Here is a 57,671-nt window from a genome sequence, read left to right as displayed (position 1 = left end):
GTCGGGAATAGCTACTTTATAAATATCTTTCTCCCCCATACCGCCATCTTTAACAGAAGCATAATAGCCAAATCGGCGGTCACCAGATTTTACAAAATAAATATCTTCATCCGGTGTATTTATCGGGTAACCAATGTTAACTGGCTCTGACCATTTCTTGGTTGTACTATCAAATTCACTTACAAAAATATCATACCCACCCATACCTTCATGGCCGCGTGAACTGAAATAAAGTGTTTTGCCATCATAATCGATAAAAGGACCGTCTTCATCAGATATTGTATTGATGGGAGCACCCATATTGGTTGGTTTAGCCCATCTCCCATTTTTATCCAGCTTACTCATGTAAATATCTATACCTCCTTTGCCTCCTGGACGGTCACTAGTGAAGAACAGGGTTTGCCCATCCGGAGATATGGAAACAGAATTTTCATTATAGGTTGAATTTATGTTAGAGCTAAGCGGCTCAGGGCTAGACCATGTACCATCTTTCCGCTGATTAGAAACATAAATATCTCCCCCATTTTCATCTTTATAGAGAAATAGCGTTTTTCCATCGCCTGACAAACCTATACTTGCATCGTGGTATTCTGTGTTTATGTTAGCGCCTAAGTTTTGAGCAGGTTGCCATTCGCCATCTTTAAATTCGGAAATATAAATGTCTTCAAAAAATTCTAAGTCTTTATCTACGTTTCCAATACCCACGCCCCCTTCACGGCGCGAAGTGAAGATCATTACCGATTCATCCTTATTAATGGCCGGTGCATAATCAGCATGGCCTGAATTAACACCTTTGCCAAGATTTTTTATAGAATATTCCAGCGGATCACTTGTGTACTTTTTACCATTATTACATTTTGCTATTTTTTCATCAATCTCAGCCAGAATAGCTTTTAATGTGTTTTTATTTGTTTTTTTAGTTGCAGCATCTGCTTGGATCTTCGTTTTATGCTTCTCATAATAGGCAATAGCATTGTCGAAATCGTTGCCATATTGAAATGATTGCCCAATCAAAAGTAAAATATCTGCACTAATACCGGGGTCCAGTTCGTAGGCTTTAATTAAATACTTACTTGCCCTGCTTTTATCAATGGTTTCTATAATTGCTTTACCAGCCATAAAGTTTGCCCTTACGTTGTTTGGATTTTCCCGTAAGGCTAACATATAGTTGTCGAGGGCAAGGGATTTAGCACCTATATTATATGCAGCATCCGCTTCTGCTACTAAGTCGTTATCTAGTTGAGCGGATACCTTTCCTACGTTTACAAGTAAACAGGTAACGACCAGTAGCCAGACAGACAAGTATTTGTTTAACATAATTTTTATAAAATCTTTCATTATCTTCAAACCTGAAATGAAATAGTATCTTCAATTTGAGTTCTATGGCAATGTAGCCAGCCTTAGAAGAGTAATTGTTTCATTTACCGGTTAAATATGTTATATGTATATAAATCGTGAAAAAACTATTTTTTCTACTTACCTGTAATCTCAAATTCTGTCCTCCTGTTTAATTGCCTACCCGTTTCATCGTCGTTAGATACTAATGGACGTCCCATTCCATATCCGGCATAGCCTAATCTCTCAGGACTTACCCCTTTGGCAACCAGATAATCAACAACTGCTTTTGCCCGCCGCTCAGATAATTTCTTATTATAGTCTGCACTTCCTTTGTTATCGGTGTGGCCAGATACCTCAATTTTTAGGGTAGGCACCTCATTCATAATGCTTAAGAGTTTTTCTAACTCGGCTGTACTTTCTTTTTTAAGCGTGGCCTTATCGAAATCAAAAAAGATATTCCGCAGAATAATTCTGGACCCCACGCTTACTTTCTTTAGCTCTACATTAAGGGTAATTTCCTGAAAGCCTTCACTTGCCGGGATGTCATAGTTTTCAGAGTGGAACAGGTAACCTTCCTTCTGAACAGAGAAGCCATAGTTTTTGCCAGATAGCATAACAGTTTTGTAAAAACCTGCAGAATCTGATACTTGTTCGGAGATAACTTCACTGTTTTCATTATTTACAAGCACAATCTCTGCTTCCAACGATTCTTTAGTGAAAGCATCAGTAATGTATCCACTCAAAATAGTAGTTGCGCCCGCTGTTGGTTTAATTGCTGGCTGATCCAGAGGGAGGCTTTTGATTTCTATCTTTTTCTCAATCTTAATTGCACTTCCGGTGGCTGAAGCCAGGGTTTCTCTTTTTGGCATAGAGATAATATAAATATCTTTCTCTCCTAAACCTCCTTCTTTCGCAGAGGCATAGTATCCATGCCGGTTATCGGCAGAGAGTACAAAGTAAGTGTCATCTCCAGACGTATTTATAGGATAGCCAATATTTTCGGGTACCGACCATTTTCCGTTTGTTTCCATGGAACACCGGTAAATATCGTAGCCGCCCATACCGGCATGCCCTCTGGAACTGAAGTATAGATTTTGCCCATCGGGATGAATGAACGGAGCATCGTCGTCGTAAGGTGTATTGATGGGAGCCCCCAGATTTATGGCTTCTCCCCAATTGCCTTTTGCATCTTTGTGGCTCATATAAATATCTAGCCCGCCCAGGCCGCCAGGGCGGTTGCTGGAGAAATAAATAGTATTGCCATCAGCCGTCATAGAGACAGAGGGTTCCTGATACTTAGTATTTACCGTTTCACCTAAGCTTTGCGGTTTAGACCATATATTTTTTAACGCATCAAACCTAGAAACATAAATATCCCCGCCACGGCTATCTTTGTAAATAAAAAGCTGCTTACCATCCGACGATAAGGCTATACAGGCATCATGTTTATCTGTATTAATTTCTTGTATATTTTTCGGCTCAGCCCATTTGCCATTCGATTTAATAGAAATATAAATGTCCTCATAATATTGATTATCATCTATAGCTACAAAGCCACCGGTAGAACCTGCCCTGCGGGAGGTAAATACGAGTACAGATTCGTCGGCTGAAATAACTGGTGCATATTCGGCGTACTTAGAATTAATGATAGGACCAATATTATCTATCTGAGCTTTTACCGGTTTATCCAGGTATGTTAATCCATTTTGACATTCATATATACGCCTCTCTAAGATGGGTAGAAGGCTTAGATCTTTTGTGAGAGTTTTGACAGCTATAGCTTTATACGCTTTAAAAGCATCTATTGCTTCTTTGAATTGGTGATTATATTGATAGGCTTCCCCCAAATACCTATGTATATCGGGATGGATAGCAGGCATTTTTGCATAGGCTTTTTGTAAGTAAGCCACCGCCTTATGTTCATGAATGGTTTGCAAATAACAGATGCCTGTATTGAAATTTGCTTGGGGATGCTCCGGATCAGCTTTAAGGTATTCCAGATAAATAGGCAGGGCATTTATATAATCGCCACTTTCAAAATATTCACCGGCTTCTTTCAATATTCTTTTTGAGGATTGAGCAAAAAGTGGTGCAGCAGCATTCTGGATCAGCAGAAAAAGAATAATCTGCCTAAGGAAAGGCAAGAATGATAGGAGTTTATTTCTCATTATTCAAGTAAACTAGACACTTAAGTTATGCTAATCTTAAACAAAGCTCTAGCAACTCGTAGAATGTGAATGTAAGTTCAAGCGAATTAATAAGGGGCAAGCTGAATAATTGGTTAATTTTGAGCGTATTTCAGGTACGAAGCGTACAACAGTCTTATGAAAATTATACAAGCCACTTTTATTCAGAGTAATACCGACTATAAAGCATGTCCTGCCCCAGAAAAGCCCGAATATGCTTTTATAGGCCGTTCCAACGTCGGGAAATCGTCATTAATAAATATGCTTACCGGCCACCCAAACCTGGCTAAAACGTCACAAAAGCCCGGTAAAACACAGTTGATCAATCATTTTCTCATAAATGATGAGTGGTATCTGGTAGACTTGCCCGGATATGGATGGGCTCAGGCCAGTAAAGCAGACCGTGAAAAATGGGATACGATGATCAGGCAATATTTGCTTCAGCGTACAAATTTGTTATGTGTATTCGTATTGATAGATTCCCGGCATGAGGCACAAAAGGTTGATCTGGAGTTTATGGAGTGGTTAGGAAAATCGGAAATACCTTTTAGCATTATATTTACAAAAGCAGATAAACAAACAAAATCCAAGACGCAGCTTCATGTAGAACAGTATATTCAAAAAATGCTTGAACAATGGGAGGAGGTTCCTTCGTATTTCGTAACATCATCTGTTTCAAGAGATGGGCGGGATGAAATACTGAAGTTTATTGATTCGTTAAATAAAACTTATAAAAAGATATAACAAAATTCATAAGGGTGAGTACTGTATGATATAACTAGCGGTTGAGGCGATTGTCAATGATCTTTTGCAAGGTGTAATAAAATTGGGTAATTTTGATATGAAATAGGTTGTTTTACGCGTAGCTATGTAGAATAATCTAATGTATCATCTTAATAGCTATTATTATGCGAAACAAGTTAATGTTTTTATTATTCTTTGCTCTTTTGGTAAGTAGCGTAACAATTGCTCAAACCTCGGCGAGCAGCAACGAAAGAGTGCTTCCGGTGGCAGAGCACTACGAAGGTGGCAGAGAAGCTTTATTGGCTGATATACAGAAAAATCTTCAATATCCACCTATGGCTAAACGTAACCGCGTCCACGGAGAGTGTGTTGTTGCTTTTACTCTGGAAGAGAATGGGAAAATGATAAATCAAAAGTTGATAAAAAATATCGGTGCAGGATGTGGCGAAGAGGCTATGCGTATAGTACGGAGCCTTAAATTCAAAGCTCCGGGTTATAGAGTAGATGCCACCATACCTGTCCGGTTTGATCTACAGAAGTAAGTAATTCTAATTAAACTATTCATGGATTTAAAAGAAATAGCAACTGTCTCTGGAAAAGGAGGCTTATTCAGATTGGTAAAACCTACACGTTCCGGTGTAATTCTGGAATCAATTGATGAGCAAAAAAGCAAACTGGTGGCTGGGCCTCAATACCGGGTTTCTATATTGAAAGAAATTTCAATTTACACAACTGGCAAAGAGTCTTCCGTTCAATTGGAAGAAGTATTAGCAGCCATTTTTGAGAAATATGGTAAAGACTTGCCGGTTCAACCAAAATCTTCCTCCGAGGATCTCTTCAGTTTTATAGAAGAAATCGTGCCCCAATATGACCGGGAGCGGGTATATTCGTCTGATATTAAAAAATTAGTAACCTGGTATGGTATATTGGTGAACCATGCGCCGGATCTATTTGAGAAGAAGCAGGAAGATGCTGTACAAGCACCGGCTGAAGAAGAGAAGAAATCCTCGTAAATATTTTAATAGTACGTCAATAGTATGTACAATAAAAAAGCTTCAAATATTCTTTGAAGCTTTTTATTTATTTCTATAAATATTAGACATTAGACTATTCCACTACACTTAGTTTAATTGTATTAGTCTTTTGCTTTTTGCTGATAGGCATACTTGCTGTATTAATAATAATATCCCCTTTATGTAAATGGCCTTCTTTAGCTAATATATCCTGGATATCCTGAAATGTTTCATCCGTAGTAGTAAGTTTGTCGTAATAAAAAGCTCTTACACCCCAAGAGAGACTCAATGTATTGAGTAAGAAAATATTGCTGGTAAAGATGAATATATTTGCTTTTGGCCTGTGGCTCGAAATCCGGAAGGCCGTATATCCTGAACTGGTCATTCCTACAATTGCTTTCGCTTCCGTATCTCTGGCCAGGCGGCAAGCACTAACTACGACATTATTGCTGTTGAAATTTGGATCTTCTCTGAATTTAAGAACATTTGCATGGTTTTTAAAATAGATGTCTGCTGATCCCTCAATATTGTGAATAGTATCCGTCATACATTTTACAGCTAACGTAGGATACATGCCAGAAGCACTCTCTGCACTCAGCATTAATGTATCAGCGCCATCTATTACAGAGTTAGCGATGTCATTAATTTCTGCCCGGGTAGGCCGCGGACTCGTAATCATGCTTTCCAGCATTTGAGTGGCTATAATTACCGGTTTGGCTGCCTGATTACACTTCTGCACAATCATTTTTTGAATCATAGGCACTTCTTCCATTGGTATTTCCACCCCTAGATCGCCGCGGGCCACCATTAAGGCATCCGAAGCAGCAATAATTGCATCGATATTCCGGATAGCTTCAGGCTTTTCAATTTTAGATACAACCCTAGCCTTTTTGCCACTATCTTTTATAATATTTTTAAGCTCAATAACCTCCTCGGCTGTTCTTACGAAAGATAAAGCAATCCACTCTACATTATGTTCTAAGCCAAACAACAAGTCTTCACGATCTTTTTCCGTAAGAGCTGGTATAGATACATTGGTATTCGGTAGATTAATCCCTTTTTTAGATTTAAGAATACCCCCATATACTACTTCCGTCAATACATCTGAACCCTCAATGCTTAATACCCGCAACTCAATTTTTCCATCATCCAACAAAATAGCCTCTCCAGGTTTTACATCACTAGCCATTTCCATATAAGTAGTACTAATCCGTTCGGCATTACCTACTACCTTTTCTGTTGTCAGGGTTAATTTACTTCCTTTGTGCAGCATGACACCATTGTTCTCCACTTCGCGCGTACGGATTTTAGGGCCTTGCAAATCCTGTAACAATCCTATATGAAAGTTGTGTTCTTTGTTTAAACTACGTACAGCTTCCACTACTTTCAGATGCTCTTCATGGCTGCCATGCGAAAAGTTAAGCCTGAATACATCTGCCCCAGCCTCAATCAGTTCAAGTAGCTGCTCTTTTTTATTACAGGCAGGTCCAACAGTGGCAATTACTTTGGTTTTATTGAAGTGTATTCTCATTTGTGTAATTGATAGTGATTAATCTTTATTGGTTGGCTAATTCGTACTTTCAAAAATAGATGAATTATATAAATTACTTACTAGCAAAGCAGATTCTCCTGATAGGAGTATATAAGAATTTATAGCATGTTAGTTGCAATATTAGCAGTATTTATTTGAACAATTACCGCATTAAGCAATAAATCGTTATCTAATTCATCGTAAAGGTATGATTAAAAAGACTTTTAAATTAAGAATAGTAGAAATTGTTTGACAATATTAGTTTAAATGTATTTCTTTGCAGTGGTTTTTAACTTAAATTTTATAAAAGGAAATGTCAGAAATTGCACAAAAAGTTAAAAGTATTATTATAGACAAGTTAGGCGTTGAAGAGTCAGAAGTAACGAATGAGGCAAGCTTTACCAATGACCTGGGAGCTGATTCTTTGGATACTGTAGAACTGATCATGGAGTTTGAGAAAGAGTTCAACATTTCTATTCCCGACGACCAGGCTGAAAATATCTCAACAGTAGGTCAAGCGATTGCTTACTTAGAGGAGAATGTAAAATAAGTAGCATACCCATCAATTTCCCATCAAATCTGCATGAGCAGAGAGTTCGTTCTATGAATTTTAGGAGAGTAGTAGTTACTGGATTAGGCGCACTTACCCCCATAGGAAACAATGTAAAAGACTTTTGGCATTCTTTGTCTACAGGGGTAAGTGGTGCTGCACCCATCACGAAGTTTAATGCAGAAAAATTTAGAACCCGGTTTGCCTGCGAGGTTAAAAATTTCGATATACATAATTTTATAGATAGGAAAGAGGCCCGTAAAATGGACTCTTTTACTCAATATGCTATGGTGGTTGCCGAAGAGGCACTTACAGATTCTAAATTGGAGATAGATAGAATTGATTTAGACCGGGCAGGTGTAATCTGGGGATCTGGTATAGGAGGGTTAAGAACTTTTCAGGAAGAAGTTATGGGATTTGCCAAAGGCGATGGTACACCTAGGTTCAATCCTTTCTTTATTCCTAAAATGATCGCCGATCTTAGTTCGGGCTTCATTTCAATTAAATACGGATTCCGGGGGCCAAATTTTGTCACCGTATCTGCCTGTGCCTCTGCTACCAACGCGTTAGTAGATGCATTTAATTATATACGTATTGGAAGAATAGATATTGCTATAGCCGGAGGCTCAGAGGCTGCTGTTACAGAAGCTGGTATCGGTGGGTTTAACGCTATGAAGGCATTGTCGGAACGCAATGAAGACCCTCAAACTGCCTCTCGTCCATTCGACAAAGATCGGGATGGGTTTGTGCTAGGCGAGGGAGCAGGTGCATTAATTTTAGAGGAATATGAACATGCTAAAGCCCGCGGCGCTCATATTTATGCCGAGTTGATTGGTGGAGGTATGTCTTCTGATGCTTATCATATTACAGCGCCTCATCCTGAAGGTTTGGGTGCTTTAAATGTAATGCGCGATGCTTTACGGGATGCCAACATCAAACCTGAAGATATAGATTATATTAATGTTCATGGCACCTCTACGCCTTTAGGAGATATTAGTGAAACATCTGCTATTCAGAAGGTTTTTGGTGAGCATGCCTATCAACTGAATATTAGCTCTACGAAATCTATGACCGGACATTTGTTAGGAGCTGCCGGAGCAATAGAAGCCATTGCATCCATTCTGGCTATTCAACATCAGTTAGTTCCGCCAACCATCAATCATTTTACCGACGATGAAGCTTTTGATGCCAGGTTGAATTTTACATTTAATAAAGCCCAATCCAGAAAAATAAATACTGTCCTTAGTAATACCTTCGGCTTTGGTGGGCACAATTTTTCAATCTTGTTCAGAAAACTGCAAGCCTGATCCAGTGGTTGACATCCTTCGTTTTGTTAGCGATTTTTTCAAAAGGAGTTCCGATAAAGATAAAAAACTTGCTGCCGATATCTCCCAGATCATTGGCAGCAAGCCTGCTAATATTCATTTATACAAATTAGCCCTCCAACATACATCTGCTTCCAAAGAAACCGGTAAATCCGGATTCCGCGAATCGAACGAACGGCTAGAGTACCTGGGGGATGCTATCCTAGGAGCTGTTATAGCTGATTTTTTATTTAAAAAATTTCCTTATAAAGAAGAAGGGTTCCTTACCGATATACGTTCCCGTATTGTAAACCGCGAGTCGCTAAATAACCTGGCTAAAAAAATTGGCTTGAACAAACTTATTGTATTTGATGGGAACCGCAAAACGGTTCTTACCCATAAATCGATGAATGGTGATGCCTTGGAAGCTTTGGTAGGCGCAATCTATTTAGATAAAGGATTTAAATACTGCAAAAAGTTTATCATTAAACGGTTAATAAGTCCTCATTTTGATCTGGAAAAGATTGTAGAGACTAATTCAAACTTTAAGAGCCTGATAATTGAGTGGGCTCAGCGTGAAAACCGGAATCTACGTTTTGAAATTATTGAAGAAAAAGGAAATCTCCATAATAAAGAATTTATAGCACAGATTGTTATAGACGATAAGCCGTTTACTACCGGAAGTGGCTATAGTAAGAAAAAGGCTGAGCAGGCAGCCGCCGAAAAATCCTGTGAAATACTTCAGCTAAAATAGACGTGTTTTGTTTTTTTAAGAGGCCGTACTTACGGTATCCAGTATTTTTACTATACTGGTTATAGATATATCGTGAGCACACTTAAAATGCTTTTCCGGACAAGCTTTATACCCATGCAACCCACAGGGTCTACAATACAGTGGATACGATACTTCTACAATAAAAGACTTTTCAGCTAAAGGGCCAAACCCAAAAGAGGGTACTGTGGAACAGTAAATAGCACACGTAGGCGCATTCATGGCACTGGCCAGATGCATAGGGGCAGAATCATTCACAAAATTCATTGCTGCTTTTTGCATAAGCGCAGCAGAGGCTAATAATGATAGCCTTCCTGCTAGATTTGTTGCATTCTTCGATTCACAAGCATCCAGAATCTGTTGACAGTTACTTTTATCAGCTGGAGCGCCAAGCAAATAAATGTGAAATTTTTCGGGGATATGTTTCAAAAACTCAATCCATTTCTCTTCAGGAAACTGCTTGGTAAACCATACAGATGTAGGCGCAACACATATATAAGGAGTGAAGATATATCCTGCTATAGCTTCATAATCTTTCAGGGAAGGATATAATTTAGGTTTGGCTGGTATGGCATCTGTTAAATGAGCAATCAATTGATGGTTACGTTCAGTTTCGTGCTGATGATTATCTATCCGGTGGTCAAAACTTTTCGTAAACAACCAAGATACGGGGTTTTTAGAAAATCCTAGTGTTTGCTTTGCTCCCGAAAAAGCGGTAAGCAATCCCATGGCAGCAAAGCGTTGTAAATTGACCACCACATCATATCTTGATTTTCGGACCAAAGAAATAAGCTTTACTAGATTGGTATATTTATGATGATGTTTGTCCCAGATAAGAACTTTGTTTATTAATGGATGCTGATTGAATAAACTTTCATTCCCTTTTCGAAGCAGGAAATCTATCTGTGCATAAGGAAAGTACTGTTTTACTTTTTCAACTATAGCAGTGGCTAAAATAACATCGCCTATAAATGCTGTTTGTACAACAAGTATCTTTTGACTATTCACTATGAGCAGATTTAAGAAATGTAGCTGTTAAAATCTTTAACAAACATTACATGATAATAATTGAATGGTATGAATATTGTTGATAATTATTCTGTTGAACTCAAATACTATATCCTGTTGGAAGGCCTGTTTTAGTTAACTTTTTGATTTGTTCCATAGGAAATGCAGCTGTTGGTAAGTAGAATAAAATAATAAGTAAATTTATAATATATTATTCTTCAATCACAAAAATGCATCACCGTATATTCAACGAAAATTCCTATTCCGGATAAAGATGTATCACATGCTCAAAATTAGTTGAATTTTGGCTTTAATTCAGTTGGCTCCTGCTTTAAATTTTAGGCATAGTACAGTACAAAAATTACCACACTCTTTGCTAACTCTAAAAAATATAATTACATAGAAAAGATATTTTTTTTCAATAATGATAGATTGAATAAAAATTTATGTATATTTCTGTGTATGAGGTATTTGCAATTGAATTTCAGAATATTGTTATCAATTCTTATAAACAGATAACAATATTATATTAAAATTATTATAATAGTCTTCTAATTTGGATCAAGAAAATACTATTATACGATATATTTTTCCTTAAAACTATATGATTTTAGTATACAATTGTCCATTTTTACCGTATTGTAATTTAGATATACCCCAGATAAAGAAATTTATATTTTAGTTCTATCCAAAAACCCTTATTTATACTTTACGTTAAACTAGTTAGTAGTTTTTGTAAACAAAATACATACCCCTTGAACTAATCTGAATAACCTCATTTATGAAAGTATTATACGCAACACAAGCAACTGGAAATGGACATTTAAGTAGAGCAGAAGATATTATAGCTGCTTTAGGAAAAAGAGTTGAGTTGGATGTGCTGATTAGTGGTACCCAATCGGATATTCCTGTAAATTTTCCGGTAAAATACCGATTAAATGGATTCAGTTTTGTTTTTGGCAAGAGTGGAGATATAAGCTTGTTTAATACAATGTTTAAATCTAATCTGCCAAAATTCCTTCAGGAAGTGAACAGTTTGCCAATTGAAGAATACGATTTAATTATTAACGATTTTGAGCCTGTATCTGCCTGGGCAGCCAAAGCTAAAGGCAAGATGTGTATAGGATTGAGTCATCATTGTGCCGTTCTATCTCCTGCTGCCCCAAAATCTGAGCCGTATACAATGCCAGGTAAACTTATATGCAAATACTATGCGCCTGCCGTTAAACAGTATGGATTTCATTTTATGAAATTCGATAAGAATATTTTCACTCCTATCATCAGAAAGCAAATACGTGAGGCAACAGTAACTGATAAAGGACACTATACCGTATACTTGCCAGCCTATGGAGATGCTGAACTATATAATTTTCTCTCTGTGTTTAAAAACACAACTTGGGAAGTGTTCTCTAAACACAATAAATCTCCATTTAAGTTAGGGAATGTACACATACGCCCATTACATAACGATGCTTTTGTAGAAAGTATGGCTTCCTCATCAGGTGTACTTTGTGGAGCAGGCTTTGAAACGCCGGCAGAAGCATTGTTTTTAAACAAAAAATTAATGGTAGTGCCTATTTCTAATCAGTATGAACAACTATGTAATGCAGAAGTATTAAAAACAATAGGTGTTCCAGTATTGAAGAAGTTACATGAGAAGTATAATTATGCTTTAGCTGAATGGGTAGAAAACGGGAGTGCTATTCATGTAGATTATCCGGATATTACAGAAACAGTAGTAGATACCGTGCTTAATAGCAATTTTGCTCCAAGACCTGTATCTGTAGATTATCAGTGGAACGAACCTGCGTATAAAATAAGCCCTGCTTAATACAGCTATTAATATTACTGAATTATACACTACAAGAGAAGCCATGCTAACTGATTAGCATGGCTTTTTTTCTTACAAGCGGGCAGCAGCAGTAAGCAAGCTCATATCTTTATATTTCATATTAAACTTTTTGGCAATGTGCTCATTGGTAAGACTCCCTTTGTATGCATATACCCCTTTCATAAACCATTTATTAGCAAATATCATTTCGTCTATACCACCTGATTTCCCAATCTGAAGAATAAAGGGAGTAAAAATGTGGCTGAAGGCGGTAGTAGCTGTACGGGCAACCCGGGAAGAAATATTAGGTACACAATAGTGGATTACATCATATTTTTTGAAAATAGGATTGCTATGCGTAGTCATCTCTGATGTTTCAAAGCAGCCACCTTGGTCTATACTTACATCTATAATAACAGAGTTGGGTTTCATCATAGCTACCATTTCTTCAGTAACTACACAGGGGCTAATGCCATCTTCTGCCCGCATAGCACCAATTACAACATCTGCCCTACTTATTGCTTCACTCAGGATAAAAGTATTATCAATGGTAGAAGTATATGCCTGGTGTCCAATAGCATATTTGAATCTGCGAAGTTTATAAATGTGCTTATCGAAAATTTTAATTTCTGCGCCCAGTCCTAAAGCTGTACGGGCAGCAAATTCAGCCACCGTACCGGAGCCTAAAATAACTACCTTAGTGGGTGGAACCCCTGTAATACCACCTAGAATTATGCCTTTGCCATTGTTCACGCTGTTCAGGTATTCGGCTGCAATAAGCATAACTGTGCTACCGGCAATTTCACTCATGGCCCTCACTACTGGCATGCCTCCGACTTTATCTTGTATTAATTCAAAGCCAACAGCAGTAATTTTTTTTGCATTTAAGGCATGAATATATTCCGGACTCAGCTTTGCCATCTGCAAAGCAGAGATTAGTGTTTTACCTGGTTTAAAATATTGAATTTCTTCATGAGTAGGTGGGTCTACTTTAAGGATAATATCCGCTTCAAATACTTCTTTAGCCGAATAAGCTATGTGAGCCCCTGCATCACTATAGTCTTTATCAGAAAACTTAGAAAACTCTCCGGCTCCAGTTTCAATATACAGTTGATGGCCATTATTTACCAGAATAGAAACAGCTTCAGGCGTTAGTACAACCCTATTTTCGTTAATATCCAGTTCTTTAGGAATGCCTATCAGAAGTTCTTTGCTGCTGGTTTTTACTTTCAGCAGTGCTTCCTGGGGAGATAAGGCGCCCTGTTTTGCTAAGTCTTGCAGGCCTGTTTTGCTAATGCTACTCATGCTTACTTACGTGTATAACACGCTGATTGGAACCAACGAAGTTAATATTTATTTCTAAATATTTTGCCGGAAGCAGAGAAGGAATTTTAGAAGGCCATTCTATGAAGCAATAATTGCCTGTGTATAAGTATTCTTCCAGGCCAATATCTAAGGCTTCTACTTCATGGTTGAGTCGGTAAAAATCGAAATGGTAAAGTTTGCCTGCACCTGGAGAAAGATATTCGTTTACTAAGCCATAGGTAGGGCTTTGCACTGTATTTATTACACCTAATTCTTTACAAATGGCTTTGATTAATGTGGTTTTGCCTGCACCCATCTCACCCTCCAGCAACCATATTTTGCAGTGGTGATCTTTGGCAAAAGATAATATCTGTTTAGCAACCAGAGGAAGTTGCCTTTCGGAGGAATAAGAGATAGAAAAACCGGTCATATGGTGGCTATGCTGATTGTGTTATAAGCGAATGTGCCAACTCATTCTACACGAACAAATCAGCACATACACTATCAGCACATTACGTAAAACTTGTTATTTTGGTATCAAAGATACAAAAGGAATAATCATTTCTTCTAAAGAAACGCCTCCATGCTGAAAGGTATCTTTGTAGTAATTTACGTAGTAGTTATAATTGTTCGGATAGGCGAAGAAATAATCTTCCAAAGTAAATACATAGGCAGTAGATACATTCAACTTTGGCAGAAAGAAACGCTCTGGCTTACGTACCACCAATACATTATCTTCTTCAAAACCCAAATTTTTACCTTGTTTATACCTTAGGTTGGTATTTGTATTTTTATCACCAATAATTTTATACGGCCGTTTAACCCGGATAGTACCATGGTCGGTTGTAATAATTAACCTGGCCTTCTTATCAGCAATTTTCTTTAGTGCTTCCAGCAGCGGTGAATGAAGGAACCAGGAACGGGTAAGGGATCGGTATGCTGCCTCATCGGGTGCTAATTCCCGGATCATGGCCATGTCGGTACGGGCGTGGGAAAGCATATCTACGAAATTATACACCACTACATTCAGCTGGTTATTCATGAGATTGTTTATCTGATCTACCAGAGACTTACCTTGCGCCGTGCTAATAATTTTATGGTAAGAAGCTTTGCCATCTATCCGGTTTTTCTGTAACTGGCGTATAAGGAACTCTTCTTCCTGGTTGTTTTTTCCTTCATCTTCATCATCGTTCACCCATAAATCCGGATGATATTTTTCCATTTCGCTGGGCAGCATACCGGAAAAAATGGAATTTCGGGCAAAGGCTGTGGTAGTAGGCAGTATAGAATAGTAAGCAGATTCTTCTTCTACATTATAGAATTCGCTAATAATCCCTTCCAGAATTTTCCATTGGTCGTAACGCAGGTTGTCTATCAGAAAGAAAAACAAGGTCTCGTTAGGCTTTACCAGAGGAAAAACTTTCTTCTTCATGAGTTGATGAGAAAGTAAAGGCTTTTCTGCTTTCGTATCATTCAGCCAAGACTCATAATTTTCACTGATAAACTTGGCAAAATTTGAGTTAGCCTCTCCTTTCTGCATTTCTAAGACTTCGGCCATGCTTTTGTTAGCCGAACTATCTATTTCCAATTCCCAGAAAATAAGTTTTTTATAGATTTCTACCCATTCTTCGTGGCCAATACGTTCGTTATAAGCCATGCTGATATTCCGGAAATCTTGCTGGTACCCCAAATTGGTTTTTTCAGATATCAGCCGCTTGTTATCCAGAATTTTTTTAACCGATAGTAATATCTGATTCGGATTTAAGGGTTTTATCAGGTAGTCGGCTATTTTAGAGCCTATGGCCTCTTCCATGATGTGCTCCTCTTCACTTTTGGTGATCATAACAACCGGAAGGCTGGGCTTGCTTGATTTAATCTGAGCCAATGTTTCCAGGCCACTCATGCCAGGCATATTTTCGTCCAGAAAGACAATATCATAATTTACTTCATTGCATTTCTCCAAAGCGTCCGCTCCATTGTTTACTGGTGTTACGTCGTATCCCTTATTTTCGAGAAATAATATGTGTGGTTTTAATAAATCTATTTCGTCATCTGCCCATAAAATAGAATATCTTTGTACATCAGGTGCAGGCTTTGTATTATAGTTTGTCTTAAAGAAAGGCATAGTAACAAAATTTAAATAAGTTATCAGATGTTTAAGCAACCATGAAGCCAGTCTAAAAGTTTATATAACATAATGCAGGTAGTCTGGTTCTAGTTATAGAACGGGCGAGCACCAAAAATATGCCATTGTCAGCCAGTTATATTTATTTTAACATACTTTAACATAGTACAAACAGCTTGAATAAACGGAAAATATTTAACGATCCGGTCTATGGCTTCGTTACTATTACAAGCGAACTGGTGTTCGATATTATTGAAGAACCTTTATTTCAGCGTCTCAGACGTATTAAGCAGCTAGGTCTCACAGATTATGTATATCCTGGGGCTCTACACACCCGCTTTCATCACGCTTTAGGGGCCATGCACCTGATGGGCGTTACCTTAGATAATCTCCGCAGCAAAGGACACGACATTTCCGAGAAAGAATTCGAATCAGCGCTGATAGCCATTTTACTGCACGATGTTGGGCATGGTCCTTTCTCTCATGCTTTAGAAGCCAGCATACTAGCTGGGGTACATCATGAGCGGTTATCGTATCTGTTCATGAAAAGCCTCAATAAAAAGTATGGAGGTATGCTGGAGATGGCTATGCAAATGTTTAATAATACCTATCCAAGACCTTTTTTTCATCAGTTAGTTTCCAGCCAGCTGGATATAGACCGCCTGGATTATCTGCAGCGAGATTGTTACTTTACTGGTGTTTCTGAAGGTACCATAGGTGCAGACCGTATTATAAAGATGCTCGATATTGTAGATGAACGAATAGTGGTGGAGGAAAAAGCCATTTATAGCATAGAGAGCTTCCTGAGTGCCCGCAGGTTTATGTATTGGCAGGTGTATTTACACAAAACTACGATCAGTACCGAAGAAATGCTGATTCAGATAATAAAACGTGCCAGAGAAGTGGCTTTGCAAGGGAAAGAGCTGTTTGCTACACCTGAGTTGCTAAAATTTATTAGGCAAAGTGTACAATTGCAAGATTTCGAATGTGATGAATCTTGCCTGCATGCATTTGCGTCTATTGACGATTACGATATCTGGGGAGCTATTAAGATGTGGACAAACCACCCAGACAAAGTCCTTTCGACTATCAGCCGCATGTTATTGGAGAGAAAAATATTTAAAGTAATTTTGTCTACAGAGAAGCCTGATCAGGAACTGGCCACCAGGCTAAGAAAACAGATAATGAACCAATACCAGTTAACCCCGCAAGAGGCAGAATACTTTCTTATTCAAGGGTCTACTAGCAATGCAGCTTATCTGGCAGGTGGAGAAACAATTAATGTACTGACAAAAAAAGGGGCAATTGTAGATATAGCGGAAGCCTCTGATCTGCCAAATATCAAAACTATGAGTAAAATTGTGAAGAAATACTATACATGCTGGCCTAAAAATATAGTTATGAATGAAAATTGAAATAACTGCTTATAAAAAGAAAATTTAAGTAACTTCTTATTTTCAAAGTCATACGAAATTCGAAAATTCTCTTTCTAAACTATCGAATGGAATTCACCGTACAGCAAATCGCCAGCATACTTGGAGGAAAAATTATAGGAAATGCGTCTGCTAAGATTCATACACTCTCTAAAATAGAAGAAGGTATACCCGGCAGCATATCTTTTCTGTCAAATCCTAAATATGAACCCTATTTATATACCACGCAGGCATCAGCCATTATTATAAGCGATCAGTATACGCCAAAAAGAGAGATAGGTGCTGCCTTAATTCTGGTAAAAGATCCCTATACAGCCTTTACCGTTTTGCTGAATGAATATAACAGACTGCTCAATAACAGTAAAACAGGAATAGAGCAACCTTCATTTATTGGCAGCAGTTCAACGGTAGGGGAAAATATATATGTTGGGGCCTTCGCCTATGTTGGGCACAACTGCACGATTGGCAAGCATGTAAGGATATACCCACAAGCCTATATCGGAGATAACGTGCAAATTGGTGATTATACCGTTGTTCATCCCGGTGTAAAAATTTATTCTGGAAGCATTATTGGCAACAATTGTATTCTTCATGCCGGAGTAGTGATAGGCAGCGATGGATTTGGGTTTGCCCCACAACCCGATGGCTCCTATAAACCCATTCCTCAAGTAGGGAACGTAATCCTGCAAGATAATGTAAGCATAGGAGCCAACACCGTTATTGACTGTGCCACCCTGGGAAGCACAATTATTGGTGAAGGAGTAAAACTAGATAATCTTATACAAATAGCACATAATGTGGAGATTGGAAAGAATACAGTAATAGCTGCACAGACAGGTGTTTCCGGCTCAACAAAAATTGGAGAAAATTGTGTTGTGGGTGGTCAGGTAGGTTTTGTCGGACACATCCGTATTGCCGATAAAACAAGTGTTGGAGCCCAGTCTGGAATAGGAAAAAGTATTACTAAACCTGGTACGGCTGTGCAGGGTTCTCCGGCATTTGACTATAAAGAAAATTTGAAATCACAGGTGATATTCAGAAAGTTACCCCTTTTACTAAAGAAGCTTGATGATTTGGAAGAAAAAATATTAAATTTGTCAGACAAAACGTAACGTGTATTGAGTAATGCGCAGTGAATTTGGCTAATTACAGGGAATAATACCAACATTAAATGTTACATTTTTAAGTAATAATATAATATTTATAATATATCATCTTTTAACTGACATTCAATACTCAATACTAATCATACTCTTTGGATGAATATTAAGCAACATACTATTAAGAAATCAGTAACAGTATCAGGCGTAGGTTTACATACAGGAGTACCTGTTAATATGACGTTCCTACCTGCAAAACCCAATCATGGATATAAATTTCAACGGGTAGATTTAGAAGAGCAACCCATTGTAGATGCCGATGTAGATAATGTAGTTGACTTGTCCCGAGGTACAACCATTGAACAAAGCGGTGCCCGGATTAATACTGTAGAGCATACATTGGCCGCTTTGGTTGGCTTACAAATAGACAATGTACTTATTCAACTGGATGGGCCGGAACCACCCATAATGGATGGCAGCTCCCAAAAGTTTGTAGAAATACTGGAATCAGCAGGATTAGAGGAGCAAAATGCCTTGCGCAACTATTTTGAAGTTACGGAAAGCATTCATTACCGGGATAAAGAAAGAAACGTAGAAATTGCTGCCCTTCCATTAGATGACTACCGCATTACCGTTATGGTAGATTATAACTCGCCGGTGTTAGGTAGCCAGCATGCTTCGTTAAATGATATACGCCTGTTTCCAAAAGAAATTGCTGCCTGCCGTACTTTCTGTTTCTTGCATGAACTAGAGATGCTGCACAAGCAAAACCTAGTAAAAGGTGGTGATTTGAACAATGCAATTGTAATTGTAGATAGGGTTATACGCGACGATGAATTAGATTATCTGGCCAGCTTATTTAACAAACCAAAGGTAGAGGTTAAAAAAGAGGGTATCCTGAATAATGTTGAACTGCGGTATAAAAATGAACCTGCCCGTCATAAACTACTCGACTTAGTAGGTGACTTAGCACTTGCTGGCAGACCATTGAAGGCACAAATTCTGGCTGCGCGCCCGGGGCATGCTGCTAATGTGGCGTTTGCTAAAAAAATAAAAAAAGTGATGCGTGAATCGGCAAAAAATAATATTCCACATTACGATCCTAAATTACCTCCAGTGTTGGATATTAACGATATAGCCCGAATATTGCCTCACCGTTTTCCTTTCCGCCTGGTAGATAAAATTATTTATCTGGATGAATCTACGGTGGCCGGAGTTAAGAACGTAACGATTAATGAACCTTTTTTTGAAGGCCATTTTCCGGGTAATCCAGTATTTCCTGGGGTATTTCAGATTGAAGCAATGGCACAGACAGGCGGCATACTGGTGCTAAATTCTGTACCCGATCCTGAAAACTATTGGGCATACCTGTTAGGTATTGAAAGTTGCCGGTTCAGACGGATGGTGTTACCGGGTGATACGATTATATTTAAGTGCGAGTTACTTGCGCCTGTTAAAAGAGGCATTGCCAAAATGCAGGGCCAGGCATTTGTAGCCGGTAACCTAGTTTGTGAAGCAGTTATGTCAGCAAGTATTGTAAGAAAAAAATGAATCAACCCTTAGCTTACATCCATCCGGATGCTAAAATTGCTCAGAACGTTACGATAGAGCCTTTTACTACTATATATAAAGATGTACATATAGGAGAGGGAACCTGGATTGGCCCCAACGTAACGATTATGGAAGGTGCCAGGATAGGCAAAAACTGTCAGATATATCCTGGTGCAGTAATTTCAGCACCCCCCCAAGATCTGAAGTACAAAGGGGAACCTTCTACGGTAGAAATCGGAGATAATACAGTAATTCGTGAGTGTGTAACCCTTAACCGTGGTACAGCCCTGGATAAAAATACAACCATGATTGGCAAAAACTGCCTGATTATGGCATATGTGCATATAGCACACGATTGTATTATTGGCAATAATGTAATTATTGTAAACTCTGTACAATTAGCCGGCCATATTGAAGTGCAGGACTATGCCTTTATTGGTGGTGCTTCGGCGGTACATCAATTTGTGAAAGTAGGTGCACATGCCATGATTTCCGGAGGCTCTTTAGTGCGTAAAGACGTTCCGCCCTATACAAAAGCCGGCCGTGAACCTTTGGCTTACTGTGGAATTAACTCAATAGGTTTGCGCAGAAGAGGGTTTACAAATGAGAAAATAAATGAAATTCAGGAAATCTATCGAAATATTTACCTGCGCGGAATGAACAATGCAGATGCTGTAGATCTGATAGAGGTAGAAATGGCCCCTTCTAAGGAAAGAGATGAGATATTAAACTTCATTAAAAGCTCAGAAAGAGGCATTATGAAGGGCAACGATGCTTAAAATAAAAGCATTTACAATTATGCGCCATTACTCTTTTTGCCAATCTACTCTGTTAGTTGCTTAATTAAGAATTTCCTCAGAAGCATAGTCTAATTATCAGGCCATGCGCTAATTTATTTAATGATTCAATGCAGATTCATGTAGAAAATCTGGGGAAAAAATTTAACCGCGATTGGATATTTAGAAATCTATCTACTTCATTTTCTGCAAATCAATCCTATGCGATAACCGGCGCTAACGGAAGCGGCAAATCTACATTATTACAAACACTTGCTGGTATACTGCCACCTACCGAAGGTAAGCTTACTTTCCTGCAAAATCAGAAAACTATTACACCAGATGAGTTTTTTCGTTACCTGGTAATGGCTACCCCCTATCAGGAGTTAATTGAAGAATTTACATTAATTGAAACCGTTACTTTTCACACCCGGTTTAAGCCATTACGGAAAGGGATTACAACAAAAGAGTTTGTAGAATTAATTTATCTGCCAAAAGCCTTTCACAAACCTGTTAAGTTTTTTTCGTCTGGTATGAAGCAACGGTTAAAATTAGGATTAGCTTTTTACTCAGATACGCCTATTCTTCTATTAGACGAACCTACCTCTAATCTTGATAAAACCGGTGTAACCTGGTATAACCAACAGATTGCACAGAATCTGCATAACCGCATTGTCATTATCTGTTCTAACCAGCCGTATGAATATGAATTCTGTAAAAAAATACTGCACATAGAAGATGCCTATGTGAATGTGCGTTGAATTGCGTATATTTAACTTTAATCCACAATAAACTTTACTCCTAACTCTTCCTTGAAATGAAAAGATATTCTGCGCTATTGTTTGCCTTGTTGTTATCAATATGTATTATTTCTGGCTGTAAAAAAGACGATGAACCCAAGCAACCCACCAAAACAGATATACTCACGGGCAGAGATTGGAAGTTTCAGGATTTATTTGCTTTCGGACAGAATTTGACCACTCTAGGCGTTGCGCAATATTTAGGAGGCGTAACTAATTCTAATTTTAAATTTAATAAAGATGGCAGCTATATAGCTACCAATCGTACAACCAATGCTACCACTCCTGGCAAATGGGAATTTGGCTCCAATGAGACAACGTTAATCTTAGATAAAGGGACAGCTGATGAAACAACCTTTGACATTGTTACCTTAACAGATAAAAACCTGGATTTACGATTCTCAATCAATAAAAACGAAATAGATTCATCGTTACTGCCTGCTAACTTACGGGCTTTATTAGTTTTTGCAGATGAACAAATACCAGTGGATGTTAAACTGATTCCTGCAGAATAACAACGGCTCTGCTGAGTGCCTGATAATAGGCTGATTGGTCTATAAAAAAGTATCCCGCTGTATGTATATGGAAGCACATGCAGCGGGATACTTTTTTGTAAATGGTTTTATAGTTGAATGAGATGCCTTTATTGATTGTGTGCTAACAGAATACTACTGAAGTGAACTAGGCACAATCTATACATGAAACACTAACAAAAGGGTGCGGGAATGGGTTGTAGGATTGGTATAAAAAGCCTGAGTAAATTTTCTGAAACTTTAGTGTTGCTCCCAGAGTTAAATAATACTCGCAAAACCACTCTTTTACATGGATTCCTCAAACAAAGAACATAATGCTGGATATATACAAATACCTCAGATTTTCTATTGCTATGCAACTCAAAAACCTTTCGAAGAGTGCCTGGTATGCAAAAAGAAACTCCTGGAGTCAGATACCCCGTATGTAATTGAAAAAGCAATTAAAAAATACCCTACCTATACAGCTAAAGATGTAGTATCTGAGTATGCCATTTGCCTGGCATGTAATGCAGAAATGCAAAACAGTTTATCAGAGTATTCAAAGGAGCTAATTAACACGTATTTTAATCAGCGGGTAGATTTAATGAGCCGCCGGCATAAAATGCTAAAGGAACATGGACCAGATATAGATGCCTGGTTAACTAACTGTTTAATTTATCAAACGCCTGTCACGGACATTTCAGAATACCAAATATACGCCTATTGTGAAGGCAGCTATCTTGTTTTTTCAGCCATGCCATTTATGATTAGTGGACGGGCCATAGAGGAAATTGCAGAGCAATTATCTCCCGAAACGAAGGAAGTACTGGATGATTTTATTGATGAACATTTTGGATTACCGCCAGAACTTAAGGAGTTGTTAAAGAACAGAAAGTTAATTCACCTTTGATTAATACCTGCGCCAAACTAGGCAACCTATAGTGACACAAACTCATAGATGCCGTTATACGCTAGCAAAAGGTAGCTTGTATTTCTTAAAAGCTATTACACGTACAAGTAGCCACCTATAAGGTGAACAAGCATTCATAGGCAAAATAGATTCAGAACTGCAATGTTAGATACCTTGTCCATAGCCTTTGTCTTGCAAAATAACATCAGAAGAGCTAAAGGCAAACCGTTCTTTAAAGCTGATTAATTCTTGTTTGAGTGAAGTTTCAGGCAATGTTATATATTCTCTAAGCTTACTGTTAGGGTCTATCTTTATCTCTTTCAGCGTAAGGTGCTGATTGATAAACAGGAATTCGAGGCTCGGAAAAATTTCTTTAAATACATCTATCAAATCAAGCAGTTGTATATTCTTATCTGTCAGGTTATAAATACCAGAAGGAATTTCATTTAAAATAACCTGAGTTAAGCCAGCTACCAATTTATCTATGTGAATGAAAGACCGGTGTTGCTTGCCATTGCCATTGATAGAAATCCGGTTGTTAAAGTTCGCATCAAACATAAACCGGTTAATTACTGCATCAAACCGCATACTGGGGCTGTATCCATATACATTGCCGCAACGGATGATAAGGGTATCAATCTTGTTGAACAGCCGTTTGATATGGGTTTCTGCCCGCAATTTAGAAACACCATAAAAAGTTTCCGGGTTTGGGCTGCTATCATCAGTAAGTACGTCAGAAGAAGAGCCATATACAGATGTACTGCTTACATATATTAGTTTAGCAACCTGACTTTCTTCTATAGCATACACCAGTTCTGCCGTTCCCCAATGGTTTACCTGCTCATAGAAATGCGAATCTGTATTATCAAAAGGAGTGGTTACTTTAGCGGCCAGATGAAATACAATATCTATTCCCTGCAATGACTTTCGCAGTTTTCGTGAATCTAACAGATCTCCAAAAATGAATTTAATTTTGTTTGTTTCCAGCCGATTGCCCAGAAACAGGTTGTAATTTCCTTTACTAAGGTTATCGTAGATAATAATATTGTCTATTTGCGGAAAGGAAACAAGGTACCTTACCAGCTCAGTGCCAATGTAACCGGCTCCGCCTGTAATGAGTATATTCATATTGAATAGGGATGAATGATTATTGACGAATGATAAAAAATAGGGATGAATGAAAATAAATCATAACTAATCTTTTTTCATTCATCCACATCCATTTCTGTTTATTTAGAGACTAATTCTGTGTGCAAGCCACACTCTGTTTTCTTTAGTCCATACCAGCGGCCTTCACGTTCCAGCATTTCCGGATCAAACTTGCGGGTACAAGGTTCACAACCAATACTAAAGTATCCCTGCGCTTCCAGCGGATGGCGTGGAAGTTTGTGTTCTTTCAAATACTGTTCAATCATCCGGCTGTTCCAGTCGAGCATTGGGTGAAAGCGGAAAGTACCGTGCGGCGCCGGCTGTTCTACCTTCATGCGTTTGCGCACATCACTCTGGTCGGCTCGTACGCCATTAATCCAAACATCATGCTCAGCTAATACGTTATCAAGTGGCTGAACTTTGTTTAAATGACAACAGAAATCAGGATCAGAAGTAAAAAGTAATCGGCCGGAAGCATCTTTCTGCATATGCTTTGAGGTACTGGAGTGTAAATCCACTAAATTTAACCCTAATAACTGGGTTATCTGATCCCTGTAAACTACAGTTTCAGGAAAGTGAAAGCCAGTATTGATAAAGTAGATTGGGATTGTCCGGTCAATCTGGCTCAAAATATGCAGTAATACAACACTGTGTGTTTGAAAAGACGAAGTAGAAAAAAGCCGGAGGCCCCTTTCCTTATAACCTTCGATTTGTTTGCGAATAAGTGTGGTTTCCAAGGTACTGCTTGTTTAAATAAAGCGACAAATATACATAAAGTACAATTTAAATATTAAATTAATTCCGAGTAATGTGACTAAGCGGTGTTTGAATAGATGGGCGGGCGTTATTTTTCTATTGTTAGTATACAGTGGTTTATCCGCTCAGATTCGGAACGATACCATACGTACCCTTAAGGATACTACCCATAATAGATTAATAGTGGGTGATAATGAAATATTGGAATCTATTCAGAAAAGAAAAAATGAGGCAGATTCCTCTAGGCATTTTTATGAGAAACTGAAAAAAACATTTTCTAAGACCAGAGTTACGCGTGAATTATACCGGATGCTCTTCCGGGAGCCGTATCAAAATGCCGCTTCTTTTGCTACTCAAAAAACAGACAACCGGTATGATAAGTACGAAGGCCGCATTATTGGCAGAATTGATATTAATACGTTAGACCCTTTTGGTGCCAGGGTAAATGATACCCTGCGGCAGGCAGATAACTGGCTGGAAAGGGCCGGCAATACCATGCATGTTTCTACCAAGTCTTATGTAATCCGGCAAAGCTTATTGTTTAGTAAAGGAAAACCATTAAATCCACGCATTATTTCAGATAATGAACGGGTGCTCAGGCAGCAATTACCTTTTATTCAAGATGCCCGCATTTTTGTGCTTCCCAGAATACACGACAGAGATACCGTAGATGTACTTGTACTTGTGCAGGATAACTGGTCAATATCCGGCGATTTTGCTATTGGCGGCTTAACTTCCGGAAATGCTAAGCTGGACGATAAAAACATTTTTGGATTAGGTCATGAATTAATTAACCAAGTATCCTATAATGTTTTCCGTGACCAGAAGTGGGGCTACCGGGGCTATTACCGGGTACCTTTCATTGGCAAAACCTTCATTTTTGGTGAGTTGAGCTATATTAATGAGTGGAATCAGAATATTTATGGGTTGCGTTTGCGTAGAGATTTCCTGACACCCAGTACCAAATTTGCCGGTGGCCTTGAAGTGACACAACATCGGTTACTTCGGGAGTTTATCCCTTTTGGCACCGATACGGTTGCTCAGCGGTTTACCTATTCCTTTAATTTAACTGATGTATGGCTTGGCCGGTCTTTTCCTATCAATATTGGCAGCGAAAATTTCAGGCAGCGAACACGAATTGTTCTGGCAGGAAGGGTAACCAGCAATAATTTTAATGAACGTCCCTTAGTTACAGCAGATACCAATCAATTATACTGGAACCGTTTTTTAAGTTTAGTGAGTGTAGGTATTTCTAACCGCAGCTATTTCCGCGATGTATTAATCTATGGGTTTGGGCGTACAGAGGACGTACCTTATGGAGGAATGTTATCGTTTACTGGCGGCCTGGAAAGCAATGAGTTTGGCAGGCGGATGTATGCAGGCATAAAAGCCTCCCGAGGCAAATACTATCCTAACTTTGGCTATCTGGTTAACACGCTTGAGGCTGGTAGTTTTATAGATAACAAACGATGGGAAGAAGGTGTACTACGCCTAGGAACAAAATACTTTAGCCGGTTATTTATGCTTAGAACATGGCGGGTACGGCAATTTGTGGATTTCCGTTTTACAAAGGGCATTGGCCGGTTTGACACAGAGTTTATTGATATTAGCAACTCCAATGGTATACGCGGAATAGGTAATCTGGCTTTGAGGGGTACCAAAAGTATAGTAGTCAACCTGGAAACGGTATTTTTTACACCTATTAATATTTTAGGCTTTCAGATAGCCAGCTTTACTTATGCCGATCTGGGCATGATCACTCCTGCGGATGTAAACCTGTTTGCCGGTCAATTATTTCAAGGATATGGGTTAGGCTTTAGAATCAGGAACGAGAATCTTACGTTTAATACTTTCCAGTTCCGTTTAGGCTATTACCCCAACATTCCTAATAATGCGGCCATATTCCGGACCCAGTTTTCAGGCATTCCGAGTCTGCGCCTAAGCGATTTTGATATAAGAGCCCCGGAAGTAATAAACTTTGGCCAGAGGTATTAATGATTACTGGGCTTTAAGGCTAGGAAATGTTCATAAAGGCCAGAAGTAAGGTACAAAAAATATGAGCAGGGCAATGAGGATTAATGTAAGAATAGAGCCAGTCTTCAGAAAGTCGAAAAATTTATATTTTCCGGGGCCATATACCAGAATACACGAGGGCTCAAAAGGAGTAACTAGCGATACAGAGGCGGCCAGCATAATAGCTATGGCGAATGAACGCGGATTGGCTCCTAACTCTTCAGCTGTTTTCAGGGCAATAGGCAAAACTACTAAGGCCGCTGCCGCATTAGACATGGGCTGAGTCAGAAATACAGTTAATATAATAAAGCCTGCCATGATGAAGATGACACCCAAAGGTTCTAGCAAGTTTACTACATGAGCGGCTAAAAAGTCAGAGGCGCCAGATTTTTCCATGGCAGTGCCAAACGCACTCATACCGCCAATAAGAATCAGTAAGCGCCAATCAATACTTGTGTAAGCTTTCTCAATAGGCATAGATTTGGAAATAACCGCCAGTACAGCAGCCGTCAAAAAGCATACAGATAAAGGTGCCAGTCCCAATGATCCGGCAATTACAGCCAGCATAAATACAATGATTGAAAAAAAGCCCCTCTTTTCTCTGTACTTAATGGGTGTAAACTCTTCTCCAATAATTGCCAGATCACGGCTTTCTTTTATAGCCTGTATACGTTCGGAAGTGCCCTGAACCAGCAATAGATCTCCTAAGCGTAACTCTATACTGCTGATTTTATCTACCAATGGTTGCCCATGTCTGTAAATAGCCAGCACCACCAGGCCATAACGCTGCCTAAAGCCAGCTTGCTTGATTGTAGTACCTACCAGTTCCGATTCATTATTTGTAATAAGTACTTCTGCCAGCCGGATACCATCGGTTTGTATCGTAATATCATCCAAGGTATCTGCTTTTATCTGAATGCCGTTAGTTTCCTTAATTTTTATTAACTGATCAATCTTGGCTTCTACCAGCAACATATCTCCTGCTTCAATTTCTAAATGCGGATGCGGAAAAAACTGCGTTTTATTCCGGATAAGTTTTAGGATGCGGATATCCATACGGCTTAGGTTGGAACCTATAATTTTCTGCCCAATCAGGGGGGAACCATGTACTACAACTACCTCACTTAAGTATTCCCGGATAGCATATTCATCTGTCAGGTTATGGTCAATATGATTAGGTAAAAAATGTCGCCCGATCAGTACCATATATAGAGTACCCGTACCAAACAAAATTAATCCTATAGGCAGTATTTCAAACATACCAATAGCAGGCAAATTCATCTGCCGCATATACCCACTTACCGCTACATTCGTAGACGTGCCAATCAAGGTACAGGTACCACCCAGAATGGAAGCAAATGCCAGTGGCATCAACAATTTGGATGCACTTATATTCAGCCGCCGGCACATGCCCAGAATAGGGCCTACAAATAGTGCTGTAACAGTGGTATTATTCATAAAAGCCGAAATGGTACCAGTTACCGACATCACAGACAGCATAAGTATACCCGGACTAACATTTGATAGGTTTGCAAGTTTGCCCCCTACTTTATCCAGTACACCAGTTTCGCGTAAAGCGCCGCTAATAATAAATATAGAAGCAAGAATAACAATAAAATCGCTGCTGAATCCGGCAAACGCTTCGGCGGGCGTAAGTATATTACTCAGAATGAGCACAATAAGCAGAATCAGCGTAACTATATCTACCGACAATTTCTCTGTGGCAAACAGCACGATAGCTAATAGTAGTAGTCCTAACACTAAGGCAATCTCCATAAGTGGTTAAGCTATTCTGGTGAGTTGCTGATTACGTATTAAATTAAAATTACTGAATTTCCGGATAGGCTTATTTAGTAAGGTCTGCATCAGTGAGAGTTAAAAATATATACAAAAACCATCTGAAGTATACAAATATTTTGAGATAATACCATACTAACCTACCCTATTTTTATTAATAGCTATCTTTATCCGTACACTACTGGTTGGGCTTACCGCCCACAAATACCTGTATACGGGCAGAATGTACACGATTCCAGCCGGGTAGTACGCTCAAAAGGTTTATCCGGATTCAGTATAGTTGAAATAAGTTTTTGCAGATATATTTCTGATTGGGAAACAAAATTTTCCAGAGTATGGCCAGCTCCCTCATTAAACCTAAGTTGGTCGGTAAGTAACCCTTCGCCAATATTGCGGAAAGAATAAATCCCTGCAATCAGTTCATGTTCTTCGGCTGACAAATGGCGGTCAGCCAAACGCAGCCCTTTTTCATGTAGCATTCGCTTCGCCAGAATATACTTGTATAGCCATAACTGACGCACTTTGTCTGCTTCCGGGTTGGTTACTAATACTGTCTCCAGATCGGTGCTTCCAGCCTTCAACTGATTTTTTTCTACTTTGCCGGTTTTATAATCAATAATCCGTATGGTGTTTCCTACTTTATCTATCCGGTCCAGGCGGCCATATAGTTGTACTTTTACGGGCTTTCCTTCTATGTCAAGCGTTAGGCTGGTACTCAATGTTTTTTCCAACCCAAGAATTTCCAGCGGAAATATATCTTCTTCCAGCTGGTGTTCCAGTAAGTTTCTGATGACATGAGAAGCTACTTTGTAAAGCAGAAAATTTAATCCATTTTGCAAACTGCCCCCTGGATGGGTTTCAGCATATATTCTTTGTACCCTGGCAGGAATGGTTTTTAAAATTTGCCGGATGTCATCCTTCTGTATGGCTCTGCCAAAAGCCGCCAGTTCATGGTCAATTTCCTCTAAAGTTTTGTGTACCAGATTTCCAAAAGTGCCTGCACTCATACTTTCCTGCACTTCTTCCTCTTCCTTCAGGTTGCTTAGGTAGCTGTAATAATACCGCAAGGAGCAGGTAATATAGGTGTTGATTTGTGTAGGGGAAATTCCTTTACCGATCTCCCGGCTTAAATGCTCCAGCAGCGGTGCTGATTTTTCTACTTGTAAGGGCAGTACAGCTGGCGCAGATGTGTTTTCTGATAATTTTACCGTCTGGTGATGGATGCGGATATTTGGGTTTTGCATGGCCAGTTCATGTTCTAGTTGATGCAAAAACCGGCTTTTTTCCCCTGCATTATAGGTTTCAGATGGCAGTACATATAAGAAATATACTTTTTTTGCCCGCTGCAGCAAACGGTAGAAGTGATAGCTTATCGTGGCTTCCTGCGAGCGGTAATTGGGCAAGCCAAATTGCAGGCTGATATCCAGAGGAATTAGGGAATTTTGCTTTTTTATGCCCGGCAAAACCTTTTCATTGGCTGACAGAATAAGCACGTTTTCAAAATCTAGTGTACGGGTTTCCAGCATACCCATAATCTGCAACTTGCTTACCGGCTCTCCGCTGAATGGAATTTTGTCTTGTTTAAATAATTCGTATAAAAATAATTTTAAGCTGCGTAAGGATAGAGTTTCTGTTCCAGCTTGCTGCTCGCGTTCCTGTAAAATAGTGTCCAGCCGTTTGATAATCTTATAGAAACGGAACAAATATTCTGTTTCTATGGCATCTTTGTGTACTTTATATACTTTGCGCAATACATCAATCAAATTGTAGAAACACTGTAAGGCTTTGCGGGCTTCTCCGTTCCAGGGAGTAAACAATACTGTAAAAAGCTGTTCATGCTTACCTAAACTCTGTAATTCTTCCGGGCTGAGAAATACTTTATTAAACTCTGTAATATAAGTAAGTGTATGGCGGATATAATTACTTGTACCTCCTTCTTCACTAGTGTTCTCTTCCTGAGCCTGTAGAAAAAGTTGTTCGTATTGTTTGATAAATGGGTGTGTAAGTACTTTTACTACATGCCGGTGATTAAACTTGGCTGTTTTTTTCTGGGTACCTCTGCCCGATAAAGTCAGGTATTGAAGCTCAAAGAGTAGGTTCACTAAGGTAAACAGGGCAGAGCTTCTAAGAGATAAGCCCATGGTAATGTTAAAATCCTCTACTGCCGGGTCCAGCGACTGAAGAACAGACATTAATAAATTCTCGTCGGGCAGTATAATGGCCGTCATCCCTGAATCGGTATAAGAGTTTTCTTCTAAAGGCAGCGAAGAAATTTTTTCTTTCTGAAGGTTGAGGTAAATCTGAGAGGCCACTTTGCCTTGCATACTGGCATTAAGCACCCCAATCATATAAAAGTCTTTTTTATCTGTTGACAGGTAGTCAGCTTGCCAATTCCACTCTCCTAACTTACCTTGTGCTTTATAGCGGCGCAACAAATCTCCGGCTTTGGCTTCTATATTATACTCCATATAATAGCTGTCCGTATCCCAAAGCAGAGTAGCTTTACGGGCTTTAACCAGTTCTTTCAGTATTTTCTCTTCAGCAAAACTTAAAGCATTTAATCCAATAAATATATACTGGTCTACCTCGTTAGCTTCCAGCAGTTTCTCAGGATGCTCAGCTACCCAGCGGTACATCATACCCCGGTACGCCTTTTTCTGTTCCTGAAGTTTGCTTTTCAGCGCAGCATAAGTCCGGTCGAGGTTCTCCCAGAGTTTAAAATAGTTGTCTACCAGCTGAGAATGAATAGCCGAAGAGGTAGGTAATATATCTGGCTGCCAGCGCTCTATGGCTTTTACTTTAGTAAGGTAGCTGAATAGATCTTTTGTATCTACCAGATACTGGTCTATCTTATCAAAATCCTGTAGTAGCGGATGTGCCCAGGAAGTGAAGCGGTCGAATTGTATATGCGGGTCTATTTCTTTGCATACATCATACAGCAGCCACAGCAGGCTTATCGGTTCTACTAGTTCTGCCTCTGCGGTTTCCGTAATAAAATCGTCAATAGGTAATACATTGGGGGCAAACACTGGGGTATCTGCCTGCATAGCCAGGGCACGTTTAAAGAAAAAACAAGCTCTGTTGGTAGGCAATACTACAACAATCCGGTGCAACCTGTCCGGATAGGTTTTGAACACATGCGCCGCAGCCTGCTCCAGAAATGTTTGCATGAGTAAAAAAAGTAGTACTATTTCAAAGATAAGACAAAAGCCTGAAGGGAAAGGGCCATTTAGGATGTATATTCTTTGAAAGAATTACTACAAAAAGCAAAACAGCTTCTGACGTTGGCCAGAAGCTGTTGGTAATAACCAGGTTATAATACCGTGGCAGAAGAATTAAAATTGTTCTGAAGTAATTACTTTGTTGTTGTTTTTTACTTCAAACGTAAAGTTCTCAGCTTGTAACTGGCTTAAGTTATAAACCTTGCTGAAGCTACTAGATGTTTGAATATAGTCGCTGTATACAATCCGGTTGTTGTTGTCTTTAATTTCTACCTGCAAACCACCAGATGACTGTCCAACCATAACCAGCTGAAACTTCTTTGTATCTAAGGCTTGGATTTTAACTTTAACAGGAGCCACAGCAACTGTATGGTTTAATGGTAATACTACGCGGCCAGTGTGATCTTTCACTTCAATCTGGTAATTTCCTTCTGCCAAAGAAGCAAAGTTATATGGACGCATAAAGCCTTCTGAATCATTGATGATGCGGTCTACCATAATCACTTTGCCATTTGCATCTAAAATGTTTACCGTAACAGCTCCTTTATGTGCAGATTGATATACAACCTGATAAACAGATTTTTTGCTGGTAGGTCTTACAATAGGCTGTGCATTTTCTTTTACCTCGCCTCTATCATTAGAAGCAAAAAGAGAAGTACTCATAAGTGTTATAAGTACAGCTAATAAAGTTGTTTTCTTTCTCATTGCGATTTTACATTTATTGTGTTCTATGCAAATCTAAGAGCATTGCTTTATTAGTAAAATACAAAAAGTGGAGATAATATTTGCTTGTACAAAAAAACGCATAATTGTTAAAGTGCTGTAGTATGCTCCTTATAATAAATATAAAATTTTTAATATAAAGTTAAATCCATAGATTTGTTAAATTGTACTATAGCAGTATGATATTTGAAAATAGAGGCATTTTGATAGGAATATTTTAATAATTCATAGGAGGTGTGTAAATAAATGAAATTTCTCCTTTTAACTAGTAATATTTATATTTCTAAATTAAAGTAAAGGCAGAACTAAGAATAATACATAAAGAATATTATTAAATATAATTTTTCAAATAATAGCTATGATTTGTCCGGTAAGCATATAGTAAAAAAATTATATTATACGAATACGCACTATTTGATTGATAAAATCCGACTGTTGTTAGATAGAGTTTTGTTAAATCTCTTACAGTTGACGTAATTTTCATGTAATATTTATTATAGAATTTAACAAAAGTTAGCCGAAAATATAGTCTATAAGCATAATGCACTTGTTTTCTTACGTAAGAAAATTTTGAAAATATTCTTCTATTTTATCTTAAGAGCAAATATCCAATGTTGAGCATGCTCGAATGATCCATTTTTTGCTAGAGAAGCAGTGGTAAGTTTATTTGTATTTTTGCTGATGGATTTCAACAAAAATTTTTGTAAAAGTAAATAAAGGTGGTAGGTAACTAAATAAATGTTGAAATAGAGAGATACAATAGCCTGTAATAAAACAAGTCTAGGAAAGAAATGCCCAAAAATTTCAGTTAGTTTTTTTGCTTCTGCTGTGGCACGCCCGGTACCGAAGAACTCTCTTTCACAACAGCAATTACTATAATTAATAATGCTATGGTTACTACTACCCACAATAATCCGAAAATTTGTTGAGTAAATAAGGCTTTATATACCAAAGCTCCTAGCATACCTCCTATGATAGGTCCTACGATGGGAATCCAGGCATATGCCCAGTCAGAACTTCCTTTGCCGTAAATAGGTAAGACAAAATGGGCGATTCGGGGGCCTAAGTCTCTAGCCGGATTGATGGCATATCCGGTTGTGGCGCCTAAAGAAAGGCCAATAGCCACTACCAGTAACCCCACTACCAAGGGATTTAAGCCTTCTGTAAATTTATTTGCCCCAATAGCAGATATACCAAATAATAAAATAAAGGTGCCGATCATTTCACTCAGCAAGTTAGACCAGGGTTTCCGGATGGCTGGGCCTGTGGCAAATACGGCTAGTTTCGTCATTTGATCCCTGGTTTCTTTCCAATGCGGCAGATAGTGTACCCATACAACGGTAGCTCCCAAAAAGGCACCTATCAGTTGGGCAACAATATACATAGGAACATCCGTCCAGGGAAAGTCGCCAACGGCAGCTAATCCCAAGGTAACAGCCGGATTTAGATGGGCTCCACTAAATTTGGTAGCTGTGTACACGGCCAAAGTTACAGCTAATCCCCAGCCTATGGTAATAACTATCCAGCCTGAATTTTCGGCTTTTGTTCCTTTTAAAATAGCGCCAGCCACCACACCACCTCCCAGGATAATAAGTACCATGGTGCCTACCAGTTCACCTAAAAATGCAGACATATGTGAATGTAAAAATTATGTAATGAGTTTATTGTTCCCTGTCAAAGTAGATTGGTAATCTATTAAAGGTTTATCAATTATTCTAATAATTGAATAAAAAACAGGAAAAATATTACTATACAAGTAGAATAAAGGCAGCTTTTATAATACTAAAGCTGCCTTTGTTGGGATGAGAATATGTATTAAATTAAATAGTAGAAACCTACAGTTTAAAAGTTATTTTTTTAATGCCTCCCAGAGAATTTCTACCGGATGTAATGCCAGGCGGCCTGTGCCATCCTTAATCTGGTGGCGGCAGCTAGTGCCTGGCGCGGCAATTAGTACCTCTGCTGGTTGCTTACGTACAGTTGGGAATAATACCAGCTCGCCAATTTGCATAGATACTTCATAATGCTCTTTTTCATAGCCAAAGGAACCCGCCATTCCGCAGCAGCCGGATGGAATCAAATGCATGGTATAGTTTTCGGGTAAGGAGAGCATCTTTTTGGTGTGCGTAAGAGATGACAATGCCTTCTGGTGGCAGTGGCCGTGGAGTTTTATCAGCTTCTTCTCCTGGGTAAAAGCTTCCTTAGTAATGTTGCCATTATCTATTTCTCTAGCTATAAATTCGTCTATCAGTAAGGCATTACCAGCAATTTTCACAGCTTCTGGCAGCAGCTCCTCTCCTACCAGGTCCAGATACTCGTCACGGAGAGTAAGAATAGCCGAAGGTTCTATGCCGATAAGAGGTGTTTCGGGAGTAATCAGCCCTTTCAACATTTGGATGTTTTGTATAGCTATTTTCTTTGCTTCCCGCAATAGTCCTTTAGAAATATAGGTACGGCCACTTTCCTGATGTGCAGGTATAATTACCTCATAGCCTAGCTTTTCCAAGAGTTGAATGGCCTTAATGCCTATTTCTGTATCATTAAAGTTGGTAAACTCATCACAGAAAAGATATACTTTACCTTTTGTACCCTGAACCTTATTTTTAGCCTGGTGCTTTTTATACCATTTCTGTAAAGTAGTGCTATGCAACAATGGCAAAGACCGTTTGGGAGCAAAGCCCATTACTTGTTTAGCGATGGAAGCCGTTAATTCATTTTTGAATAAAAAGTTATAAGCACCAGGGGCAATAGCAGCCATACTGGTAGCTTTTGTAAAGTTACCCACCATTCTGGTACGGAAGTTTATCCCATTGGCATCATAATATTGCTGCAAAAACTCTGCTTTCATCTTAGCCATATCTACATTAGACGGACACTCTGATTTACAGCCTTTGCAGGAGATACATAAGTCCATTACCTCTTTTATCTCTTCATGATTGAAGCGGTTAGGTTGATTAGAGTTAGTCAGAAATTCGCGCAGAATATTAGCTCTGGCGCGGGTAGTATCTTTCTCATTGCGGGTAACCATGTAGCTGGGGCACATAGTGCCACCACTTGCCTGGGTTTTGCGGCAATCGCCAGAACCGTTACATTGCTCGGCTGCACGTAAAATGCCTTTGGTAGCACTAAAATCAAATACAGTATTGAATTGTGGCGTCTCTTGCCCTGGCGTAAAACGGAGACTGGTGTGCATAGGAGGCGTATCCACAATTTTACCAGGATTGAATATATTATTTGGGTCCCAGGCCCGCTTTACCTCCTCTAGTAATTTGTAGTTCTTTGCACCTACCATGTACCGGATAAATTCTCCCCTTAAGCGGCCATCGCCATGTTCGCCACTTAACGAACCTTTATATTTTTTTACTAAAATGGCTATTTCTTCTGCAATGGTCCGGAAAAGGGCATTTCCTTCAGGTGTTTTTAAATTGATAATCGGACGTAAATGCAATTCGCCTGATCCGGCATGGGCATAATGTACAGAATGCAAGCCGTGCTTTTCCAAGATCACATTAAACTCACGGATATACGCAGGCAATTCCTGTACATCTATGGCGGTGTCTTCAATAACAGGAACTGGTTTGGCATCACCTGGCATATTGGAGAGCAATCCTAGACCTGCCTTGCGAAGTGTCCATATTTTTTTAGTATCTTCTCCGAACAGCAACGGATAATGGTATCCCAACCCTTTTTGTTGTAATTCCGCTTTTAGCAAGTCTGCCTCTCTTTCTACTTCTTCGCGGGTTTCCCTGGACAATTCCACTACCAGAATGGCGCCTGGTTCTCCTTGTACAAAAAATCGGTTTTTACTCTGTTCAATATTATTTTTGGTACAATCCAGTATATAATGGTCAATTAGTTCACAAGCACTAGGTTTATATTGTAGGGCAACCAGATTGGCTCGTAAAGATTCGTCAATGGTATGGCAATGAATACACAATAAGCCAGATTCTTTTGGAGGCAGCGGTGATACATTTAACTTGATTTCAGTAATAAAAGCCAACGTGCCTTCTGAGCCTGCTATGAGCTTGCAGAAGTTAAAAGGTTCTGCTGCTGGAGTAAAGGGAGATGTTTCTAAAAGTAGGTCAACCGCATAGCCAGTATTACGGCGGTGAATAGTCTTCTTCGGAAACTCCCGCCTGATCTCCTCCTGATTTTCCGGATCGGAAAGAAGTTGCTGAACAGTTTGGTATAGCTGTCTTTCCAGAGGGCTTACTGTACCCTGGCCTTGGCATTTTTGTTCAAATTCTTCTTTACTGATGGCTTTAAACTCTGTTTCAGAACCATCGCTGAGAATAGCTTTTACAGAAATTAAGTGTTCCCTGGTGCTGCCATAGACAATAGAGTTAGAGCCGCAGGAGTTGTTGCCGACCATTCCGCCAATCATCGCCCGGTTAGCCGTAGAGGTTTCCGGGCCAAAAAATAAGCCATGTTCCTTCAGGAACATATTCAGTTCGTCGCGTATGACGCCTGGCTGTACCCGTACCCAATGCTCTTCTTTATTTAATTCGAGTATTTTAGTAAACTCTTTCGAAACATCTACTATAATACCACTGCCTACCACTTGTCCGGCAAGCGAAGTTCCGGCAGTCCGGGGAATAAGAGAAGTTTTTTGCTGGTTTGCAAAAGCAATTAATTTCTTTATATCGGCAATGGTTTTGGGTATGGCTACAGCCAGAGGCAGTTCGCGGTAAGCGGAGGCATCGGTTGCGTACAGTGTACGCATTGTTGTATCGTAGTAAAGTTTTCCTTCTAGCTGTCCGGCCAGTTGTTGTAATGTATTCATAGTACGTATCCCGCTTTCTGCTGAAGTATAATGGGAGTATATTCTTCTGAAAAACTTTACAATCTTAGAATATTTTGATTGTTATTCAAAGGTACACTGGCAGGAGTTTTAAATGTGTGCAAGACTTGAAGGACTTTCTGAGGGAAGACTAATAAATTAACTTGGCTATATTTTTAGCATTTATTCCGAGTTTCTGCTCCAATCCCATAAGACGGTTAGCCAATCGCCTCCGGGGTGCGTATGAATAACGGTAAAGCCTACTCGTTTATGTGCCTGTAAAGACCGTTGATTTCTGGCGGAAACTTCTGTAACAGCAAATGCATACCGTTGGCTGAATTGTTTTTTGAAAGCCTCATATAAACTATCGAATACGCCTTGTCCGCGGTACTCCTGTGCTACACATACCTGGCCTATGGTAATATAGGGTTTGGCAGGTAATGTATTTTCTGCCTGCATACGGGTTATCTCCTGGTACATTGGCTGTAAATCAGGAAATTCTTCGGCAAAGCTTTCCGTCATGGCCAGGCAATATCCGGCTATCTTGTTTTCATCCAGGGCAATAATACTGGGTTCTGTATTGTTCATCCGCTGAAGCACATTATCTGTATGCACGAGCGTTACAAAGCCTTGAGAACGTTTCTGCTCGTCTGTTAGATTACCGGCCAGATTCTGTTGCTGCAGCTCTACAATCTGGTGGATATGTTCATGGGTGCTTACGGGTATATACCTAATCATGAAAAAGGGTTTTTAAATCTGGATCAGCGAATGACTTGTGCCAACTTTGCAAGTATACTTATTTTTCCAGCATCCATTTGCTCACTATCCGTTTATTGGCATCGCCTGGCTTTTGCAGATACACCAGTTCGTATAATTCTCCCTTGCGCCAGGTTTCCAGTAAATTGTCGTAATAATAACTGCCCGGATTCCCCGACTGGCCGCCCGGATAAACCCCATATCCCCTAACATTTGGTCCTAAAGCTACCACCATACGCCAGGAAGGGCCCGTTCTGCCTGTAGTTGCATTCACAATACCACTACCCCCGCCAGTACTTACATCCATACGGCTCAAAGCCGGAATACGGGCCAAATGCATAATATCGGTACTTTTATATGTGGCCCATGCCCATTTATCACTTACTTCGCCGAGGTCTTCCTCTAGCTTATTTACTGCTTCCACAAACGATTTATTTACTACATCCGCTAATGTTTCTTTCTCTGGCGTCTGAGTATTATCTATCCATGGCGATTGAGGTTCATTTAAAATCAGGTGTATGGTCCGGTCACGGTTGGGGTAACGCATTTCTATGTTGTTTTTGGTGCCGAATTCATCTTCCCAGATGGCCTGATTCAGGCTGCCCCACCAGCGGGCAAAAATAGTAGGACCAATTTCGTCGGCATTGTTCCAGTAGTTCCATTGGGCTATTTTTTCGTACGCCTTTTTTTGCTCATCTGTGAGCTTGCCCTGGTACACGTAGGAGAGCATTTGAGGTAATACTGTTTTTGCATATAGGTTATAGTTATCAGCTTGTAGCATCCGCAGGCTATCTGCCGTAGCTCCTTGCATAGCTGCCAGCCGTTGGTTAATGCGGATGCCACGGTCAGCCATTTCAAACTCCCAGCCCAGATAGTACGGATAAGTGGTATCGGCCGAAAACTGATTAGCTGAACTCACAAAACCCCTTGGCGGATTTTTAACATGCGGATTGTGTGCATGCGGAATCCATCCTTTCCAGTCGTGGTTGGGGTTAGTGCCATCTAGCAGGAATTTACCCTGGGTTTCCCACTTCAGCGGAAAGCGCCCATTGGGCCATATGGCTATATCTTTATATACATCGGCATAGATAAAATTCTGTGCTGGAGAACCGTAGTACGAAAGAGCCTCCACATAATCCTGGTAATTTTTTGCCCGGTTTAATTTATGAAAAGTAAGCGTTTCGTTTAGCGATTCATGGGCTACCCAACGCATGGCATGATCTACTGGTGTTTGAGTATTAAACACATTTTCTCCCCTACTATATACTACCGGGCCGTGATGCGTATATAAAACGGTATCGTTTACAGGTTGGCCTCCTCTCAGCTTTATCTCTTCTACGACTTGGGTAACTTTCTTCCACTGGTTGTCGTGCCAGTATTCCTTTTTGGAGGCATCTTTAAATTTTATCTGGTAGTAATCCAGTACATCTGACCCCACATTCGTTACACCCCAGCTAACCTGATTATTAAAGCCAATAATTACACCCGGTGCTCCGGGCAAAGAAGCGCCATATACATTTACTTCCGGACATACCAGCTGAATCTGATACCAGATGGAAGGAAGGCTCAATGTTAGGTGAGGATCATTAGCCAGAATAGGGTAACCAGTCGCAGATTTGTCAGCGCTAATAGCCCAGTTGTTGCTACCAATTTCCGGGCTGGGGGCCGGCGGAAGCACTCCTTCCGTAATAGCTGTAGTTGTATTTTGTGGAGGACTTGGAACAGGAACAGGCGTAAAATCCCACTGAGTTCCGGAAGGGACAATAGGATCTTCCCGGTAAGGATAATTCGGGAAAAGGTTTTGTACCACTTCTTTGCCGTATTTTTGCAGAATATTTGTCATCCGCAGATCATCGCTGCCGCTTGATAAAGTAGAAGCCATTTGCTTTAATAGCAATGCACATTTTAAAGGTGTCCAGGTTTCCGGTGCATAATCTAGAAGTTTGTATTCCAGGGGGTAGTCTTCCGGGGAAAGGGTTTGTATGTATGCATTTATTCCTGCAGAATAGGCCTCCAGCATCATCTTACTGGTTGAATCAGCCATCATAGATTTTAAGGAATTTTCAGCTGCTTGCATCATACCCATCCGGCGGCTGTAGCGGTCTAGCTCCAGTGCTTTTTCGCCTACAATTTCGGAAATACGTCCGGCGGCGGCGTGTGTTTGAAATTCCATTTGCCATAAACGGTGCATGGCCGTTACATAGCCTTGGGCAAAATACATGTCTCGGTTGTTCTGAGCAAAGATATGTGGCACCATCAGGTCGTCGAACAAGATTTGCACCTGAGACTGAACACCTGGAATATTGAATTTCTTTTCTTCAATTACCTCTTTCCGTTCCGCATTGGCCCAAAATCCATGAAAAGGATCCAAAAATTTTCCGACAGGAGGAATGTCACCTATTTTGCTATTGAGTAGTAATACCAGAACAATGGTAAACAAAAGGGAAAAAGCCGCTTTAAGCCAATTCATAGAAGCACCGAATTACTGATTAACTTATACTAATTCTTACACCACACTACCGCTGATAAATATACTTTTAACTAGGCAGAACATAAAAATTAATAGAAAATAAATTGCACATACATACCGGCACATCGAACAATTATACAGGCTGTTATATGAAAATACCTCTATTTTAGGATAATAATTGTTATTTTAATATAAACTTTTTGCTAAAAATTCCGGTAATAATAGTATAAATTATTACATACTGGTACAGTATTTGAATTATTTGTGTAAGAAAGAAATAAAATGTAGAAAAATTATGAAGATACACACATTTAAAAATATCCTTTTGTTTGTTTCTGCTCTATGGCTGGGAGGCTGTGCGGCTTCTTCAGTCGCTGTCCGCTCCGATTATGATCGGCAAGCTAATTTCAGGGAGTACAATACCTATGCTATTGCAGAAATGAAGCCTGATAAAAATGACCCTATTTTAGGAAGTTCATTAAATCAAAAACGCTTTGCGCAGGCAATGGATGCCGAAATGAAAGCACGCGGATATGTGAAAACAGAGGTTAATCCTGATTTGTTGGTTAATTTTCAGACTGACTCTAGAAACAAGCAGTATACCCAGAGTAATAACAACTGGGGATACTGGTGGTGGTATGGCAACAATAATACTTCTACGCGCAGTTATGAAGAAGGCCGCATTATTGTTAACCTGATTGATGCAAAAACCAATGAACTGGTTTGGCAAGGCTGGGCAACTGGCGAGCTAAATAATGCCCGCAAGGAACGGGACGAAGTGTTCAGGGAGGTTATTTACCGCATTATGCAAGAATATCCTCACCGCGCCAGTGGATATAACCAGGCGGCCGATACCAAGTAAAAAAATAGGTTTAATTACATACTTAAGCAGGTCTGTTGGCCTGCTTTTTTTGTTTAGATTGAATAATGCCGGTATTAATTAGTATATTTGCTAAAGGCAACGTTGCAGAAAATGAATTTTAAGGGAAACCAAACAAAAGATAGAATATTTTATAAGGCTATCGGCAAACAGGTTGTCCTGTTCTCCTTGCTGGTTACCTTTATAAATACGATTGTTTTTCCCTCGTTTTTCCTGGTTGTTAAACACTCTGGTTTAAGCTGTCAGATAAGTGCAACTCCAGAATGTGCCTCCTCACTAACCGAGTATTTACTGGAAGATTATTTAGAAGTATATGATTCCACCTCTGATACAAAAGAGGAAGATATTACAGATCTGGAGAAATTATTTGACGAAGTAGATCTGCTAAACTACCCTAGCTCTCACATGGCTTTTCATCAGGGTGTATATACGATAAAAAAATATGCCCCTGATAAATATCCTTTACGGGTATTTTGTTACAGTTCCCCCACGCCTCCACCGGAATGCTAATTGTTTTGTGGACAAATGCTGCTTGAGTTAGCTCTCAGCTCTTCACATTCTTTTCTGAATCTATACTATTGCATACGTGAATTCTTATGTAGGCAAGTATCTATCATCTTTACGCTTTCTTAAAAGAAGCTTTTTTAGATTACACAAATATTTCAGTCAGTTACTACTTCTATATAGTATTGAACAACTTACCAATATACTATTGGATTAGGTGAAAAACATAAACACACAATGAAAGAACAAACAAATTTAATAGACCTGGCTGCAAAAAATGCTAAATACGACTTTAAGTCAGGAGTTGTAGTATTTTTAGTGGCCTTGCCCTTATGTTTGGGTATTGCCCTGGCATCTGGTGCGCCTCTCTTTTCGGGAGTTATTGCCGGTATTGTAGGAGGTATTGTGGTTGGCTTACTAAGCGGCTCTCAGTTGAGTGTAAGTGGCCCCGCAGCTGGTCTTACCGTTATAGTGTTAACGGCTATTGATAAATTTAACGGGCAGTTCAGTGCATTTTTACTGGCTGTTATGATAGGGGGCATTCTACAGATCATTCTGGGATATGCTAAAGCCGGTTCCATCGGCCACTTTTTCCCTTCAGCTGTTATCAAAGGTATGTTAGCGGCTATTGGCCTTACCCTTATACTGAAGCAAATTCCGCATGCTATGGGGTATGATGAAGATGCTGAAGGAGAGTTTTCTTTTGCCCAGCCTGATGGGGAAAATACATTCTCTGAACTTATAAATGCCTACAATTATATTAATCCGGCTGCTGTTATTATTACCATGGTATCAGTGGCTATATTATTATTATGGGAAAGGCCTGCTCTGAAAAAAAACAGCTTCTTTAGCAGTATTCCTTCTCCGTTGGTGGTAGTAGTAGTGGGTATATTAATAAATTACCTGTATTCATATATTCCGTTCTTAACTCTTACTGGCAATCATTTGGTGACATTACCAAAAGCTAATAACATTAACGAGTTTTTTGGATTATTTACCCTGCCGGATTTTACTCAATATTCTAATCCTCAGGTATATATTACTGGTGTTACGTTAGCCATAGTAGCAAGTCTGGAAACGTTATTAAATGTGGAAGCTACCGATAAGCTAGATCCATTAAAAAGAAATACTCCTCCTAATCGTGAATTAAAGGCGCAAGGGGTAGGTAATATTGTTAGTGGCTTGATCGGGGGCTTACCCGTGACTTCGGTAATTGTTCGCAGTTCGGTAAACGTGTATTCTGGGGCACGGAGTAAACTATCAGCTGTTATTCATGGAGTACTGCTCATGGTATGTGTTATTCTGATTCCGGGCATTCTAAATATGATTCCCTTGTCTTGTTTGGCAGCTATCCTGATTCTGACAGGGTATAAATTAGCCAAAGTAGCTATTTTTAAAGAAATGTATGGCTTTGGTTTAAAGCAATTTATACCATTTGTTGTAACCATATTGGCTGTTCTATTCACAGATTTGCTAACAGGTATAGGTATAGGTCTGGCTGTTGGGTTGTTCTTTGTTTTGCGGGCCAATTACAATACATCTCTGTTGTTCCGGAAAGAAACTATGAAAGGAGGCGAAAAAATCAAGATAGATTTAGGAGAGCAAGTAACCTTCTTAAATAAGGCCAATATAATGGAGATGCTGGATAAACTTCCTGAAAATAGCTATGTGGAAATGGATGGAAGCCACTCTACTTACATAGACCACGATGTTCTGGAAGCTATTGAAAACTTTAAAATTACAGCCAAAGACAAGAATATTCAGTTTACTTTTATCCGCAACAGCCATAACGGACATGATTTGTATTCAACGACTGATATAGATGCTGATGCGCAGAGCTTACGGAGGAGGAACAATGTAGACCATACTTCTTATGATCAATTATTTGAAAATAACCGGAAGTGGGTAGCAGATAAACTGAATGTAGACCAGAATTACTTTAAGAATCTGGCAATGGGCCAGAGTCCTAAATTTTTATGGATCGGCTGTTCAGATAGCCGGGTGCCTGCTTCTGAAATTACCGGAACCAACCCTGGTGATATGTTTGTTCACCGGAACGTAGCTAACCTGGTGGTTAGTACCGATCTAAATCTGCTTTCTGTATTACAGTATGCTGTAGAAGTATTAAAAGTAGAGCATATTATTGTGTGTGGACATTATGGCTGTGGTGGAGTAAAAGCAGCTATGGAGAATAAAAACCTGGGATTAATTAACAAATGGCTGCGGAATATTAAGGATGTTTGCCGTATCCACTATCAGGAGTTACGAAGCATAAAAGACCCTAATGACCGGTTTAAGCGGTTAGTAGAGTTGAATGTAATCGAGCAGGTATATAATCTTCATAAAACATCTATTGTACAAAAAGCATGGCACCAGGATGCTAAAATACATGTACATGGCTGGGTATACGACCTGCGAGAAGGCTTTATTAAAGATCTGGAAGTAGATATTAATAAAAATTTCGAGGAATATGAAGAGATATTTAAATACGATGAATTTGATAAAATAGAAGAGCCATTACCGGCCAAGTATAAGGTAAGAACCTAAGTAACAGCACTGAATGAAAGGCTTCTGATAAAGGAGCCTTTCTCTTTTCAGTGTTAATTTGGAATGTTCAGATAAATTTTCATAGAACAACTATTTTTTTTATAAAAATACCTCCACATATTAGCATTTTATTTCGACCTTATACGTTTGCAAAAGGTGACAGGTTTGAGTTTTACTTTTCTCGCTTGTACATAAGATCGGCGATCCATAATCTTTATCATTAGCCACCCATATATCAGCATTTTTATGTATTTGCTAGGTTACGACATAGGTAGTTCATTTATCAAAGCCTCTCTGCTGGATGCCCAAACGGGGAAATTACTAGCTGCCGCTAGTGCGCCCGATACAGAAATGAATATGATATCTCATCAGCCCGGCTGGGCAGAGCAGGACCCAGGCGTGTGGTGGCAAAATGCGAAAAAAGCAACAGCTAGCTTGAAAAATCAGGGCTTCGATTTAAAACTAATAAAAGCCATTGGTATTTCTTATCAGATGCACGGGCTGGTGGTAGTAGACAAAAATAAGCAGGTATTACGGCCATCCATTATCTGGTGCGACAGCCGGGCAGTAGCTATTGGAGACAAAGCTTTTCAGGAACTAGGGGAAGAAAAATCGCTGTCGCATTTTTTTAATTCACCTGGCAACTTTACTGCATCCAAACTTAAGTGGGTAAAAGACAACGAACCTCAGCTATATAGCCAGATAGATAAAATAATGCTTCCGGGTGATTATATTGCTATGTGCCTGACGGGCGAAGTTTGTTCTACAGCTTCGGGGTTATCCGAAGGTATTTTGTGGGATTATCAATCAGAATCGCCAGCCGAATTATTACTAAACTATTACGGTATTTCCAGAGATTTGCTTCCCAAAATTGCACCTACATTTGCTGTGCAGGGTGAAGTAACTGCTGCCATAGCCAATGAACTGGGTCTAACTGCCGGAACACCGGTAGCTTACCGGGCAGGCGACCAACCTAATAATGCGTTTTCACTGAATGTACTGGAGCCAGGAGAACTTGCTGCTACTGCTGGTACTTCGGGAGTAGTATATGGCATTACAGATCAGAAAAACTACGATCTTAAATCCAGGGTAAACACATTCTTGCATGTAAACCACCAGGCAAACCAACCCAGATATGGAACATTACTTTGTGTAAATGGTACTGGTATCTTAAACCGCTGGCTAAAAAATATGGTAATGGCCGAAGCTACTAATGGTTCAGCCTACGTAGAAATGAACAAACTGGCAAGCCATGCCCCTATTGGCTCACAAGGCTTGGTAACTATTCCATACGGTAATGGAGCCGAGCGTTCATTAGAAAACAAACTTTTGGGCTCGTCTGTGCATGGCCTGGATTTTAACATGCATACAAAGGCACACCTGCTCCGTTCGGCACAGGAGGGTATTGTGTTTGCATTAAATTTAGGTGTAGATGTAATGCGTGGCCTGGGCGTGGAACCCAAAACCGTACGTGCCGGAGATGCTAATATGTTCTTAAGCCCCTTATTTAGTGAAGCCTTTGCGGCTATTACCGGAGCTGTTATAGAATTGTATAACACAGATGGTGCACAAGGTGCCGCGCGTGGAGCAGGCGTAGGAGCAGGTATTTATAAGAGTACTTCTGAAGCTTTTCATGGATTACATACGGTAAGAACTATTGAGCCCGAACCACAAATACAAACTGCTTATAAAGAAGCCTACCAGCATTGGTTAAGCTGCCTGAAAAAGGAACTGGCCTAAATTAGCCCTGAGCAATTAACAACTAAGTTTTGCAAGTTTATAGCCTGGGATAAGCGAATAATAATTCAAAAATTTTAACATATCACCTTTTAATCTATCGTATATGCCAATTAAAATAACTACAGGAGATAAAGAATATTTTCCTGGTATTCAGCAGATCAAATATGAAGGAAGAGAGTCTGACAATCCTTTAGCATTTAAGTATTATGATGAAAATAAAGTAGTAGCCGGAAAATCGCTGAAAGATCACTTCAGATTTGCCGTAGCTTACTGGCATTCATTTGTTAATACCGGCAACGATCCATTCGGGCCTGGTACCAAAACTTTCCCCTGGATGCAGAAAACAGATGCTATCGGGCAGGCAAAAGATAAAATGGATGCTGCTTTTGAGTTTATATCCAAGTTGGGAGTACCTTTTTATTGCTTCCACGATTATGATATTGTAGACGAAGGAAAAAACCTGGCCGAATCAGAAAAAAATCTACAAGCTCTGGTAGAGTACGCCAAGCAAAAGCAGCAAGCTTCAGGCATACAATTGCTTTGGGGTACAGCTAATTTGTTCTCTCATCCACGGTATATGAATGGCGCTGCTACTAATCCGGATTTTGCTGTAGTTACCTATGCAGCAAATCAAGTAAAACAAGCCATAGATGCTACTATTGCTTTAGGAGGCGCCGGCTATACTTTCTGGGGAGGCCGCGAAGGCTATATGTCACTGCTAAACACTAATCTGAAACGTGAACAGGAACATCTGGGCCGTTTCTTGTCTATAGCCCGTGATTATGGCCGCAAAGCTGGTTTTAAAGGTACATTCTATATTGAACCTAAACCTATGGAACCTACCAAACACCAGTACGATTACGACAGTGCTACCGTAATTGGATTTTTACGTCAGTATGGCCTAGATAAAGATTTTAAATTAAATTTAGAAACCAACCATGCTACGCTTGCCGGTCATACCTTTGCGCATGAACTACAAGTGGCTGCCGATGCAGGTATGCTAGGCAGTATGGATGCAAACCGGGGCGATTACCAGAATGGCTGGGATACTGATCAGTTTCCAGTAGATTTATTTGAACTTACTGAAGCAATGCTTATCTTCCTGGAAGCTGGCGGATTTAAAGATGGTGGAGTTAACTTTGATGCTAAAACCAGGCGCAACTCTACTGATCTGGAAGATCTGTTTATTGCCCATGTGGGTGGTATGGATAATTTTGCCAGAGCTTTGCTGATAGCTAATGACATACTCGAAAAATCTCCATACCGTAAATTACGTAAAGAAAGATATGCTTCGTACGACAATGGCAATGGTAAAAAATTTGAGGATGGCCAGCTTACCCTGGAAGATTTGAGTAAACTAGCCTCGCAAAATGGCGAACCGGCTCAAATTAGTGGCAAGCAAGAATTATATGAAAACCTTATTAACCAATATATCCGATAATTAATCTGTCAGAAATGATAGAAACTAAAAAAGCGCAAGGTAATCACCTGCGCTTTTTTGATTTAAACAATAAACAATATTAAACCTCTTGTATATTAAATGATGGATAACTTATGCCATGTTCTGTACACCATATCCTGAACCTCCCTTACAAATTGATTTTCATACCTGGAAGGATTCTTTAGATAGGCAATCTTTTCATTCATAGCCGGATAAGCGCTTATGTCAATACCGATTAGCTGAGAGCGTAGCTCCACCCAGTCTTCACGCAACTTCACCAACGAATTTGACTTGATGTACACACTTAATCTGTTAAGGCTCATAAGCTCACTGCCAAAAATAGAATCTGTAGATTCTTCTATAATTAAATTGGATAAATGCAATTTACGCTTTCTAATCTGCGTATCTAATGTCCATTCTTGTCTAAAGTAGTTAGGGTCGAACGAAAATGAACTGTAGTAGCGGTTCAAAAACTGCTCTACACTGCTAAGTTGCTCTAATGTATGGCATTCATTGATAGAGCAGTTAATTTTTTCTATGGTTTGAACTCTAAAATTCTCTATCTTTTCCATTTGAGCGTTTGTTTTCATATATATAGTGTTATAGCCTATTCAGTGCAAAATTCTTACCAAATTGGCATAATGTAATATTTATCATTAATGCAGCAGGTTTATAAAAGGTAACCAACCCTATAATTTTATGTATAAATCATACCTGTTTTATACATACTTCTTGAAAGTGCTCTAAACAGGCCAATTCTAACGGTTTTTGGTGAATTTTTGAAAGCGAAAGAGCTTTTATTCAGGCTAATGAACCGTGGCTAATTAGTTATGAAACTAACGTAAATAGGTATGTATGTTACTTGTGAAACACTAAGTAGATGTATTAAATAATGAAGACTCATAAGAGAATCTTCCAGGAGTAATAAATTCTTAGAAGGCCGTATAAATTAAGAGCTTGAGTAGCTATGGTGGAAAAGTGGGTTAAGAAATTAGGCCAGGCTTAACAGCTACTTTTTGCATGAAATACCTATAAGTTAATTAAATTAACTGGCAGAGCAGTAAGCAGATGTTTTGCTTTGAATAGTGGAAAAAGCCACCCCAAAGTTTTGAGAAAATTCTATGGGAAAATTTATAGACTGGATAGCCATCTTTATAATAGCCATATGATGAATGGTATGTTCCATGGTATACAGTAGCTCTCTTGTTAAAGAAGAATCAATTTTAACAGGCTCAATAACAGGAGAAAAGCATACTTGCACACTCAATTGTTTATCTGCATTTATGGAGGAAATAAGGGAAGCTATACATTGTAGCCTTTCTATACAGAAAGTTCTATCTATTTCCAATTGTGTATTTCTGTTGCGGGTATCATAATTAATTAAGCCAGTGTGCAGGTCATTGACCAAACATTCATAAAATTCTATGATATGGCGAAAATGCTTACCAATAGTGTTACCAGAAAGTAACGGCAAAGATTGGGTGTAGACTGAATCAGGTAATTGTGTTAAGAAATCAATTAATTGGGTAAAAATGGTGCTTGAGGCGGCCTTGAGACTATCATTCATAAGGGGTGGGTAATTGGAAGAAATTAGTGAATATTCATCGTAAAAGATTATATACAGGACTACCGTCTTTTAGTTTCCTATTTGCCCAGTTATCATCAAAACAGATGTTTAATACTAGTTGCTATTTTAGCTAGGTCTTCTGTAGAGAGATTAGAACCAGACGGTAAACAAAGCCCACGGGTAAACAGATCTTCGGCTACCTGGCGGCTGCCATAGTAAGGATAGTTAGCAAATATTGGCTGTAAATGCATTGGTTTCCACAGCGGGCGGGCTTCTATATTTTGCTTTTCCAACGCCAGCCGGATGGTTTCGCGTGTAACTCCACCTGATTGTTTTTCATCTACTACTATACAGGTAAGCCAGCGGTTTCCCAAAGTATTTTCCAGTTCTGGTGAGAATGAAATAGCTGGTATGCCAGCAAAGGCTGTTTTATAGAATTCAAAATGGGCTCTGCGTTGTTTTACTCTTTCTGCAATTACTTCCATTTGCCCACGGCCTATGCCAGCAGCTATATTGCTTAAGCGGTAGTTATACCCTATTTGCGAATGTTGGTAGTGCGGAGCATTGTCACGTGCCTGAGTGGCCAGAAAACGGGCTTTTTTTATTAAATCTTCCTCATGAGACAGCAAAGCACCTCCGCCGGAAGTAGTAATAATCTTATTCCCATTAAATGAAAGAATACCGAATTTCCCGAAAGTACCCAGCATTTTGCCTTTGTACTGAGCGCCTAACGCCTCTGCTGCATCTTCTATAACTGGGATATCATAATGCGTCGCCAGTTCCATCAGTTCATCCATTTTGGCCGATTGTCCATACAGATGAACAATCATGAGTGCCTTGGGTTTTTTACCTTTCCGGATTCTATCTTCAATAGCCCGCTGGGTTTCTTTTACACAAATATTCCAGGTAGAATACCCACTATCAATAAAAACTGGCACGGCTCCCTGATAAACGATAGGGTTAACGGTAGCTGAAAAAGTAAAAGTCGGGCAAATTACTTCGTCTCCGGCTTGCACACCTAAGAGGATGAGAGCCAAATGAATAGCTGCTGTACCAGAACTCAAGGCGGCAGCATGGCTGGCACCCGTATATTGGCAAATATCTTTTTCAAAGTTATCTACATTGGGTCCTAAGGGAGCAATCCAGTTTTCTTCAAAGGCCTGATGTATATATTTCAGCTCTCCTCCACCCATATGAGGGGAAGACAAGTATATTTTGTTATTCATCTGTTTCGACTAATGACGTAGAAAGGGTAATCGATAAAAAATATCAAAGCTACTCTTTCCATTAATAATCTTATAGAAGTTATCTTAACTCCGGTTTTATTTTAATTATTTTAGCAGGCACCCCTACTACAGTGGCATGATCTGGTACGTCCCTGATTACTACGGCTCCTGCTCCCACTGTACACCACTTGCCAATAGTAATCCCTTGAATAACTGTTGCTCCTGCTCCAATATGCGTACCTTCGCCTACTTTTACATTTCCACTTAGGGTAGCATGGGGAGAAATATGCACAAAATCTTCCAGCTCACAATCGTGGTCTACACTGGCTGCGGTGTTGATGATACAATGTTTCCCTATAAAGGCGCCTGCCTGTACTACACTGTTGTGAAAAATAGCTGTGCCTACACTTACCGAGGCAAAGGTAGATAGAAGAGCCGAGGGATGAATAGCTTTACCAAAAAGATGTTCCACCTGCTGGGCTACTTTTTTCCGGATGATATTATTCCCAATAGAGATAATTATTTCTTCAGAACGCAGATAGTCTTTTTTATATAAACCTAGTACCGGAAAATTCAGCAAATTGGAAAGCGCAGGGTTATCATCAAAAATACCATGAACTGGAAGTCCGCTTGCTAACAGACAATCTATTACTACTTTTGCATGTCCACTTCCTCCGTATAAAAGCATTGGTATACTATCTACTTTACGCCTGACCGTTTTCAGAATTATTTTTCCACCGATGTAACTTCCCCATTTCCCTTAAATTTTTCCATCGTTACGGTACCCTCACCACTGATACCTTCTACCTTAAGAATTTTGATAATGGTCAGAAAGAATATTTTCAGGTCTAACAGGAAAGATACATTTTCAACATAATATAAATCTTCGGCAAACCGTTTTTCCCAGGTAGTTCGGTTGCGCCCATTTACTTGTGCCCAACCGGTAATTCCAGGCCGTACTTCATGTCGCCGTGCTTGCAAAGGACTGTACAAAGGCAAATATTCCATTAGCAATGGCCTGGGGCCAATTAAACTTATATCGCCTTTCAGCACATTAATCAATTGTGGCAGTTCATCAACAGATGTTTTCCGAATCAGCTTTCCAACAGCAGTTAGCCGGATATCATCGGGAAGCAGATTTCCCTGGGCATCCCGTTTATCGTTCATTGTCTTAAACTTTACTATATGAAATGGCTTTCCATGTAACCCAGGCCGTTGCTGAATAAAAAATATTTTCCCATTATTAGCAAAAGCCAGCAGAACGCCTGCTAGCAGTGTAAAGGGCAACGTTACTACCAGCAGGATGAATGATACAGTAATATCTATTGCCCGTTTAAAAAACAATTTGTACATAAACTTCCTGTGCCAATGAATGTATATTATGTTTTGGCCACCTTTGCCAGTTCTGCTGTATACGTTTTAGCCAGATACGTCCGGTCAAAATAGCTACGGGCATATGCATATCCATTCATTCCTTCTTTCTGCAACTGCCCGTTATAAGACATGTACAACTGTATTTTGGAGGCTATATCTGCCGCATTTTCCGGCTCAGCATATACACCACAGCGGGCTTCTTCTACTAATTGCCTGGAAACACCATCTATCACCATTAAAATAGGCTTCTGGCAAGACATATAGTCAAAAGTTTTATTAGAATAAATAGTTTTAAAGGTATCTGCTTTTTTTAATACAGAGGCTCCCATATCGGAAGCCAGTATATATTTGAATACCTCTCTTTTAGGCACAGCATCTACAAATTGCACATTCGTTAGTTTTCGTCTGGCTACTTCCGTTTTCAACATAGGTTTTTGCATGCCTTCCCCGATCAGCACTACTAAAGCATTGGTATGATGCAAAAGCTCTGCTGCTTCTATAAGTTGTATCAGGTGATTTGCTACGCCGTGGGCACCCACATACGTCACTACAAACTTATCTGTCCATCCTTTATCCTGGCGGAAAGAAGCAACCTCAAAGGTGTGAAGCAATTCCTCAGACATAGAAAAATCAGCGGCATTGGGGATCATTACTACTTTATTAGCTGGGACTTTCTTTACTTCAATCAGGTTTTGCCGGAAAGCAGGAGTAAGGGTGTTCACCAATACTGATTTTTTATAGATAAATTTCTCAAACCGGTAAGCAAAACGGATGATGCTTTTATTAGTCAGCACACCAGTATCTATAGCAGACTCTGGCCACAAGTCCCGTACCTCAAACACCAATGGAACAGCTTTTAATATGGATAACACATAGCCAGTAATGCCTACAAACAAAGGGGGAGAGGTTACCAACACTACGTTGTATTTTTCACGGGTATAAAACAACCCACAGATGATTCCAGAAAACACAAAAGAAAAATATGCCCAGAGCCTGCCGGCAAAATTAGTATTATAGGCTTCCGACACGTGGCAGCGGTACACGGTTATATTTTCATCATAGGTTTCTTTTACTATAAATTTGCCTTTGTGCTTTTCCCGCTTTTTTCCGGTATTATAGTGCACCATGCCAGCGATCACAGTTACCGAATGACCATTTTCTGCCCATACCCTGGCCATTTCATTAAACCTGGAGCCACCCGGATCGTCTTTCTCTAAAAAATACTGATGGATCAGTAGAATATGCATGTGGTAAAGTTAATGGATTAATGTGCTGATGTGCAAATATGATGATAAGCAAATTGCCTGTAGCCGGCGTTTCATTTGTGAAGGTTTACTATATGCCATGTCCTTTTTTCTTTACAACTTCGCAGGTAGGTTAATGGTAGTTCTCATTAGCACATCAGCGTATTACCAGATTCAGTACATTCATATATGTTCTTTGTTCTTTCCAAAACCTTATTTTACCTGCTCATGCCCTTCACCTGGATTATGGGCTGCTTACTATATGCCTTGTTTACCAAATCAGAAAAACGCCGGAAAACGTTCCTAATAGTGACGGTTGTTCTGTTGTTTGTATTCGGCAATAGTTTTCTGATTAACGAGCTTTTTCGTTTATGGGAAATTCCGGCTACGCCTATTGCTGCTATTGAGAAACCATATGATGTAGGCATTGTGCTCACTGGCATCACCAGCATAGACCAGACTCCCAAAGACCGGGTATACTTTGAAAAAGGGGCTGACCGTATAATGCATGCCTTGCAGCTCTATAAAATGGGTAAATTGAAACATATATTGATTACAGGCGGATCTGGTAATCTGGTGGGGAACAAAGAAAGCGAGGCGGAAGAATTGGAGCAAGTGCTGCTCATGAGTGGTGTACCGCAAAAAGATATTACCATCGAAAATAAATCCCGCAACACCAGGGAGAATGCCTTATTTTCTGCCAATGTGCTGAAAGCTAAATTTCCTGGTCAATCATACTTATTAATCACTTCTGCTTTTCATATGCGCCGTTCAGAGGGATGTTTTCAGCAGGCAGGGGTGCCAGTTACTGTTTTTAGTACCGATTTTTATGCAAAACCCCGCAAGTTTACCCCTAACTATATCATTATTCCTTCTGAAGGAGCTTTAGGCAAATGGTATGTGCTATGCCATGAAATTCTGGGGTATCTTACCTATAGAGTAATGGGCTACGCTTGATCTATGCGCTATGAAACTCTTTTAATACATGTATAAACAAGTAGAATACTATTTGCCGATCAGCAAACTACTATTTCAAATACAAACTTTTTACACGCCAAGTATGCATTCCTTTACATTTATGCATAAATTAACGGCCCGATAAAGTTTCTTTCTTTAACTATTAGTAACTTACTTATATAAACCAATTTAAACACAACAATGAAAGTAGGTATAGCAGCAGACCACGGCGGATTTGATTTAAAAGGAAAAATGGCCGCATTTGTAGAGGCACAAGGGTACACAGTAGTAGACTATGGGGCATATCATTACGACAAGCACGACGATTACCCAGACTTTGTGGTGCCACTTGCCAAAGCTGTAGCCAATGGAGAGGTAGACCGGGGCATTGCTATCTGTGGTAGTGGCGTTGGAGCATCCATTGTAGCCAATAAAATTCCCGGGGCACGGGCAGCCTTAATTACTGAAACGTATTCTGCTCACCAAGGCGTAGAGCATGATGATATGAATATTATCTGCCTGGGTGGGCGGGTTATTGGATCGGTACTGGTAGAAGAGATCATAAAATCCTATTTAAAAGCCGCCTATACTAGGGAAGACCGCCATCAGCGTAGATTGAATAAAGTAATTGCTCTAGAAACAAAAGAAGAAACTATGAAAACAAATCCACTTGTAAATGTATATTCGTTCAGACAAAGTATCTGGATGGATTTTATCCGCCGCGGCATATTGTCATCAGGCGAACTAAAAACTATGATTGAAGAGTACGGGCTGAAGGGAATTACGTCTAATCCTTCCATTTTTGAAGAAGCTATTAACGGAAGCACAGATTATTCTACCGCCATTCAGGAACTGGTAAGGCAGAATAAAAATACCGACGAAATCTATGAAACCCTGGCCGTAGAAGACATCCAGAATGCATCGGATATGTTCCGTAGCATTTATGAGGAAACGAATGCCGTAGATGGGTATGTTAGCCTGGAAGTTTCGCCTTATTTAGCAAAAGACACCAATGGTACTATTACCGAAGGTAAAAAATTGTGGGCTGCTGTTAATCGCCCCAATGTGATGATTAAAGTGCCTGGCACACAAGAAGGCTTACCAGCCATACAGCAGCTAATCAGCGAAGGCATTAATGTAAATGTTACCCTGCTTTTTGGTCTGGAACGCTACCGGGCTGTGGCCAATGCCTATATTACTGGCTTGGAACACCGCTTAAAAAATAAACAACCGCTTGATAATATAGCCTCTGTAGCCAGCTTCTTCCTGAGCCGGATAGATGTGATGATAGATCCGCAACTGGAAAAGATTGCAGCGGCAGGTGGGCCAAATGCAGCCGTAGCTAAATCTTTACTAGGCAAAGTAGCGATAGCCAATGCCAAAATGTCTTACCAGATATACAAGGAGCTATTTAACAGCCCACGTTTCCGCACACTGGCTGAGAAAGGAGCCCGTCCGCAACGTTTACTATGGGCAAGCACTGGCACCAAAAATCCAAACTATAGCCCTGTCATGTATATCGAACACCTGATTGGCCCGGATACAGTAAATACCGTTCCTCTGGAAACATTGAAAGCCTACAACGCACAAGGCGAACCCGCTTCCCGCCTGGAAGAAGGATTGGAAGATGCCAAGAAGGTGCTTACTGACCTGGCTTCGCTGGGCATTGTTCTGGATGACATTACCGAAAAACTGGAAGTAGAAGGCGTAGAGAAATTCAATAAGCCTTTTGCTAAACTGATGGAAGCGCTGGAAAATAAACGCAAAGAAGCACTTTCGTCTGTAAAATAATTGTAGGATGTTTGGCTGGTGAAAGAGAATTTCAATCATATATTTTCCTTCACCAGTCATTCTATAACTATTTTAGCTATGGAAACAGCCCAACTTTTACAGGAACTTCAATCGTTCGGTAATGAGCATAACCGGGCTGGTATGAGCCGGTTTGGCATAAACACGGAGAATGCCTATGGAGTGAGTATTCCTATTATTCGTGCAATCGCTAAACGATATAAACGTGATCATAGCTTAGCGCTGGAATTATGGAATACTGGCATTCATGAGGCACGATTACTAGCTGTTTTTGTAGAGGAACCCAAGCAAGTGTCAGTGAATCAAATGGAGGTATGGGTGAAAGACTTTAATTCCTGGGACTTGTGTGATCAGACTTGCGGAAATTTGTTCATCAAAACACCGGTGGCGTATCAGAAAGCAGTTGAATGGACATACCGGAGCGAAGAATTTGTAAAGCGGGCAGGATTCTCCATGATGGCTTACCTGGCCGTACATGATAAGAAAGCTACAGATAATACCTTTCTGGAGCTTTTTCCGCATATAGAACGGGAAGCAAAAGATAGCCGGAATTATGTAAAAAAAGCGGTGAACTGGGCACTACGTCAGATTGGGAAGCGTACTACATTCTTACGGTCGGAAGCAATAGAACTGGCAAGCCGCATAAAAGAGCAGCCTTTTACTAGTGCCCGTTGGATAGCTTCCGATGCCTTACGGGAACTCCAGAAGAAAAGTTTAGTGGCTCAGGAATAAAACAAGGGAACAGGCAGATAGAAATAAGCCAAGTAACGCTTCTCACCTTTAGCAGATATTAATTAAATACTAGACACTTTTTAATAGACTTAAACCCCTTAAAACATGCAATTGCAACAATACGAATTCGGAATGATTGGTTTGGGTGTGATGGGTAGGAATCTGCTGCTGAATATGGCAGATCATGGATTTTCGGTAGCTGGCTATAACCGCGACCCAAGTAAAGTAGCCGATCTGAAAACCGAAGCCGCAGGAAAAAATGTATTCGGCACTTCCGATCTTAAAGAATTTGTACTGAAACTAAAACGCCCGCGGGCCATTATGCTACTGGTTACAGCCGGTAAAGCAGTAGATATGGTAATCAATGAATTGCTGCCTATGTTACAGCCAGGCGATTTGGTAATAGATGGTGGCAACTCCTATTACGCCGATACCGACAGGCGTACGCAGGAGCTAACGGCTAAAGGCATTCACTTCTTAGGCGTGGGCGTTTCCGGTGGCGAATCAGGTGCCCGTTTTGGTCCGAGTATGATGCCCGGAGGCTCTGAGCAAGCATATGAAGTAGTAAGACCGATTTTTGAATCTATTGCAGCTAAAGTTAATAATGAGCCTTGTGTAACATACCTTGGTCCTAGCTCTGCCGGACATTATGTAAAAATGGTACACAATGGCATCGAATATGGTATTATGCAATTAATTTCAGAAGCGTATGATATTCTGAAAAGAGGCATTGGTTTAAGCAACGATGAACTGCACACCGTTTTCAAAGAGTGGAATAATGCAGAATTGAAGTCTTTCCTCATAGAGATTACAGCCAATATATTCCTACAGCCTGATGAACAAAAAGAAGGCCGGTTGGTAGACTATATTCTGGATAGCGCCAAACAAAAAGGTACCGGCAAGTGGACTTCCCAATGCGGCATGGATTTAGGGGTGCCTTTGTCCATTATTGATGTGGCAGTAACTTCCCGGTATTTGTCCGCTTTAAAACAAGAACGGGTAGCTGCTGCTAAAACCCTATCTGGACCCAAATCTTCATTTAACCTAAGTGGCGATAAACAGGCAGTTATCAACCAGGTAAAAGATGCCTTGTATTTTGCTACCATTGGTGCCTATGCACAAGGTATGCATTTGCTGAAAGTTGCATCCGATACGTATGGCTATAACCTAAAGTTAGATGATGTGGCCCGTATCTG

46 protein-coding genes (2 of these 46 only partly in view) are annotated in these 57,671 nt (G+C 39.7%); 24 read left to right on the top strand and 22 right to left on the bottom strand.

The window, feature by feature from the left end; translation table 11 throughout:
- Window positions 1–1,317 carry the 5' portion of an OmpA family protein gene (locus tag Q0590_RS07990; RefSeq protein ID WP_302036988.1) on the bottom strand. Its footprint begins 738 nt before the window's first position, so 1,317 of the gene's 2,055 nt are visible here — the first part of the coding sequence; its start codon is at window positions 1,315–1,317; the stop codon falls past the left edge of the window.
- 155 nt (window positions 1,318–1,472) lie between these two features.
- Window positions 1,473–3,506 (bottom strand): OmpA family protein, encoded by a 2,034-nt coding sequence (locus Q0590_RS07985; protein WP_302036987.1) that lies wholly within the window; start codon window positions 3,504–3,506, stop codon window positions 1,473–1,475.
- Window positions 3,507–3,662: 156 nt separating this feature from the next.
- On the opposite strand from Q0590_RS07985, the gene yihA reads away from it, so the two are divergent.
- From yihA to Q0590_RS07970, 3 genes are all read left to right on the top strand, one after another.
- Complete coding sequence (gene yihA, locus Q0590_RS07980) at window positions 3,663–4,268, top strand: ribosome biogenesis GTP-binding protein YihA/YsxC (RefSeq protein ID WP_302036986.1); 606 nt, start codon at window positions 3,663–3,665, stop codon at window positions 4,266–4,268.
- 164 nt (window positions 4,269–4,432) lie between these two features.
- A complete protein-coding gene (locus tag Q0590_RS07975) occupies window positions 4,433–4,810 on the top strand; it encodes an energy transducer TonB (protein ID WP_302036985.1) in 378 nt (125 codons plus the stop codon).
- Between the two features lie 21 nt (window positions 4,811–4,831).
- The gene (locus tag Q0590_RS07970; protein WP_302036984.1) at window positions 4,832–5,281 is read left to right on the top strand and encodes a DUF5606 family protein; all 450 of its coding nucleotides are present in this window, start codon (window positions 4,832–4,834) and stop codon (window positions 5,279–5,281) included.
- 94 nt (window positions 5,282–5,375) lie between these two features.
- Here the strand turns inward: Q0590_RS07970 and pyk are convergent, their stop codons facing one another.
- The gene (pyk, locus tag Q0590_RS07965) at window positions 5,376–6,812 is read right to left on the bottom strand and encodes a pyruvate kinase (protein WP_302036983.1); all 1,437 of its coding nucleotides are present in this window, start codon (window positions 6,810–6,812) and stop codon (window positions 5,376–5,378) included.
- A gap of 313 nt (window positions 6,813–7,125) precedes the next feature.
- Between pyk and Q0590_RS07960 the strand changes: the two genes are divergently transcribed.
- From Q0590_RS07960 to rnc, 3 genes are read left to right on the top strand one after another with little or no spacing between them, the layout of a single operon-like run.
- Entirely contained in the window at window positions 7,126–7,362 is a 237-nt protein-coding gene (locus Q0590_RS07960; RefSeq protein WP_302036982.1) for an acyl carrier protein, read from the top strand.
- A gap of 53 nt (window positions 7,363–7,415) precedes the next feature.
- On the top strand, window positions 7,416–8,669 hold the full coding sequence (gene fabF / locus Q0590_RS07955) for a beta-ketoacyl-ACP synthase II (protein ID WP_302036981.1): 1,254 nt from the start codon (window positions 7,416–7,418) through the stop codon (window positions 8,667–8,669).
- 4 nt (window positions 8,670–8,673) lie between these two features.
- Window positions 8,674–9,420 (top strand): ribonuclease III, encoded by a 747-nt coding sequence (gene rnc, locus Q0590_RS07950; protein ID WP_302036980.1) that lies wholly within the window; start codon window positions 8,674–8,676, stop codon window positions 9,418–9,420.
- 15 nt (window positions 9,421–9,435) lie between these two features.
- Here rnc and Q0590_RS07945 read toward each other — a convergent pair whose 3' ends face one another.
- Window positions 9,436–10,446: a glycosyltransferase family 9 protein gene (locus Q0590_RS07945; protein ID WP_302036979.1), complete on the bottom strand. Its 1,011-nt coding sequence runs from the start codon at window positions 10,444–10,446 to the stop codon at window positions 9,436–9,438.
- Window positions 10,447–11,227: 781 nt separating this feature from the next.
- On the opposite strand from Q0590_RS07945, the gene Q0590_RS07940 reads away from it, so the two are divergent.
- The gene (locus Q0590_RS07940) at window positions 11,228–12,277 is read left to right on the top strand and encodes a glycosyltransferase family protein (protein WP_302036978.1); all 1,050 of its coding nucleotides are present in this window, start codon (window positions 11,228–11,230) and stop codon (window positions 12,275–12,277) included.
- Between the two features lie 72 nt (window positions 12,278–12,349).
- On the opposite strand, the gene Q0590_RS07935 is transcribed toward Q0590_RS07940, so the two are convergent.
- The 3 genes from Q0590_RS07935 to porX all read right to left on the bottom strand — a co-directional run bounded on the left by Q0590_RS07935 (window position 12,350) and on the right by porX (window position 15,707).
- Window positions 12,350–13,582, bottom strand: coding sequence for an alanine dehydrogenase (locus Q0590_RS07935; RefSeq protein ID WP_302036977.1), 1,233 nt, complete (start codon window positions 13,580–13,582; stop codon window positions 12,350–12,352).
- Window positions 13,575–14,012: a tRNA (adenosine(37)-N6)-threonylcarbamoyltransferase complex ATPase subunit type 1 TsaE gene (tsaE, locus tag Q0590_RS07930; protein WP_302036976.1), complete on the bottom strand. Its 438-nt coding sequence runs from the start codon at window positions 14,010–14,012 to the stop codon at window positions 13,575–13,577. Before tsaE ends, Q0590_RS07935 begins: the two co-directional genes overlap by 8 nt.
- A 96-nt stretch (window positions 14,013–14,108) precedes the next feature.
- Complete coding sequence (porX, locus tag Q0590_RS07925; protein WP_302036975.1) at window positions 14,109–15,707, bottom strand: T9SS response regulator signal transducer PorX; 1,599 nt, start codon at window positions 15,705–15,707, stop codon at window positions 14,109–14,111.
- Window positions 15,708–15,883: 176 nt separating this feature from the next.
- Here porX and Q0590_RS07920 point away from each other — a divergent pair, with 176 nt between their 5' ends.
- From Q0590_RS07920 to Q0590_RS07890, 7 genes are all read left to right on the top strand, one after another.
- Window positions 15,884–17,122: an HD domain-containing protein gene (locus Q0590_RS07920; protein WP_302036974.1), complete on the top strand. Its 1,239-nt coding sequence runs from the start codon at window positions 15,884–15,886 to the stop codon at window positions 17,120–17,122.
- Between the two features lie 86 nt (window positions 17,123–17,208).
- Window positions 17,209–18,252, top strand: a complete 1,044-nt coding sequence (lpxD, locus tag Q0590_RS07915) for a UDP-3-O-(3-hydroxymyristoyl)glucosamine N-acyltransferase (protein ID WP_302036973.1) — start codon at window positions 17,209–17,211, stop codon at window positions 18,250–18,252.
- Between the two features lie 147 nt (window positions 18,253–18,399).
- On the top strand, window positions 18,400–19,791 hold the full coding sequence (locus Q0590_RS07910; RefSeq protein WP_302036972.1) for a bifunctional UDP-3-O-[3-hydroxymyristoyl] N-acetylglucosamine deacetylase/3-hydroxyacyl-ACP dehydratase: 1,392 nt from the start codon (window positions 18,400–18,402) through the stop codon (window positions 19,789–19,791).
- Complete coding sequence (gene lpxA / locus Q0590_RS07905) at window positions 19,788–20,570, top strand: acyl-ACP--UDP-N-acetylglucosamine O-acyltransferase (RefSeq protein WP_302036971.1); 783 nt, start codon at window positions 19,788–19,790, stop codon at window positions 20,568–20,570. The genes Q0590_RS07910 and lpxA overlap by 4 nt, the downstream gene beginning before the upstream one ends.
- A gap of 128 nt (window positions 20,571–20,698) precedes the next feature.
- Window positions 20,699–21,328 carry an ABC transporter ATP-binding protein gene (locus Q0590_RS07900; RefSeq protein ID WP_302036970.1) on the top strand — a complete coding sequence of 210 codons (630 nt, stop codon included), beginning with the start codon at window positions 20,699–20,701 and terminating at the stop codon, window positions 21,326–21,328.
- Between the two features lie 56 nt (window positions 21,329–21,384).
- Window positions 21,385–21,882 carry a hypothetical protein gene (locus tag Q0590_RS07895; protein ID WP_302036969.1) on the top strand — a complete coding sequence of 166 codons (498 nt, stop codon included), beginning with the start codon at window positions 21,385–21,387 and terminating at the stop codon, window positions 21,880–21,882.
- Between the two features lie 307 nt (window positions 21,883–22,189).
- Window positions 22,190–22,789 carry a hypothetical protein gene (locus tag Q0590_RS07890; protein WP_302036968.1) on the top strand — a complete coding sequence of 200 codons (600 nt, stop codon included), beginning with the start codon at window positions 22,190–22,192 and terminating at the stop codon, window positions 22,787–22,789.
- Between the two features lie 165 nt (window positions 22,790–22,954).
- On the opposite strand, the gene Q0590_RS07885 is transcribed toward Q0590_RS07890, so the two are convergent.
- The gene (locus Q0590_RS07885; RefSeq protein ID WP_302036967.1) at window positions 22,955–23,917 is read right to left on the bottom strand and encodes an NAD-dependent epimerase/dehydratase family protein; all 963 of its coding nucleotides are present in this window, start codon (window positions 23,915–23,917) and stop codon (window positions 22,955–22,957) included.
- Between the two features lie 101 nt (window positions 23,918–24,018).
- The gene (locus Q0590_RS07880) at window positions 24,019–24,675 is read right to left on the bottom strand and encodes a phosphoadenylyl-sulfate reductase (protein WP_302036966.1); all 657 of its coding nucleotides are present in this window, start codon (window positions 24,673–24,675) and stop codon (window positions 24,019–24,021) included.
- An 88-nt stretch (window positions 24,676–24,763) separates the two neighbouring features.
- On the opposite strand from Q0590_RS07880, the gene Q0590_RS07875 reads away from it, so the two are divergent.
- Entirely contained in the window at window positions 24,764–26,689 is a 1,926-nt protein-coding gene (locus tag Q0590_RS07875) for a BamA/TamA family outer membrane protein (protein ID WP_302036965.1), read from the top strand.
- Between the two features lie 30 nt (window positions 26,690–26,719).
- Here Q0590_RS07875 and Q0590_RS07870 read toward each other — a convergent pair whose 3' ends face one another.
- From Q0590_RS07870 to Q0590_RS07840, 7 genes are all read right to left on the bottom strand, one after another.
- A complete protein-coding gene (locus tag Q0590_RS07870; RefSeq protein WP_302036964.1) occupies window positions 26,720–28,483 on the bottom strand; it encodes an SLC13 family permease in 1,764 nt (587 codons plus the stop codon).
- 212 nt (window positions 28,484–28,695) lie between these two features.
- Entirely contained in the window at window positions 28,696–31,674 is a 2,979-nt protein-coding gene (locus Q0590_RS07865; protein ID WP_302036963.1) for a PD-(D/E)XK nuclease family protein, read from the bottom strand.
- 165 nt (window positions 31,675–31,839) lie between these two features.
- Window positions 31,840–32,388, bottom strand: a complete 549-nt coding sequence (locus Q0590_RS07860) for a hypothetical protein (protein WP_302036962.1) — start codon at window positions 32,386–32,388, stop codon at window positions 31,840–31,842.
- An 868-nt stretch (window positions 32,389–33,256) separates the two neighbouring features.
- Window positions 33,257–34,081 (bottom strand): MIP/aquaporin family protein, encoded by an 825-nt coding sequence (locus Q0590_RS07855; RefSeq protein ID WP_302036961.1) that lies wholly within the window; start codon window positions 34,079–34,081, stop codon window positions 33,257–33,259.
- Between the two features lie 216 nt (window positions 34,082–34,297).
- Window positions 34,298–37,231 (bottom strand): FAD-binding and (Fe-S)-binding domain-containing protein, encoded by a 2,934-nt coding sequence (locus tag Q0590_RS07850; RefSeq protein WP_302036960.1) that lies wholly within the window; start codon window positions 37,229–37,231, stop codon window positions 34,298–34,300.
- A 180-nt stretch (window positions 37,232–37,411) separates the two neighbouring features.
- Window positions 37,412–37,966 (bottom strand): GNAT family N-acetyltransferase, encoded by a 555-nt coding sequence (locus Q0590_RS07845; RefSeq protein WP_302036959.1) that lies wholly within the window; start codon window positions 37,964–37,966, stop codon window positions 37,412–37,414.
- Between the two features lie 58 nt (window positions 37,967–38,024).
- Complete coding sequence (locus Q0590_RS07840; RefSeq protein WP_302036958.1) at window positions 38,025–40,454, bottom strand: penicillin acylase family protein; 2,430 nt, start codon at window positions 40,452–40,454, stop codon at window positions 38,025–38,027.
- 295 nt (window positions 40,455–40,749) lie between these two features.
- Here Q0590_RS07840 and Q0590_RS07835 point away from each other — a divergent pair, with 295 nt between their 5' ends.
- From Q0590_RS07835 to xylA, 5 genes are all read left to right on the top strand, one after another.
- A complete protein-coding gene (locus Q0590_RS07835; protein WP_302036957.1) occupies window positions 40,750–41,316 on the top strand; it encodes a DUF4136 domain-containing protein in 567 nt (188 codons plus the stop codon).
- Window positions 41,317–41,427: 111 nt separating this feature from the next.
- Complete coding sequence (locus Q0590_RS07830; RefSeq protein WP_302036956.1) at window positions 41,428–41,844, top strand: hypothetical protein; 417 nt, start codon at window positions 41,428–41,430, stop codon at window positions 41,842–41,844.
- Between the two features lie 231 nt (window positions 41,845–42,075).
- Entirely contained in the window at window positions 42,076–44,385 is a 2,310-nt protein-coding gene (can, locus tag Q0590_RS07825; protein ID WP_302036955.1) for a carbonate dehydratase, read from the top strand.
- 246 nt (window positions 44,386–44,631) lie between these two features.
- On the top strand, window positions 44,632–46,125 hold the full coding sequence (locus Q0590_RS07820; protein WP_302036954.1) for a xylulokinase: 1,494 nt from the start codon (window positions 44,632–44,634) through the stop codon (window positions 46,123–46,125).
- A gap of 103 nt (window positions 46,126–46,228) precedes the next feature.
- Complete coding sequence (gene xylA, locus Q0590_RS07815; RefSeq protein WP_302036953.1) at window positions 46,229–47,566, top strand: xylose isomerase; 1,338 nt, start codon at window positions 46,229–46,231, stop codon at window positions 47,564–47,566.
- Between the two features lie 95 nt (window positions 47,567–47,661).
- On the opposite strand, the gene Q0590_RS07810 is transcribed toward xylA, so the two are convergent.
- From Q0590_RS07810 to Q0590_RS07785, 6 genes are all read right to left on the bottom strand, one after another.
- Window positions 47,662–48,156, bottom strand: coding sequence for a hypothetical protein (locus Q0590_RS07810; RefSeq protein ID WP_302036952.1), 495 nt, complete (start codon window positions 48,154–48,156; stop codon window positions 47,662–47,664).
- Window positions 48,157–48,611: 455 nt separating this feature from the next.
- A complete protein-coding gene (locus Q0590_RS07805) occupies window positions 48,612–49,133 on the bottom strand; it encodes a DinB family protein (protein ID WP_302036951.1) in 522 nt (173 codons plus the stop codon).
- A gap of 95 nt (window positions 49,134–49,228) precedes the next feature.
- Window positions 49,229–50,359 (bottom strand): DegT/DnrJ/EryC1/StrS family aminotransferase, encoded by a 1,131-nt coding sequence (locus tag Q0590_RS07800; protein WP_302036950.1) that lies wholly within the window; start codon window positions 50,357–50,359, stop codon window positions 49,229–49,231.
- Window positions 50,360–50,438: 79 nt separating this feature from the next.
- A complete protein-coding gene (locus tag Q0590_RS07795; protein ID WP_302036949.1) occupies window positions 50,439–51,047 on the bottom strand; it encodes an acetyltransferase in 609 nt (202 codons plus the stop codon).
- Window positions 51,048–51,085: 38 nt separating this feature from the next.
- Window positions 51,086–51,712: a sugar transferase gene (locus tag Q0590_RS07790; protein WP_302036948.1), complete on the bottom strand. Its 627-nt coding sequence runs from the start codon at window positions 51,710–51,712 to the stop codon at window positions 51,086–51,088.
- A gap of 26 nt (window positions 51,713–51,738) precedes the next feature.
- Complete coding sequence (locus tag Q0590_RS07785; RefSeq protein ID WP_302036947.1) at window positions 51,739–52,980, bottom strand: glycosyltransferase family 4 protein; 1,242 nt, start codon at window positions 52,978–52,980, stop codon at window positions 51,739–51,741.
- 186 nt (window positions 52,981–53,166) lie between these two features.
- Between Q0590_RS07785 and Q0590_RS07780 the strand changes: the two genes are divergently transcribed.
- The 4 genes from Q0590_RS07780 to gnd all read left to right on the top strand — a co-directional run.
- Window positions 53,167–53,934 carry a YdcF family protein gene (locus Q0590_RS07780; RefSeq protein WP_302036946.1) on the top strand — a complete coding sequence of 256 codons (768 nt, stop codon included), beginning with the start codon at window positions 53,167–53,169 and terminating at the stop codon, window positions 53,932–53,934.
- Between the two features lie 201 nt (window positions 53,935–54,135).
- Window positions 54,136–55,725: a transaldolase gene (gene tal / locus Q0590_RS07775; RefSeq protein WP_302036945.1), complete on the top strand. Its 1,590-nt coding sequence runs from the start codon at window positions 54,136–54,138 to the stop codon at window positions 55,723–55,725.
- 78 nt (window positions 55,726–55,803) lie between these two features.
- Window positions 55,804–56,475, top strand: a complete 672-nt coding sequence (locus Q0590_RS07770; protein WP_302036944.1) for a DNA alkylation repair protein — start codon at window positions 55,804–55,806, stop codon at window positions 56,473–56,475.
- A gap of 105 nt (window positions 56,476–56,580) precedes the next feature.
- Window positions 56,581–57,671: the 5' portion of an NADP-dependent phosphogluconate dehydrogenase gene (gene gnd, locus Q0590_RS07765; RefSeq protein ID WP_302036943.1), read on the top strand. It continues 325 nt past the right edge of the window; only the first 1,091 of its 1,416 coding nucleotides appear in the window; its start codon is at window positions 56,581–56,583; its stop codon lies beyond the right edge, outside the window.

The sequence above is a fragment of the Rhodocytophaga aerolata genome (assembly GCF_030503435.1).
GTDB lineage: Bacteria > Bacteroidota > Bacteroidia > Cytophagales > 172606-1 > Rhodocytophaga > Rhodocytophaga aerolata.
Note: the sequence above shows the minus strand (reverse complement) of the source record. Positions and strands in the feature narration are given on the sequence as shown.

What these genes read in the sequence shown, in the direction of transcription:
- Q0590_RS07795 (WP_302036949.1), bottom strand. Translation starts at nt 51,047, where the DNA reads ATGCTTTTATACGGAGGAAGTGGACATGCAAAAGTAGTAATAGATTGT.
- Q0590_RS07810 (WP_302036952.1), bottom strand. Translation starts at nt 48,156, where the DNA reads ATGAAAACAAACGCTCAAATGGAAAAGATAGAGAATTTTAGAGTTCAA.
- Q0590_RS07970 (WP_302036984.1), top strand. Translation starts at nt 4,832, where the DNA reads ATGGATTTAAAAGAAATAGCAACTGTCTCTGGAAAAGGAGGCTTATTC.
- tal (WP_302036945.1), top strand. Translation starts at nt 54,136, where the DNA reads ATGAAAGTAGGTATAGCAGCAGACCACGGCGGATTTGATTTAAAAGGA.
- Q0590_RS07960 (WP_302036982.1), top strand. Translation starts at nt 7,126, where the DNA reads ATGTCAGAAATTGCACAAAAAGTTAAAAGTATTATTATAGACAAGTTA.
- Q0590_RS07805 (WP_302036951.1), bottom strand. Translation starts at nt 49,133, where the DNA reads ATGAATGATAGTCTCAAGGCCGCCTCAAGCACCATTTTTACCCAATTA.
- lpxD (WP_302036973.1), top strand. Translation starts at nt 17,209, where the DNA reads ATGGAATTCACCGTACAGCAAATCGCCAGCATACTTGGAGGAAAAATT.
- Q0590_RS07770 (WP_302036944.1), top strand. Translation starts at nt 55,804, where the DNA reads ATGGAAACAGCCCAACTTTTACAGGAACTTCAATCGTTCGGTAATGAG.
- yihA (WP_302036986.1), top strand. Translation starts at nt 3,663, where the DNA reads ATGAAAATTATACAAGCCACTTTTATTCAGAGTAATACCGACTATAAA.
- xylA (WP_302036953.1), top strand. Translation starts at nt 46,229, where the DNA reads ATGCCAATTAAAATAACTACAGGAGATAAAGAATATTTTCCTGGTATT.
- Q0590_RS07940 (WP_302036978.1), top strand. Translation starts at nt 11,228, where the DNA reads ATGAAAGTATTATACGCAACACAAGCAACTGGAAATGGACATTTAAGT.
- Q0590_RS07840 (WP_302036958.1), bottom strand. Translation starts at nt 40,454, where the DNA reads ATGAATTGGCTTAAAGCGGCTTTTTCCCTTTTGTTTACCATTGTTCTG.
- Q0590_RS07900 (WP_302036970.1), top strand. Translation starts at nt 20,699, where the DNA reads ATGCAGATTCATGTAGAAAATCTGGGGAAAAAATTTAACCGCGATTGG.
- Q0590_RS07910 (WP_302036972.1), top strand. Translation starts at nt 18,400, where the DNA reads ATGAATATTAAGCAACATACTATTAAGAAATCAGTAACAGTATCAGGC.
- Q0590_RS07835 (WP_302036957.1), top strand. Translation starts at nt 40,750, where the DNA reads ATGAAGATACACACATTTAAAAATATCCTTTTGTTTGTTTCTGCTCTA.
- Q0590_RS07870 (WP_302036964.1), bottom strand. Translation starts at nt 28,483, where the DNA reads ATGGAGATTGCCTTAGTGTTAGGACTACTACTATTAGCTATCGTGCTG.
- Q0590_RS07985 (WP_302036987.1), bottom strand. Translation starts at nt 3,506, where the DNA reads ATGAGAAATAAACTCCTATCATTCTTGCCTTTCCTTAGGCAGATTATT.
- Q0590_RS07935 (WP_302036977.1), bottom strand. Translation starts at nt 13,582, where the DNA reads ATGAGTAGCATTAGCAAAACAGGCCTGCAAGACTTAGCAAAACAGGGC.
- Q0590_RS07855 (WP_302036961.1), bottom strand. Translation starts at nt 34,081, where the DNA reads ATGTCTGCATTTTTAGGTGAACTGGTAGGCACCATGGTACTTATTATC.
- Q0590_RS07850 (WP_302036960.1), bottom strand. Translation starts at nt 37,231, where the DNA reads ATGAATACATTACAACAACTGGCCGGACAGCTAGAAGGAAAACTTTAC.
- lpxA (WP_302036971.1), top strand. Translation starts at nt 19,788, where the DNA reads ATGAATCAACCCTTAGCTTACATCCATCCGGATGCTAAAATTGCTCAG.
- Q0590_RS07975 (WP_302036985.1), top strand. Translation starts at nt 4,433, where the DNA reads ATGCGAAACAAGTTAATGTTTTTATTATTCTTTGCTCTTTTGGTAAGT.
- Q0590_RS07860 (WP_302036962.1), bottom strand. Translation starts at nt 32,388, where the DNA reads ATGAGTACTTCTCTTTTTGCTTCTAATGATAGAGGCGAGGTAAAAGAA.
- can (WP_302036955.1), top strand. Translation starts at nt 42,076, where the DNA reads ATGAAAGAACAAACAAATTTAATAGACCTGGCTGCAAAAAATGCTAAA.
- Q0590_RS07890 (WP_302036968.1), top strand. Translation starts at nt 22,190, where the DNA reads ATGGATTCCTCAAACAAAGAACATAATGCTGGATATATACAAATACCT.
- Q0590_RS07845 (WP_302036959.1), bottom strand. Translation starts at nt 37,966, where the DNA reads ATGATTAGGTATATACCCGTAAGCACCCATGAACATATCCACCAGATT.
- Q0590_RS07830 (WP_302036956.1), top strand. Translation starts at nt 41,428, where the DNA reads ATGAATTTTAAGGGAAACCAAACAAAAGATAGAATATTTTATAAGGCT.
- Q0590_RS07895 (WP_302036969.1), top strand. Translation starts at nt 21,385, where the DNA reads ATGAAAAGATATTCTGCGCTATTGTTTGCCTTGTTGTTATCAATATGT.
- Q0590_RS07820 (WP_302036954.1), top strand. Translation starts at nt 44,632, where the DNA reads ATGTATTTGCTAGGTTACGACATAGGTAGTTCATTTATCAAAGCCTCT.
- fabF (WP_302036981.1), top strand. Translation starts at nt 7,416, where the DNA reads ATGAATTTTAGGAGAGTAGTAGTTACTGGATTAGGCGCACTTACCCCC.
- tsaE (WP_302036976.1), bottom strand. Translation starts at nt 14,012, where the DNA reads ATGACCGGTTTTTCTATCTCTTATTCCTCCGAAAGGCAACTTCCTCTG.
- Q0590_RS07790 (WP_302036948.1), bottom strand. Translation starts at nt 51,712, where the DNA reads ATGTACAAATTGTTTTTTAAACGGGCAATAGATATTACTGTATCATTC.
- porX (WP_302036975.1), bottom strand. Translation starts at nt 15,707, where the DNA reads ATGCCTTTCTTTAAGACAAACTATAATACAAAGCCTGCACCTGATGTA.
- Q0590_RS07780 (WP_302036946.1), top strand. Translation starts at nt 53,167, where the DNA reads ATGTTCTTTGTTCTTTCCAAAACCTTATTTTACCTGCTCATGCCCTTC.
- Q0590_RS07885 (WP_302036967.1), bottom strand. Translation starts at nt 23,917, where the DNA reads ATGAATATACTCATTACAGGCGGAGCCGGTTACATTGGCACTGAGCTG.
- pyk (WP_302036983.1), bottom strand. Translation starts at nt 6,812, where the DNA reads ATGAGAATACACTTCAATAAAACCAAAGTAATTGCCACTGTTGGACCT.
- Q0590_RS07785 (WP_302036947.1), bottom strand. Translation starts at nt 52,980, where the DNA reads ATGCATATTCTACTGATCCATCAGTATTTTTTAGAGAAAGACGATCCG.
- Q0590_RS07800 (WP_302036950.1), bottom strand. Translation starts at nt 50,359, where the DNA reads ATGAATAACAAAATATACTTGTCTTCCCCTCATATGGGTGGAGGAGAG.
- Q0590_RS07865 (WP_302036963.1), bottom strand. Translation starts at nt 31,674, where the DNA reads ATGCAAACATTTCTGGAGCAGGCTGCGGCGCATGTGTTCAAAACCTAT.